At 63.0% G+C, this 57,671-nt stretch carries 56 protein-coding genes and 4 tRNA genes (2 of these 60 only partly in view); 11 read left to right on the top strand and 49 right to left on the bottom strand.

What is annotated here, in order from left to right; genetic code table 11:
- The 6 genes in view from ABWI03_RS10395 to ABWI03_RS10370 are tightly spaced (at most 8 nt apart) and all read right to left on the bottom strand, a layout consistent with a single transcriptional unit that may run on beyond the window.
- On the bottom strand, nt 1-3 hold the 5' portion of the coding sequence (locus tag ABWI03_RS10395) for an acyl-CoA dehydrogenase family protein (protein WP_033236424.1). 1,158 nt of this gene lie to the left of the window's left edge; only the first 3 of its 1,161 coding nucleotides appear in the window; the start codon lies at nt 1-3; the stop codon falls past the left edge of the window.
- Nucleotides 3-1,988: an acetyl/propionyl/methylcrotonyl-CoA carboxylase subunit alpha gene (locus ABWI03_RS10390; RefSeq protein WP_298774290.1), complete on the bottom strand. Its 1,986-nt coding sequence runs from the start codon at nt 1,986-1,988 to the stop codon at nt 3-5. The genes ABWI03_RS10395 and ABWI03_RS10390 overlap by 1 nt, the downstream gene beginning before the upstream one ends.
- An 8-nt stretch (nt 1,989-1,996) precedes the next feature.
- Nucleotides 1,997-3,595: an acyl-CoA carboxylase subunit beta gene (locus ABWI03_RS10385; RefSeq protein ID WP_124568243.1), complete on the bottom strand. Its 1,599-nt coding sequence runs from the start codon at nt 3,593-3,595 to the stop codon at nt 1,997-1,999.
- Nucleotides 3,592-4,740: an acyl-CoA dehydrogenase family protein gene (locus ABWI03_RS10380; RefSeq protein WP_298774288.1), complete on the bottom strand. Its 1,149-nt coding sequence runs from the start codon at nt 4,738-4,740 to the stop codon at nt 3,592-3,594. The genes ABWI03_RS10385 and ABWI03_RS10380 overlap by 4 nt, the downstream gene beginning before the upstream one ends.
- Nucleotides 4,737-6,458 (bottom strand): acyclic terpene utilization AtuA family protein, encoded by a 1,722-nt coding sequence (locus ABWI03_RS10375; RefSeq protein WP_298774286.1) that lies wholly within the window; start codon nt 6,456-6,458, stop codon nt 4,737-4,739. Before ABWI03_RS10375 ends, ABWI03_RS10380 begins: the two co-directional genes overlap by 4 nt.
- Nucleotides 6,455-7,276 carry a TIGR03084 family metal-binding protein gene (locus ABWI03_RS10370; RefSeq protein WP_298774284.1) on the bottom strand — a complete coding sequence of 274 codons (822 nt, stop codon included), beginning with the start codon at nt 7,274-7,276 and terminating at the stop codon, nt 6,455-6,457. The genes ABWI03_RS10375 and ABWI03_RS10370 overlap by 4 nt, the downstream gene beginning before the upstream one ends.
- 110 nt (nt 7,277-7,386) lie before the next feature.
- Here ABWI03_RS10370 and ABWI03_RS10365 point away from each other — a divergent pair, with 110 nt between their 5' ends.
- Genes ABWI03_RS10365 through ABWI03_RS10355 form a run of 3 tightly spaced genes read left to right on the top strand, consistent with a single transcriptional unit; the run spans nt 7,387 to nt 9,616 of the window.
- Complete coding sequence (locus ABWI03_RS10365) at nt 7,387-8,187, top strand: crotonase/enoyl-CoA hydratase family protein (protein ID WP_298774281.1); 801 nt, start codon at nt 7,387-7,389, stop codon at nt 8,185-8,187.
- Complete coding sequence (locus ABWI03_RS10360) at nt 8,184-9,044, top strand: EamA family transporter (protein WP_298774279.1); 861 nt, start codon at nt 8,184-8,186, stop codon at nt 9,042-9,044. The genes ABWI03_RS10365 and ABWI03_RS10360 overlap by 4 nt, the downstream gene beginning before the upstream one ends.
- A gap of 44 nt (nt 9,045-9,088) precedes the next feature.
- Nucleotides 9,089-9,616, top strand: a complete 528-nt coding sequence (locus ABWI03_RS10355; protein ID WP_095970321.1) for a gamma carbonic anhydrase family protein — start codon at nt 9,089-9,091, stop codon at nt 9,614-9,616.
- 40 nt (nt 9,617-9,656) lie between these two features.
- Here the strand turns inward: ABWI03_RS10355 and ABWI03_RS10350 are convergent, their stop codons facing one another.
- The 7 genes from ABWI03_RS10350 to ABWI03_RS10320 form a co-directional block, all read right to left on the bottom strand.
- Nucleotides 9,657-10,643, bottom strand: a complete 987-nt coding sequence (locus tag ABWI03_RS10350) for a pirin family protein (protein WP_298774275.1) — start codon at nt 10,641-10,643, stop codon at nt 9,657-9,659.
- A 19-nt stretch (nt 10,644-10,662) separates the two neighbouring features.
- Nucleotides 10,663-11,136: a MarR family winged helix-turn-helix transcriptional regulator gene (locus ABWI03_RS10345; RefSeq protein WP_124568269.1), complete on the bottom strand. Its 474-nt coding sequence runs from the start codon at nt 11,134-11,136 to the stop codon at nt 10,663-10,665.
- Entirely contained in the window at nt 11,123-12,217 is a 1,095-nt protein-coding gene (locus tag ABWI03_RS10340) for an LLM class flavin-dependent oxidoreductase (RefSeq protein ID WP_298774270.1), read from the bottom strand. The genes ABWI03_RS10345 and ABWI03_RS10340 overlap by 14 nt, the downstream gene beginning before the upstream one ends.
- Nucleotides 12,218-12,362: 145 nt before the next feature.
- The gene (locus tag ABWI03_RS10335; protein WP_050656395.1) at nt 12,363-13,895 is read right to left on the bottom strand and encodes a DHA2 family efflux MFS transporter permease subunit; all 1,533 of its coding nucleotides are present in this window, start codon (nt 13,893-13,895) and stop codon (nt 12,363-12,365) included.
- Nucleotides 13,892-14,362, bottom strand: coding sequence for a MarR family winged helix-turn-helix transcriptional regulator (locus ABWI03_RS10330; protein WP_003941890.1), 471 nt, complete (start codon nt 14,360-14,362; stop codon nt 13,892-13,894). The genes ABWI03_RS10335 and ABWI03_RS10330 overlap by 4 nt, the downstream gene beginning before the upstream one ends.
- Nucleotides 14,363-14,451: 89 nt before the next feature.
- Nucleotides 14,452-15,417 carry an NADPH:quinone oxidoreductase family protein gene (locus ABWI03_RS10325; RefSeq protein ID WP_200315905.1) on the bottom strand — a complete coding sequence of 322 codons (966 nt, stop codon included), beginning with the start codon at nt 15,415-15,417 and terminating at the stop codon, nt 14,452-14,454.
- 79 nt (nt 15,418-15,496) lie between these two features.
- The gene (locus tag ABWI03_RS10320; protein ID WP_298774264.1) at nt 15,497-16,153 is read right to left on the bottom strand and encodes a TetR/AcrR family transcriptional regulator C-terminal domain-containing protein; all 657 of its coding nucleotides are present in this window, start codon (nt 16,151-16,153) and stop codon (nt 15,497-15,499) included.
- Nucleotides 16,154-16,218: 65 nt separating this feature from the next.
- Between ABWI03_RS10320 and ABWI03_RS10315 the strand changes: the two genes are divergently transcribed.
- Complete coding sequence (locus ABWI03_RS10315) at nt 16,219-17,208, top strand: NAD(P)-dependent alcohol dehydrogenase (protein ID WP_298774262.1); 990 nt, start codon at nt 16,219-16,221, stop codon at nt 17,206-17,208.
- A gap of 44 nt (nt 17,209-17,252) precedes the next feature.
- Nucleotides 17,253-18,011, top strand: coding sequence for an acyl-[acyl-carrier-protein] thioesterase (locus tag ABWI03_RS10310; protein WP_007728423.1), 759 nt, complete (start codon nt 17,253-17,255; stop codon nt 18,009-18,011).
- On the opposite strand, the gene ABWI03_RS10305 is transcribed toward ABWI03_RS10310, so the two are convergent.
- A complete protein-coding gene (locus ABWI03_RS10305; RefSeq protein WP_298774260.1) occupies nt 18,008-18,208 on the bottom strand; it encodes a hypothetical protein in 201 nt (66 codons plus the stop codon). The two genes, ABWI03_RS10310 and ABWI03_RS10305, sit on opposite strands and share 4 nt — an antisense overlap.
- 73 nt (nt 18,209-18,281) lie before the next feature.
- Between ABWI03_RS10305 and ABWI03_RS10300 the strand changes: the two genes are divergently transcribed.
- Entirely contained in the window at nt 18,282-18,779 is a 498-nt protein-coding gene (locus ABWI03_RS10300; RefSeq protein WP_124568231.1) for a SixA phosphatase family protein, read from the top strand.
- A gap of 13 nt (nt 18,780-18,792) precedes the next feature.
- On the opposite strand, the gene ABWI03_RS10295 is transcribed toward ABWI03_RS10300, so the two are convergent.
- A complete protein-coding gene (locus ABWI03_RS10295) occupies nt 18,793-19,800 on the bottom strand; it encodes an LLM class flavin-dependent oxidoreductase (protein ID WP_298774256.1) in 1,008 nt (335 codons plus the stop codon).
- 88 nt (nt 19,801-19,888) lie between these two features.
- On the opposite strand from ABWI03_RS10295, the gene ABWI03_RS10290 reads away from it, so the two are divergent.
- Nucleotides 19,889-20,275, top strand: coding sequence for a glyoxalase superfamily protein (locus tag ABWI03_RS10290; RefSeq protein WP_200315913.1), 387 nt, complete (start codon nt 19,889-19,891; stop codon nt 20,273-20,275).
- 72 nt (nt 20,276-20,347) lie between these two features.
- Here the strand turns inward: ABWI03_RS10290 and ABWI03_RS10285 are convergent, their stop codons facing one another.
- The 27 genes from ABWI03_RS10285 to ABWI03_RS10155 all read right to left on the bottom strand — a co-directional run bounded on the left by ABWI03_RS10285 (nt 20,348) and on the right by ABWI03_RS10155 (nt 47,514).
- The gene (locus tag ABWI03_RS10285; protein ID WP_003941914.1) at nt 20,348-24,304 is read right to left on the bottom strand and encodes a DNA-directed RNA polymerase subunit beta'; all 3,957 of its coding nucleotides are present in this window, start codon (nt 24,302-24,304) and stop codon (nt 20,348-20,350) included.
- Between the two features lie 117 nt (nt 24,305-24,421).
- The gene (rpoB, locus tag ABWI03_RS10280) at nt 24,422-27,928 is read right to left on the bottom strand and encodes a DNA-directed RNA polymerase subunit beta (protein WP_003942068.1); all 3,507 of its coding nucleotides are present in this window, start codon (nt 27,926-27,928) and stop codon (nt 24,422-24,424) included.
- Between the two features lie 439 nt (nt 27,929-28,367).
- Nucleotides 28,368-29,243, bottom strand: a complete 876-nt coding sequence (locus ABWI03_RS10275; RefSeq protein WP_200315915.1) for a hypothetical protein — start codon at nt 29,241-29,243, stop codon at nt 28,368-28,370.
- 45 nt (nt 29,244-29,288) lie between these two features.
- Nucleotides 29,289-30,017: a hypothetical protein gene (locus ABWI03_RS10270; RefSeq protein ID WP_124568226.1), complete on the bottom strand. Its 729-nt coding sequence runs from the start codon at nt 30,015-30,017 to the stop codon at nt 29,289-29,291.
- Between the two features lie 99 nt (nt 30,018-30,116).
- Nucleotides 30,117-31,364, bottom strand: a complete 1,248-nt coding sequence (locus ABWI03_RS10265; RefSeq protein WP_353798860.1) for an MCE family protein — start codon at nt 31,362-31,364, stop codon at nt 30,117-30,119.
- Entirely contained in the window at nt 31,361-32,638 is a 1,278-nt protein-coding gene (locus ABWI03_RS10260; protein WP_003941859.1) for an MCE family protein, read from the bottom strand. The genes ABWI03_RS10265 and ABWI03_RS10260 overlap by 4 nt, the downstream gene beginning before the upstream one ends.
- Nucleotides 32,635-33,888, bottom strand: coding sequence for an MCE family protein (locus ABWI03_RS10255; protein WP_298774248.1), 1,254 nt, complete (start codon nt 33,886-33,888; stop codon nt 32,635-32,637). The genes ABWI03_RS10260 and ABWI03_RS10255 overlap by 4 nt, the downstream gene beginning before the upstream one ends.
- Nucleotides 33,888-34,883 (bottom strand): MCE family protein, encoded by a 996-nt coding sequence (locus ABWI03_RS10250; protein ID WP_003942053.1) that lies wholly within the window; start codon nt 34,881-34,883, stop codon nt 33,888-33,890. Before ABWI03_RS10250 ends, ABWI03_RS10255 begins: the two co-directional genes overlap by 1 nt.
- Entirely contained in the window at nt 34,880-35,959 is a 1,080-nt protein-coding gene (locus ABWI03_RS10245) for an MCE family protein (protein WP_003941932.1), read from the bottom strand. The genes ABWI03_RS10250 and ABWI03_RS10245 overlap by 4 nt, the downstream gene beginning before the upstream one ends.
- Nucleotides 35,956-37,317 (bottom strand): MCE family protein, encoded by a 1,362-nt coding sequence (locus ABWI03_RS10240; RefSeq protein WP_003942007.1) that lies wholly within the window; start codon nt 37,315-37,317, stop codon nt 35,956-35,958. The genes ABWI03_RS10245 and ABWI03_RS10240 overlap by 4 nt, the downstream gene beginning before the upstream one ends.
- Nucleotides 37,314-38,174: an MlaE family ABC transporter permease gene (locus ABWI03_RS10235; RefSeq protein ID WP_003941894.1), complete on the bottom strand. Its 861-nt coding sequence runs from the start codon at nt 38,172-38,174 to the stop codon at nt 37,314-37,316. The genes ABWI03_RS10240 and ABWI03_RS10235 overlap by 4 nt, the downstream gene beginning before the upstream one ends.
- A gap of 5 nt (nt 38,175-38,179) precedes the next feature.
- Nucleotides 38,180-38,974 (bottom strand): MlaE family ABC transporter permease, encoded by a 795-nt coding sequence (locus ABWI03_RS10230; protein WP_003942038.1) that lies wholly within the window; start codon nt 38,972-38,974, stop codon nt 38,180-38,182.
- 9 nt (nt 38,975-38,983) lie between these two features.
- Nucleotides 38,984-40,105: an ABC transporter ATP-binding protein gene (locus tag ABWI03_RS10225; RefSeq protein ID WP_007728450.1), complete on the bottom strand. Its 1,122-nt coding sequence runs from the start codon at nt 40,103-40,105 to the stop codon at nt 38,984-38,986.
- A gap of 259 nt (nt 40,106-40,364) precedes the next feature.
- Entirely contained in the window at nt 40,365-40,751 is a 387-nt protein-coding gene (gene rplL / locus ABWI03_RS10220) for a 50S ribosomal protein L7/L12 (protein ID WP_003941857.1), read from the bottom strand.
- Between the two features lie 78 nt (nt 40,752-40,829).
- Nucleotides 40,830-41,414 (bottom strand): 50S ribosomal protein L10, encoded by a 585-nt coding sequence (gene rplJ / locus ABWI03_RS10215; protein WP_003942074.1) that lies wholly within the window; start codon nt 41,412-41,414, stop codon nt 40,830-40,832.
- Between the two features lie 402 nt (nt 41,415-41,816).
- Complete coding sequence (locus ABWI03_RS10210) at nt 41,817-42,509, bottom strand: hypothetical protein (protein ID WP_124568222.1); 693 nt, start codon at nt 42,507-42,509, stop codon at nt 41,817-41,819.
- Between the two features lie 119 nt (nt 42,510-42,628).
- The gene (rplA, locus tag ABWI03_RS10205; protein WP_003941982.1) at nt 42,629-43,348 is read right to left on the bottom strand and encodes a 50S ribosomal protein L1; all 720 of its coding nucleotides are present in this window, start codon (nt 43,346-43,348) and stop codon (nt 42,629-42,631) included.
- A gap of 109 nt (nt 43,349-43,457) precedes the next feature.
- Nucleotides 43,458-43,892: a 50S ribosomal protein L11 gene (gene rplK, locus ABWI03_RS10200; RefSeq protein ID WP_003941896.1), complete on the bottom strand. Its 435-nt coding sequence runs from the start codon at nt 43,890-43,892 to the stop codon at nt 43,458-43,460.
- Between the two features lie 66 nt (nt 43,893-43,958).
- A complete protein-coding gene (gene nusG, locus ABWI03_RS10195) occupies nt 43,959-44,795 on the bottom strand; it encodes a transcription termination/antitermination protein NusG (RefSeq protein WP_095970336.1) in 837 nt (278 codons plus the stop codon).
- An 84-nt stretch (nt 44,796-44,879) separates the two neighbouring features.
- A complete protein-coding gene (secE, locus tag ABWI03_RS10190; protein ID WP_172436548.1) occupies nt 44,880-45,383 on the bottom strand; it encodes a preprotein translocase subunit SecE in 504 nt (167 codons plus the stop codon).
- Between the two features lie 31 nt (nt 45,384-45,414).
- A tRNA-Trp gene (locus ABWI03_RS10185) sits at nt 45,415-45,487 on the bottom strand.
- Nucleotides 45,488-45,660: 173 nt separating this feature from the next.
- Nucleotides 45,661-46,086, bottom strand: a complete 426-nt coding sequence (gene hadB, locus ABWI03_RS10180) for a (3R)-hydroxyacyl-ACP dehydratase subunit HadB (protein WP_047268906.1) — start codon at nt 46,084-46,086, stop codon at nt 45,661-45,663.
- Nucleotides 46,073-46,627: a (3R)-hydroxyacyl-ACP dehydratase subunit HadA gene (hadA, locus tag ABWI03_RS10175; protein ID WP_019744315.1), complete on the bottom strand. Its 555-nt coding sequence runs from the start codon at nt 46,625-46,627 to the stop codon at nt 46,073-46,075. Before hadA ends, hadB begins: the two co-directional genes overlap by 14 nt.
- An 86-nt stretch (nt 46,628-46,713) precedes the next feature.
- Entirely contained in the window at nt 46,714-46,881 is a 168-nt protein-coding gene (gene rpmG, locus ABWI03_RS10170; protein WP_003941903.1) for a 50S ribosomal protein L33, read from the bottom strand.
- Nucleotides 46,882-46,942: 61 nt separating this feature from the next.
- A tRNA-Met gene (locus ABWI03_RS10165) sits at nt 46,943-47,015 on the bottom strand.
- Nucleotides 47,016-47,060: 45 nt separating this feature from the next.
- A tRNA-Thr gene (locus ABWI03_RS10160) sits at nt 47,061-47,133 on the bottom strand.
- Between the two features lie 298 nt (nt 47,134-47,431).
- Nucleotides 47,432-47,514, bottom strand: a tRNA-Tyr gene (locus ABWI03_RS10155).
- 224 nt (nt 47,515-47,738) lie between these two features.
- Between ABWI03_RS10155 and ABWI03_RS10150 the strand changes: the two genes are divergently transcribed.
- The gene (locus ABWI03_RS10150) at nt 47,739-48,230 is read left to right on the top strand and encodes a YajQ family cyclic di-GMP-binding protein (RefSeq protein WP_003941854.1); all 492 of its coding nucleotides are present in this window, start codon (nt 47,739-47,741) and stop codon (nt 48,228-48,230) included.
- Between the two features lie 70 nt (nt 48,231-48,300).
- On the opposite strand, the gene htpX is transcribed toward ABWI03_RS10150, so the two are convergent.
- Both htpX and ABWI03_RS10140 read right to left on the bottom strand, forming a co-directional pair.
- Nucleotides 48,301-49,164 carry a zinc metalloprotease HtpX gene (htpX, locus tag ABWI03_RS10145; protein WP_029254860.1) on the bottom strand — a complete coding sequence of 288 codons (864 nt, stop codon included), beginning with the start codon at nt 49,162-49,164 and terminating at the stop codon, nt 48,301-48,303.
- A gap of 174 nt (nt 49,165-49,338) precedes the next feature.
- Nucleotides 49,339-50,388 (bottom strand): polyprenyl synthetase family protein, encoded by a 1,050-nt coding sequence (locus ABWI03_RS10140; protein ID WP_166811198.1) that lies wholly within the window; start codon nt 50,386-50,388, stop codon nt 49,339-49,341.
- Nucleotides 50,389-50,492: 104 nt separating this feature from the next.
- Between ABWI03_RS10140 and ABWI03_RS10135 the strand changes: the two genes are divergently transcribed.
- Nucleotides 50,493-51,755 carry a geranylgeranyl reductase family protein gene (locus ABWI03_RS10135; RefSeq protein WP_435054142.1) on the top strand — a complete coding sequence of 421 codons (1,263 nt, stop codon included), beginning with the start codon at nt 50,493-50,495 and terminating at the stop codon, nt 51,753-51,755.
- Between the two features lie 56 nt (nt 51,756-51,811).
- Here the strand turns inward: ABWI03_RS10135 and ABWI03_RS10130 are convergent, their stop codons facing one another.
- The 4 genes from ABWI03_RS10130 to menD all read right to left on the bottom strand — a co-directional run bounded on the left by ABWI03_RS10130 (nt 51,812) and on the right by menD (nt 55,815).
- Nucleotides 51,812-52,510 carry a demethylmenaquinone methyltransferase gene (locus ABWI03_RS10130; protein WP_042925614.1) on the bottom strand — a complete coding sequence of 233 codons (699 nt, stop codon included), beginning with the start codon at nt 52,508-52,510 and terminating at the stop codon, nt 51,812-51,814.
- Between the two features lie 37 nt (nt 52,511-52,547).
- A complete protein-coding gene (locus ABWI03_RS10125; RefSeq protein WP_298774233.1) occupies nt 52,548-53,693 on the bottom strand; it encodes a glycosyltransferase family 4 protein in 1,146 nt (381 codons plus the stop codon).
- A gap of 68 nt (nt 53,694-53,761) precedes the next feature.
- The gene (locus tag ABWI03_RS10120; protein ID WP_124568219.1) at nt 53,762-54,205 is read right to left on the bottom strand and encodes a DUF3592 domain-containing protein; all 444 of its coding nucleotides are present in this window, start codon (nt 54,203-54,205) and stop codon (nt 53,762-53,764) included.
- Nucleotides 54,202-55,815, bottom strand: coding sequence for a 2-succinyl-5-enolpyruvyl-6-hydroxy-3-cyclohexene-1-carboxylic-acid synthase (menD, locus tag ABWI03_RS10115; RefSeq protein ID WP_060939060.1), 1,614 nt, complete (start codon nt 55,813-55,815; stop codon nt 54,202-54,204). Before menD ends, ABWI03_RS10120 begins: the two co-directional genes overlap by 4 nt.
- Before the next feature lie 69 nt (nt 55,816-55,884).
- Between menD and ABWI03_RS10110 the strand changes: the two genes are divergently transcribed.
- Nucleotides 55,885-56,487, top strand: coding sequence for a flavin reductase family protein (locus tag ABWI03_RS10110; RefSeq protein ID WP_235171663.1), 603 nt, complete (start codon nt 55,885-55,887; stop codon nt 56,485-56,487).
- A 58-nt stretch (nt 56,488-56,545) separates the two neighbouring features.
- On the top strand, nt 56,546-57,373 hold the full coding sequence (locus ABWI03_RS10105) for a siderophore-interacting protein (RefSeq protein ID WP_050655828.1): 828 nt from the start codon (nt 56,546-56,548) through the stop codon (nt 57,371-57,373).
- Nucleotides 57,374-57,439: 66 nt separating this feature from the next.
- On the opposite strand, the gene ABWI03_RS10100 is transcribed toward ABWI03_RS10105, so the two are convergent.
- A protein-coding gene (locus tag ABWI03_RS10100) for a DUF6918 family protein (RefSeq protein WP_003941973.1) crosses the window boundary here: on the bottom strand, nt 57,440-57,671 show its 3' portion. The gene runs 215 nt beyond the window's last position; 232 of the gene's 447 nt are visible here — the last part of the coding sequence; the start codon falls outside the window, past its right edge; the stop codon is at nt 57,440-57,442.

Raw genomic sequence — 57,671 nt, 5'->3', positions numbered from 1 at the left:
CATCATGCTTCCTCTTCTGTAGCGGGTTCTTCCACACGTGCGAGTACCGATCCGACCTCGACCTGCTGGCCGACGGCAACCGGAAGTTCCACCAGGACACCGGCAGTCGGCGCGGTGACGGTGTGTTCCATCTTCATGGCCTCGAGCCACAGAATCGGCTGGCCGGCAGTGACGGTGTCACCGAGGGCGGCGCCGAGGCGGATGACCGAGCCCGGCATCGGAGCGAGCAACGAACCGGCGGCGACCTCCGCCGACGGATCCACGAAGCGCGGTGCTGCCGACAACGCGACGGGCCCGAGCGAGGAGTCGACGAAAATCTCACTCCCGTAGACCGCCACGTCGAACGAACGCCGTACTCCGCTTTCCTCGAGCACTACCCGGGACGCAGTAGCCGACACCAGACTCACGTCGTCGAAGCCTTCTGCACTCAGCACGCCGCTTCGGCTCAGGAAGTAGCGGACGTCGTAGTCGCCCGACGCAGTGGAATAACTCTTGCTCTGCGGCTGCGACGGCAGGTTGCGCCACCCGCTGGGCAAGCGGCCGATGACGCGGGCCGACGCCCGGTTGTGCGCGGCATCGGCAAGTGCGGCCGCCAGCGCCGAAAGTCTTTCGGCGTCAGTGTCGGCCAGAGGCGTTGACAGTTTCTCGAGGTCGTGGGTCTCGAAGAACGCCGTGTCGGTGTCTCCCGCAATGAAGGCCGGGTGGCTCAGGACGTTGACGAGCAGGTTCCGGTTGGTGCGCAGGCCGTGAATCCTGGTGCGCGCCAGCGTCGATCCGAGCAGCCGCGCAGCTGCCGTTCTGGTCGGCGCGTACGAGATGACTTTGGCCAACATCGGGTCGTAGTGGACGCCGACAACACTGCCGTCGACGACGCCGGAATCGAGGCGAACACCCTGCTCGCGCAGAACACTGAATTCTGCCACGTTACCGGGCAACTCGATGTGGTGAACGGTTCCGCTCTGCGGCTGCCAGTTCTTGGCGGGATCCTCGGCGTACAGACGCACCTCGATGGAATGCCCGCGGATCTCCGGCTGCTCGTCCGGCAGCGTGTCACCCGAAGCCACCTGCAATTGCAGCTCCACCAGGTCGAGCCCCGTGGTGCACTCGGTGACCGGGTGCTCCACCTGCAAACGAGTGTTCATCTCGAGGAAGAAGAAGTCGCCCTTTTCGTCGGCGAGGAACTCGACGGTTCCCGCCCCTTCGTAGCCGATGGCATTGGCGGCGAGCCGCGAGGCGTCGAAAAGCTTGTCGCGCATGGCTGGGATGCGCTGTACGAGCGGAGACGGCGCCTCTTCGACGACCTTCTGGTGTCGACGCTGGATCGAGCACTCGCGCTCTCCCACCGCCCACACGCCGCCGTGGCGGTCGGCCATGACCTGAACCTCGATGTGCCGACCGGTTTCGAGGTAGCGCTCGCAGAAGACCGTCGGGTCACCGAAAGCGGACTGCGCCTCACGCCGCGCCGCTTCCAGTTCGCCGTCCAGCGCCGACAATTCACGAACGACACGCATCCCGCGTCCGCCTCCGCCCGCCGACGCCTTGATGAGCACCGGCAGATGCGCTTCGGTCACCGCAGCGGGATCCAGTTCGGACAGCACCGGCACTCCGGCGGCATCCATGATCTTCTTGGACTCGACCTTCGACCCCATGAGCTCGATGGATTCGACGGGTGGGCCGATCCACGTCAGCCCCGCGTCGATGACGCTGCGCGCGAACTCCGCGTTCTCGGACAGGAACCCGTAGCCGGGGTGAATGGCGTCGGCGCCCGAAGCCTTTGCAGCGGCGATGATCAGCTCACCCCGTAGGTAGGTCTCGGCGGGCGTGTTACCCGGCAGCCGAACGGATGCGTCGGCTTCGGCGACGTGCGGGCTGTCGGCATCTGCGTCGGAAAATACCGCGACCGTGCCGATTCCGTTCTTGCGGCAGGTTGCAAAGACACGGCGGGCGATTTCGCCACGATTGGCGACCAGTACAGAAGTGATTGTCACGGCGTGCCTCACATACGGAAGACGCCGAAGTTCTCGGTGCCTTCGATCGGGGCGGTGGCAATGGCCGACAGGCACATTCCCACCACGGTGCGGGTGTCTCGGGGATCGATGACGCCGTCGTCGTACAGACGTCCGGACAGGAACATCGGAAGTGACTCGGCCTCGATCTGGTTCTCGATCATCGCGCGCATACCGGCATCAGCCTGCTCGTCGAACACCTGGCCGCGGGCCTCGGCAGCAGCGCGTCCCACGATGGAGATGACGCCGGCGAGCTGCGCACCGCCCATGACGGCGGACTTGGAACTGGGCCAGGCAAAGAGGAATCGCGGATCGAACGCCCGTCCGCACATACCGTAGTGACCGGCGCCGTACGACGCTCCGAGCAGGATCGAGATGTGCGGAACCTTGGAGTTGGCAACCGCATTGATCATCATCGATCCGTGCTTGATCATGCCGCCCTCCTCGTATTCCTTGCCCACCATGTAGCCGGTGGTGTTGTGCAGGAACAGCAACGGCGTGTTGGAACGGTTGGCGAGCTGGATGAACTGCGTGGCCTTCTGGGATTCCTCGCTGAAGAGCACTCCACGGGCGTTGGCCAGGATTCCGATCGGGTAGCCGTTCAGCTCCGCCCAGCCGGTCACGAGAGAGGAACCGTAGAGCGGCTTGAACTCGTCGAAGTCGGAACCGTCGACGATGCGGGCGATGACCTCACGCGGATCGAACGGGATCTTCAGATCGGCGGGAACGATGCCGAGCAACTCTTCCGGATCCTCGAGCGGTTCGATGATCTCGGTGCGAGGCGCCGGCCCCTTCTTGGTCCAGTTGAGCCGCTTGACGATCGAGCGCCCGATGCGGATCGCGTCCTGCTCGTCGGCGGCGAAGTAGTCGGCCAGACCGGACTTACGAGCGTGCATTTCGGCGCCGCCGAGTGCCTCGTCGTCGGATTCCTCACCGGTGGCCATCTTGACCAGCGGCGGGCCTGCGAGGAACACCTTGGAGCGTTCCTTGATCATCACGACGTGGTCGGACATGCCCGGGATGTACGCGCCGCCGGCCGTCGAGTTACCGAAGACCAGTGCAATGGTGGGGATTCCGGCTGCGGACAGCTGAGTGAGGTCACGGAACATCCGGCCACCGGGAATGAACACCTCTTTCTGCGTCGGCAAGTCTGCGCCACCGGACTCGACGAGCGAGATCACCGGAAGGCGATTCTGCATCGCGATGTCGTTCGCGCGAAATCCCTTACGCAGCGTCCAGGGATTGCTGGTGCCGCCGCGCACGGTGGGATCGTTGGCGACGATCAGGCATTCGACGCCTTCGACGACGCCGATACCGACCACGGTGCTGGCGCCGACCGGAAAGTCACTCCCCCACGCAGCGAGGGGGCACAGTTCGAGAAACGGTGAATCCTGATCGAGCAGAAGCTCGATCCGCTCGCGTGCCAGGAGCTTTCCCCGCTTGTGGTGACGCTCGGTGTACTTCTCGCCACCGCCCGCCAACGCCTTGGCGTGCTCGACCTCGATCTCGGCGAGCTTGGTGTTCATGGTCGATGTTGCGGTCTGGTACACCTCGGAGTTGGTGTCCAGTGTTGACCGAATGACACTCATGACTGATACCCCAATCGCTTGGCCGCGAGGCCGGTGAGGATTTCGGTGGTTCCGCCACCGATTCCCAGAATTCGCATGTCGCGGTACTGCCTCTCCACTTCACTTTCCTGCATGTATCCGAGGCCGCCGAACAGCTGAACGGCTTGGTTGGCAACCCATTCACCCGTTTCGACCGCCGTGTTCTTGGCGAAGCACACCTCGGCGATCAGATCGCCGTCACCGGCCATGTACCGCTCGATCACCGAGTGCGTGTACACCTTGGCGACGTCGATCTTGCGGGCCATCTCGGTGACGGTGTTCTGCACTGCCTGCCGACTGATCAGTGGGCGTCCGAAAGTCTCGCGGGCGCGGCACCATTCGAGGGTCAACTCGAGGCATCGCTCGGCGCTGGCATACGCCTGCGCAGCGAGGGCGACGCGCTCGGAAACGAAGGCCTGCGCGATCTGCGCGAAGCCGCTGTTCTCTGCCCCGACCAGATTCTCCACCGGAACACGGGCGTCGACGAAGGACAGCTCCGCGGTATCCGATGCGCGCCAGCCCATCTTGTCGAGTTTGCGCGAGACCGTGAATCCCGGTGTGCCCTTCTCGATCACGAGCAGAGAGACGCCACCCGCGCCGGGGCCACCGGTACGCACGGCAGTGACGACGAAGTCTGCGCGAACACCGGAGGTGATGAACGTCTTGGCGCCGTTGACTACGTAATGGTCGCCGTCGCGCTTGGCTGTGGTTGTCAGGTGCCCGACGTCGCTGCCTCCGCCGGGTTCCGTGATGGCGAGCGAGCCGATCTTGTCGCCGCGCAGGGTCGGCTTGACCCACTTCTCGATCTGCGCCTCGTCGCCGGCCGCAATCAGGTGCGGCACTGCGATGCCGCAGGTGAACAGCGAGGCGAACAGCCCGCCCGACGCACCTGCCTGGTGCATCTCCTCACAGATCACGATGGAGTCGACGGCGTCGCCGCCCTCACCGCCCGCCGATTCGGGTGCACTGGCCCCGAGGAGGCCGAGAGCGCCTGCCTTGTGGTGCAATTCGCGCGGAATCTCGCCGTCGCGCTCCCACTGCGTCAGATGCGGCAGAATCTCCTGGTTCACGAATCCGCGTACGGTCTCGCGAAGCGCAAGCCTTTCCGGTGTGGTCCACACGGTCACCGTGAATCCTCTTTCTCGTCAGTTGCGGGGAGTAGCGAAATCGGGATGTCGATGTGGCGCGAGCGCAGCCATTCACCAATTCCCTTGGCCTGCGGATCGAACCGCGCCTGCGAGGCCACACCCTGACCGAGGATTCCCTCGATCACGAAGTTGACGGCACGAAGGTGCGGAAGCTGGTAGCGAGTGACGTTCAGGTCTGCTGCTTCCGGTAGCAGTTCCTTGAGCATTTCGACGGTCAGAGTGTGCGCCAACCACTTCCACTGCTCGTCGGTGCGAACCCAGACTCCGACGTTGGCGTTTCCACCCTTGTCTCCACTGCGCGCACCGGCGATAGTGCCGAGCGGCACCGAGATCGAGGACTGTGGCGGCAAGGGCTGCGGACGCTCGGGTTCGTCGACCGGTTCGAGGTCCAGCGTCAGCGTCGACGGAGCGATGTCCACGCGCGTGCCGTCGGGAAGTACGGCGACGTGAGGCACCGATCCCGCGTCGACGTAGCCGGGGGTGAACACTCCGTACGGCTGGCCGTTGCTCGGCGGCGCGGTCAGCGAGAAGCCGGGGTAACTGGCGAGTGCCATTTCCACCGCAACCGCGGAGAAGGGACGACCGATCACCTTGGGGTCGGCGTCACGAACCACGCAGCGCAGCAACGCACTCGCTGTTTCCTCGGTGTCGGAATCCGGATGATCCGTGCGGGCGAGAGTCCAGACCAGTTCGGCCGGCTTCTTCGTCAGCCAGGATTCGAGTTGAGTCTTCGCCAGATCGGCCTTGGCCTCGATGTCGAGACCGGTCAGGATGAAGGTGGCCTCGTTGCGGAACCCGGCCAGCGTGTTCAGCGAGACCTTGTACTGCGGCGGCGGGGCCTCTCCCGTGACGCCGCTGATCAGCACCCGATCCGGGCCTTCCTGGGTGAGCACCGCATTGTCGATGCGGGTGGTCACGTCCGGTCCCGCGTAGCGTCCACCCGTGATCTCGTACAGCAGCTGCGCCGTCACGGTGCCGACGCTCACCTCGCCGTCCGTTCCGGCATGTTTGGTGATGACCGAAGATCCGTCCGCGTTGATCTCGGCGATCGGGAATCCCGGCCTACCCAAGTTGGGAATCTCTGTGAAGAACGCGTAGTTGCCGCCGGTGGCCTGAGTTCCGCACTCGATGACGTGGCCCGCCGCAACAGCACCGGCCAGCTGATCGAAATCATCTCGCTTCCAACCGAAATGGTGAGCGGCCGGACCGACGATCACCGAGGCATCGGTGACACGTCCGGTGACCACGACATCGGCGTCGGCCGACAATGCTTCGACGATGCCCCAGGCACCGAGGTACGCATTGGCCGTCAGCGGGGAGCCGAGTCCGAGTTCGTCTGCACGAGAGATCAAATCGTCGCCCTCGACGTGGGCGATCTTCGCGTTCAACCCCAGCTTGGTGTTGACCTCGCGCAGCGCATCGGCCAGGCCGGCGGGATTGAGACCGCCTGCATTCGCGACGATCTTCACCCCCTTGTCGAGCGCGAGGCCGAGAGTGTCCTCCACCTGCCGCAGGAACGTCTTCGCGTAGCCGAGCGACGGGTCCTTCATCCGATCCCGGCCGAGGATCAACATCGTCAATTCGGCCAGGTAGTCGCCGGTCAGGTAGTCGAGTTCGCCACCCTCGAGCATCTCGCGCATCGCCGAGACGCGGTCGCCGTAGAAACCCGAACAGTTACCGATCCGTACCGAACTCATTTGCCCACCTCCGCTTCTCGTCCCTCGCCGCTGGATCCGATGGCAGCTCGTCCCTCGCCGCTGGGACCCGCGAACGCCTGCGCGAACCCGAGCCACTCGTCTGCGTCGGCACCGACGGCGACCAGGTCGAGATCAGCACGATTGGCCCGCTGAGTGACCAGCAAGCAGAAGTCCAACGCCGGCCCGGTCACCTTCTGCGGCGCATCTTCCGGCCCCCAGGTCCAGAGCGAGCCGTCGGGCGCGGTCAACTCAACCCGGAAATCGTCGGCGGGCGGCGTCTTCTCGTTGACCGAGTACGCGAAGTTCCGCGTCCGCACACCCAGGTGAGCGATGTTCTTGATGCGCGCCGTCGGGGCGCGTTCGACGCCAAGGGCATCAGCGACGTCCTGTCCGTGTGCCCACGTCTCCATCAACCGAGCGGTTGCCATGGAGACTCCGCCCATGGGCGGGCCGTACCAGGGAAACTTGGTGCCGGCCGGCGCTGCGGTCAGCGCCTCGACGAGAGCGGTGCGCCCCGCTCGCCAATCGGCGAGCAACTCCGCAGGCGGGCGGGCAGCCTGCTCGGCGGCACCGTCGTCGACGAACCCCGCCGGATTCACGAACGCCGCCTTCAACTGCTCCGCGAACCCGTCCGGGTCGGTGATCGCCAGGATCGCGGCACTGTCCGTCCAGTGCAGGTGTCCGATCTGATGCGCGATGGTCCACCCTTCCGCAGGTGTCAGTGTCGCCCACTTCTCCTCGGGCAGATCTGCAACCAGGGCGTCGAGGCTCTCGCCTTCGGCCCGCAAGTCATCGATGAACGTCTGAAGTTCGGCCATGCGACCAGCATCACACTCACTCCCATAAAAATCAAGCACGAATGATTGTTATTGCGAAATCTTGTGGTGAGAGACTGAGCTCAACTGCCATCGACTACCAGGAGCAACCCATGAGCGACGCCGTACTGATCTCGCGAACCGTCGATGTGGTCACGTGGACCCTCAATCGCCCGGACACCCGCAACGCGATCTCCGAGGTCGACATGATCGAAGCTCTCGAAGACGCGGTCACCGCGGTGAACCGAGATCAGAGTGTGCGCGCGGTCATCCTCACGGGAGCCGGGTCAGCCTTCTCCTCCGGTGGCAACGTCAAACACATGCGAGACAAGGAAGGCATGTTCGGTGGCGCGCCCGGCGAGATCCGCCAGGGCTACCGGCACGGCATCCAGCGCATTCCACTCGCGCTGTATACGTGTGAGGTGCCGACCATCGCAGCCGTCAACGGCCCGGCCATCGGAGCGGGCTGCGATCTCTCGCTCATGTGTGACCTCCGCATCGCCTCGACGGCGGCGGTCTTCGCCGAGAGCTTCGTCAAGGTGGGACTCATCCCCGGCGACGGCGGAGCGTGGCTGCTCCCCCGCGCGATCGGTAACGCCCGCGCCGCCGAGATGGCGTTCACCGGCGAACCGATCGATGCTGCGAAGGCACTCGACTGGGGGCTGGTCTCGCAGCTCACCGAGCCCGAGGAATTGCTCTCCGCAGCGCATGCCCTGGCAGCGCGGGTAGCGGCCAATCCCCCGCAGGTACTCCGGATGACCAAGAAACTGCTTCGCGAGGGCCAGCACCAAAGCCTCGAGAGCCTGCTCGAACTCTCGGCCGCCATGCAGTCGATCGCCCATCACACCCGCGATCACCACGAAGCCGTCGCTGCCATGCTCGAACGTCGTAGTCCTGAGTTCACCGGAGAATGAAGACCGGCAGTCAGCTACTGCCGGTCGGCGCGGTCCTCACCTCGATACTGTCGCTCCAGTTCGGAGCGGCATTCGCGACGACACTGTTCTCGCAGATCGGACCTGCCGGTGCCACGACGCTGAGACTGACGATCGCCGCGATCATCCTCGGCGTCATCGTCCGCCCGCGTTGGAGCCGGTGGTCGAACCGACAGCGCAAGGGCATCTTCGCGCTGGGCATCGCCCTGGCCGTGATGAACGGTGCCTTCTACCTCGCTCTCGAGACCGTGCCCATCGGCACCGCCGTCACCATCGAGTTCCTCGGACCGCTCACCCTGGCCGCAGTTCTGTCTCGTCGGTGGGCCGACGGGGCATGGGTGCTGCTCGCCTTCGGCGGAGTGTTGCTGCTGGGGTTGGGCGATCACGGCGAATCCGGTTTGGACCCGATCGGGGTGATGTTCGCGTTGATCGCCGCTGCCGCGTGGGCCGGCTACATCGTGGCCGGTTCCCACCTGGCCGCGACGCTCCCGAGCGCCGACGGGTTGGCGGGCGCAAGCATCGTCGCGGCAGTTTTGACGCTTCCCTTCGGCGCCGTCTCCGGCGGGAGTGAACTGCTGGATCCGAAGATGCTCGCCGCCGGCGCGGCCGTCGCCATCCTCTCGTCCGTCATCCCGTACAGCTTGGAAATGTGGGCGTTGCGATCATTGGCCAAGAAGGTCTTTGCCGTCCTCATCGCCCTCGAACCCGCTGCGGCCGCACTGGCCGGAGTCCTCGTGATCGGGCAGACGCTCGACGCGTTCACACTCGTGGCCATCGGGCTGGTGGTGACCGCGGGCGTCGGCACAGTCGTCATGAATCGAAAGCCCACACCGAAATAGTCCAGGTACCGTCAGAGCACGTCATTCCAACGCACAGGAGAACCATGACCAACCCGATCATCGCCACCGTACTCGGACGCACCCCGCAGATCGACGAAAGTGCGTTCATCGCACCCAACGCCACCGTTGTCGGCGCGGTGACCATCGCTGCGGGCGCCAGTATCTGGTACGGCGCAGTCCTGCGCGGCGACGCCGAATCGATCTCCATCGGCGCGGACACCAACATTCAGGACAACTGCACGGTGCACGCCGACCCCACGTTCCCCGCGGTACTGGGCGAACGAATCTCGGTCGGCCACAACGCGGTGCTACACGGGTGCACCGTCGAAGACGACGTGCTCGTCGGCATGGGCGCCGTGGTGCTCAACGGCGCGCACATCGGTTCGGGATCGCTGATCGCCGCCGGTGCGGTCGTGTCCCAGGGGATGCAGATCCCGCCTGGATCACTGGTCGCCGGCGTGCCCGCCAAGGTCAAACGTGAACTCTCCGAAGGTGAAAAGGCCGGTATCACCGCCAACGGCGCCGGCTACATCATGCTCGCGAAGGCTCACCAGGACATCGAGCACGCTTGATCGAGACGACGCTCGCGGCCGGTAGCAGCAAGGCCGGCGACTAGCCCCGGGGCCGCAACGTACTGTTCGGCAACTCGGGCGCCGGGAGCGCCGGACCGTCGTATCCCGGCACGACGCCGAAACGCTGGTCCGGGACGCTGCCGTCGAATCCGGAGGCAAGCTCAGCCTGCCACTTGCGTCGATACTCGACGACCTCTTCATGTGTACGGCCCATGAAGTTCCACCACATGACGACCTGCTCGCCCAACGGTTTTCCGCCGAGAAGTAGCAGTCGAGCCGGTTCGGATCCCGGATTACGCAAAGTCAGTTTTCCGAAACCCGGTGCTTGGTAACCCAACTCGGCCCAGCCGACGGTGGTACCACGCAGAACAACCGATCCTCGATCGACGATCACGCCGTGCTCATGTGAACGATCGACATCGAGGGCGATCTCGGCCCCAGGATCGAGAATCACCTCGGCACCGAGTAATTCGGTGAAGGTAGACACCGGAGACGTGTCACCGGCGAGCGAACCGAGGAACACACTGAGCGTGGCACCATCGGTGGTCACCGGCTCCGGTCGATAGTGAACGAACGCGGGTGCGGTATCGCGCGCCGCATCCGGCAGCGCCACCCACAACTGCATCCCGTGCAGAACCTTGGTGTTCGGCGTCGACACCTCGGAGTGCGCGATCCCACTCCCGGCCGTCATCAAATTCAGTTCACCCGGCCGCACCATCGCATGGGAACCGATGCTGTCACGGTGCTCGATCTCTCCGGTGAACAGCCAACTCACCGTTTGCAATCCGGTATGCGGATGCGGCGGCACATGCATGCCCGGTCCTGAGCCGACGTCATCCGGACCGTAATGATCGGCAAAACACCATGCCCCGATCAACGAACGCTCGCGTTGCGGAAGGGTGCGACGCACTCGCATCGCCCGCGGGCCACCGAGCGGAACGTCGCGCGGGGTGAGAATCTGAATCTCGCTCTCGGCCGGATGGCCTTCGCATTCCTGCTCGACGGGTTGCGCTTCGAGGTTGCTCATACTTCCATCCTGCCTCTAGTCATGACTGCGCGAGACGCAGACGCGTGCACAATTCCGCTAGTTGCCGGAGTTCATCGGCGTCCAACGCTGGTCCGACGTGGCGCCGAATGCTCGCTGCATGGCGGCGGCCCACTGATTTCTGCAGCGCTGCACCCGCTTCGGTGAGTTGCACGACCGTGCCGCGGCGATCGCGCGGATCAACACTCCTCGATACCAGACCTTCGCCCTCCAGCCGCTCCACCAAGCGACTGAGCGACGGTTGGCTCAACAGAATCTCCCGATTCAGGTCATGCAGGCGCAGGCAGTTCCGCGGCGCGAGACTGAGAGTGAACAGCACGTCGTACTCGCGCATCGTCACCTGATCCCAGACGTCATCGGCGGCCAGCCGCCGCAGCACCGACACCTGGGCGCGAAACAGTGCTTCCCAGGCGTCGGTGGCGAGTTCGGTGGTACTGACCGGAACGTCAAGCGGTTGCTCGTCAGGCAGTGACACTGCTTGCCTCACGAGCTGCCTTCATCGACGCGTGAGTGGGCGGGTTGTCCGGCACATGTGCGGGCCGCCTGGCCGCGAACTCACGGCGCAGAACCGGAACAACTTCCTCACCGAGCAGATCGAGCTGCTCGAGCACGGTCTTCAGCGGCAGCCCGGCGTGATCCATCAGGAACAGCTGGCGCTGATAGTCACCGAAGAAATCGGCGAACGCCAACGTCTTCTCGATGACCTGCTTAGGGGAACCGACGGTCAGCGGCGTCTGCTCGGTGAACTCTTCGAGTGAGGGGCCGTGTCCGTACACCGGAGCATTGTCGAAATACGGACGGAATTCCTTGACCGCGTCCTGACTGTTCTTGCGCATGAAGACCTGACCACCGAGTCCGACGATCGCCTGATCCGCCGACCCATGGCCGTAATGCTCGTAACGCCGGCGGTAGAGATTGATCAGCTCGATGTAGTGCTCTTTCGGCCAGAAGATGTTGTTGGCGAAGAATCCGTCGCCGTGATAAGCCGCGATCTCGGCGATCTCGGGGCTACGGATCGAACCGTGCCACACGAACGGCGCGATGCCGTCCAGCGGGCGCGGCGTCGACGTGAATCCCTGGAGCGGAGTGCGGTACTCCCCCTGCCAGTTCACGACCTCCTCGTCCCACAGCCGGCGCAGAAGTTGATAGTTCTCGAGCGCCAACGGGATGCCGGCGCGAATGTCCTTGCCGAACCACGGGTAGACCGGCGCGGTGTTCCCGCGTCCCATCATCAGATCGACGCGCCCCTCGGCGAGGTGTTGAAGCATCGCGTAGTCCTCGGCGATCTTCACCGGGTCGTTGGTGGTGATCAGCGTCGTGGACGTGGAAAGGGTGATCTTCTCGGTCTGGGCCGCGATGTATCCGAGCATCGTGGTCGGCGATGACGGCACGAACGGCTTGTTGTGATGCTCGCCGGTCGCGAAGACGTCGAGGCCGACTTCCTCGGCGTGCTTGGCGATGGTCGTCATGGCCTTGATGCGCTCGTGCTCTGTCGGGGTCGTCCCCGTCGTGGGATCAGTGGTGACGTCACCGACCGTGAAGATTCCGAACTGCATGGTTGCTCCTCCGCGAACTAGATCCATGCGTTTGCATGTAACTGATCAAACATTCAACCATCAAGCTCTATTCCACGGCAAAAGGTGAGGGCGGCACACAAGATGTGTGCCGCCCTCACCGGACGAACGATCTATCGAAAAGCGGTCAGTGCATGACGATCGGCGTTGCCGTCTCGCCCTCGGCCACCGGCCTGGTGGTCTTGCTCCGCGGCAGGAAGAACGCCGGGATGAGGGTCAGGACGATCAGCACAGTGGCAACGAGGAAGGTGTTACCGAAGGCATCCGACGCCGCGCTGAGAATCGAATCTGCAGCGGACTCCTGCGGACTTCCCGGTTCGGTCGGAATGTGCGACGCCGCTCCGACCATCGTCGTATCGAGTCCACGATCGAGAAGCTGGTTGGTCAAGACCACCGACATCACGGCGGTACCGATCGAACCTGCGGTCTGCTGAACGATGTTCATCAGGGTGGAGCCGCGAGCGATCTGCTCGTTGGAAAGCGTCACGATAGCTGCGGTCATCAGCGGCATCATGGTGCAACCCATACCGAGGCCCATGACGAACAGTGCGCCCATCAACAGCCACGTCGGCGAGTCGGAAGCGACCTGCGTGAACACACCCAAACCGATGAGAATCAACGGCAAACCGGTCAGGACGATCTTGCCCGGGCCGATCTTGTCGACCAGTCGACCGGCGATGGGCATGGTCACCATGGCGCCCAGACCCTGCGGAGCCATGAGCAACCCGGCAGCGAGCGTGGTGTGACCGCCGACCTGAATGAAGTAGCTCGGGAACAGCAACCCGGCTCCCATGAACGCGACGATGAACAGCGACGTCGTGATGACGGCGGTGGTCAGCTGACGGTTCTTGAACAGGTGCAGGTCGATCAGCGGGTGATCCTTGTTGAGCGCGTGGAACACGAAGGCGATGATCAGCGCCAGACCGATACCGGCCGACACCAGAACCCGAGCCGACGCAACGGTTCCCACCTCGGGAATGGACGACACACCGAACAAGAACAGCGCGAGGCCGGGCGAAAGCAGGATCATGCCGAGGAAGTCGAAGGACTCCGAAGGCTTCGCCTTGTCCGACGGCAAGATGATGAATGCCGCTGCCAACGCGATGATGCCGATCGGCAGGTTGATGAGGAAGATCCAGTGCCAGCTCGCGGCCTCGATCAGCCAACCACCGAGGATCGGGCCACCGATGGGGCCGAGCAGCATCGGGATACCGAGAACTGCCATGACGCGACCGACGCGGTCCGGACCGGCAGCCCGGGTCATGATCGTCATACCGAGCGGCATCAACATGCCGCCGCCGAGGCCCTGAAGCACGCGGAAGCCGATGAGCGAGGTGATGTCCCACGCCATCGCACAGGCGACCGAACCGAGCACGAACAGCACCAGGGCCGTCATGTACAGGCGCTTGGTACCGAAACGGTCGGCAGCCCAGCCGGTAACCGGAATGACCGTCGCCAAAGCGAGGGTGTACGCCGTCATCGTCCACGCGACGGTGGCGTACGAAGTTTCGAAGTCCTCGGCAAAAGTGGTGAGCGCGACGCTCACCACGGTTACGTCGAGAATCGACATGATGGCGCCGAGCACCACCACGGAAGCGATCTTGAGGACCGCCCCGTCAAGTTTGTCGGACGCCGGTGCCGGCGCGTTCGGCGATGTCATCGCGAAGTCTCCTGGTTAAGTGCTCGCAGATAGTCACCCGCGAGAATGGGCTTGAGAGCCTCGAACAGACGAATCCGCTCTGGCTCAGGAACACGCGACGCGAATTCACGAAGCTGGCCGCGCTTGCACTCGATGTGGTTGGTCGTCACCTTACGACCGGCCTCCGACAAGGAAACCCGCTTGACGCGTCGGTCCCGCTCGTCTTCACGGCGATCGACCAGACCCATGTTCACGAGCTGATCGATGTTCCGCCCCGTCGCTGCCACCGAGAGCCGAAGCTCGTCGGCAACCTCGTTGATCGGGATCGCCGCATCACGTTGCGCAAGCACGAACAGCACACGCACCTGAGAGAACGAGAGATCCAGCTCGATCAACGCATCGATCGACTCCGAATCACCGGCGCTCATCAGGCGAGTGAACAACTCGTCGAGTGCTCCATACAGGTCATCAGAATCGGAAGCGATCACCTGGCAAATGGTAGTGCGGTTGCAACTATTGCCCAAATGAAAACATGTTGCAACTTATTATTTGGTGACCACCATCACGTTGCGAAGAATCATTCCTGCAGCAAGATGGCCTTTCCGAGAACTTTGCCGCTTTCGAGATCAGCCAGGGCAACTGCTGCATCAGCAAGGGGATACCGTGCCTTGACCAGGGGTCGCAAGCCGTTTCGGACGTGTTCTACCAGCGATGCGTGCACCTCGGCTACCGCTTCGGGATTGGTGCGTGTGAACTCGCCCCACGCGGCTCCGACAATGCTGATGTTGCGGAACAGCACCCGGTTCACCTTGACCTCGGGGATGCCGCCACCGGCAAATCCGATCACCACAAGACGGCCCTCCGGCGCCAGAACACGCACCGCGTCGTCGAACGCGTCGCCGCCCACCGGATCCACGACGATCTGCGCGCCGACGCCGTCGGTCAGTTCCCGAATACGCTCGCCCCATCCCTGGGCAAGCGGGACCACCTCGTCGGCGCCGAGCTCACGAAGGAAGTCCTCGACGCCCTCGCGTCGTACCACCGCGATCACCCGGGCACCGTGTGCCTTGGCCAGCTGGATGGTTGCCGTTCCGACACCGCCCGCAGCGCCGAGTACAACGACCGTCTCCCCCGCGACGATCTTCGCGCGACGAGCGAGCGCAAACTCCATCGTCTGATAATTGATGATCAGCGACGCCGCCTCGTCGAAAGCGAGTCCGTCCGGAATTCGAAGCACCTGCGCCGGGTTGACGGCAATCCGCTCTGCATACCCACCCAGATACGCGGCCGCGAGAACACGATCACCCGGAGCGAAACCCGATCCCTCCGGCGCGGAGACCACGACGCCCGAGATCTCCGCTCCGGGAATGAACGGCGGTTCCGGGCGGATCTGGTACTTGCCGTAGGTGATCAGCAGATCCGGAAAGCAGACACCGCTGGCCTTCACATCGATGAGGACGAGACCTTCGGCGGCGGGCTCGGGAACCTCCTGCGCGACAATTCCTTCGGGACCGGACAGTTCCGTAACCACCATGGCGCGCACAGAAAGCTCCTCTTCGGGACATCTGAAGTCTGGACCGGTAACCCGGTTTTCTCGACTTTAACCCGGTACACACGTCAGATCATCGTTCACTCCCGATGTGCAGACGGTCGAGACCGTCGAGAATCAGATCCAGACCGAAAGCGAATTCGGCGGCATAGCTGTATCCGGGCGCCAGGACATGCTCGGTGGTCAACTCGGCCAGGTGCGGATACTGACCGCTCTCGAACGACCCCATGATCGCGTTCGCCAGTTCCGTCGTTTCCTGCGCGGTTTCGAACGGCAGACTCACCTCTTGGAGCACAAAGCCGTAGATGTACGCATCCATGATCGAAAAGGCGTGCGCAGCAAGGGCAACCGGAAATTCTGCGGCGCGTAGTGTTCCGATGACGGCGTCGTGGTGGCGCAGGGTCGCGGGACCAGGCGTCGTTCGGGACTCCATCAACGGAGTTGCCCACGGGTGCCTCCCCAACACTTCCCGCGTCGATACCGCTCGCGCGTGGAGTTCCGTGCGCCACGGGTGTCCCGGCGTCGGCAGATCGATCTCCGCGAAGACCGCATCGACCATTCTGTCGAGCAGATCCCCCTTGTCGGAAACATGGTTGTACAGAGACATCGCCTCGACGCCCAGTTCGGTCCCCAGCTTGCGCATGGTCATCGAATCGATTCCGACGGAATCGGCAAGCGCGACAGCAGCGCGTACAACGTCGTCTCGGGTCAATCTTGCGCGCTTTTCCACGTTGACAGAACTTACACCGTAAGTGCAATACTTACGACGTAAGTATTCGACGAACGGAGACTCGCATGGCGAAGGAACTGATGACGGCCGTCGTACAGGATCGCTACGGCGAGGCCGACGTTCTCTACGTCGACCGCATTCCGCGGCCCGCTGTCGCCGACAACGAAGTGCTGATACGCGTCGAGGCCGCGTCCGTCGACCGCGGGGCATGGCATCTCATGGCCGGACTGCCATATCCGTTGCGCCTAGCCGGTTTCGGACTGCGCGCACCCAAAAATCGGGTCCGCGGGCTGGACGTGTCCGGCCGCGTCGAGGCCGTCGGCAGCTCGGTTACCCGCGTGGCAGTCGGCCAGGAGGTGTACGGGATCGCGGTCGGTTCGTTTGCGGAATACGCACGCGCACTCGAAACCAAGATTGCCGCAAAACCTGCCCGGTTGTCGTTCGCACAAGCAGCAGCGGTGCCGGTCTCCGCCCTTACAGCGCTGCAAGCCGTACGCGACCACGGCCGCGTGCAGGCGGGGCAATCCGTCCTCGTACTCGGCGCATCCGGTGGCGTCGGGATCTACGCGGTGCAGGTGGCACAAGCCATGGGCGCTCACGTCACCGGCGTATGCAGCACCTCGAAAACCGACACCGTCCGCTCCCTCGGAGTCGACGAGGTTCTCGACTACCGCGTCGACGACGCCACCGACGGATCACATCGATACGACGTCATCATCGACACCGGCGGCAACCGCCGACTGCGAGACCTACGACGAGCGCTCACACGCACTGGAACGCTGGTAATCGTCGGCGGCGAGAACGGCGGACGGTGGCTCGGCGGAATCGATCGCCAGATCCGCGCACACTGCTTGTCTCCGTTCATATCTCAGAAAATGGGCACCCTCATCGCTTCGGAGAACGCCGAAGATCTGGAGGTCCTGACGCAGATGATCGACGCCGGAGACATCACCCCGGTGATCGACTCCGTTCATCCCCTTGCCGACACCGCCGTCGCCGTGGCACGAATGGTCGACGGTTCCGGCTGCGGAAAGCAGATAATCGCCACTCGCTGAAAAGCCTGACAGAATCGGCTCACTCCAGCGAACAGGAATCTCACGTGAACCCAGATCTCACGCTCGCGCAGCAGCCCGACAGAGGACCGATCTTCGTCAAGTCCCGCCCGGTCCGCACCGGCGACATCGACGTCGCCAAGCAGGTCAGGCTCGACGCCGTCGCCCGCTACCTGCAGGACATCGGCAACGACAACATCGAAGCCGCGGGCGCCATCGACACCCATCCGCTCTGGATCGTGCGTCGTACGGTCGTCGATGTCGTACGCCCGGCGATCTGGCCGGAAGAGTTGACGATGACTCGCTGGTGCTCCGGCTTCTCCACGAGATGGGCGAACATGCGCGTGCGCTTCGACGGCAGCAACGGCGCCCTGATGGAGACCGAAGGTTTCTGGATCAACATCAGCGCCGAGTCAGGCATGCCCACCCGGATGAGCGACGACTTCATGCGGCCGTTGGAAGAATCCACCGACGAGCATCGTCTGAAGTGGAAGCGTGTCCTTGCCGAGAACGCACCGGAGGCGGACGACGCTGGTGTTCTCGACACGCCGTTCGCTCTGCGCGCCACCGACATCGACCCGTTCGACCACGTCAACAACGCCGTCTACTGGCAGGCGGTCGAAGAGGTCCTCAGCGCTCGCACCGAACTGCGTACGGTTCCGCATCGAGCACTGATCGAGTACCTCTCCCCCATCGTCTCCAGCGACGACGTCGTCCTGCGCAGCCGCGTCGACGACAAGACCGTCACGGTCTGGTTCCTGGTCGGCGAAGCGCTCCGCGCAGTTGCGCAGGTGAGCGCCCTCTAACGCAGTTTCTGGGTCGCGACAGCCGCGACACCGAACACCAACGCGAGAAGAATCGCGGCCCAGAAACCGAAGAGCCACCACACCACGCCGAACACGACCACTGCCGGGGCAACGGTGATGAAAGCGATGGTGGGGCTTTCGCGTACAAACTCGAGTGCAGTTCGGGCATTAGTTCGATCGAGCTTCTTACCGGCCATCGAAAACCTCCTTCAAGGTCCTGACCATCCAGAGTAACCGGACTGGCGGGCATAAAGCGGATACCGTGAACGCATGGCCGACCACCGCACCCTCGTCCTCATGCGACACGGCAAGTCCAGCTACCCCGAGGGCATCCGTGATCACGAGCGTCCGCTCGCCGAACGGGGCCTGCGCGAGGCCCGCATCGGCGGCGAATGGATCCGCGAAAACGTCCCGCCCGTCGACGCCGTCCTGTGCTCCACCTCCCGGCGGACCGTCGAAACTCTTGCCTCGACGGGAATCGAAGCTCCCGCCGGATTCGAGAAGTCCATCTACGGCGGCTCACCCGCAGACGTCATTGCAGCTGCGCGAACCACGTCCGACCACGTCAAGACGCTCCTGATCGTCGGACACGAACCCGGAATTCCCTGGACTGCACTCGATCTCGCATCGAACGAAAACTCCGAAGCGGCCCAACGTATCCGCGACAAGTTCCCGACTTCGGCGATCGCCGTCCTCTCCGTACCGGTGCCGTGGACCGACCTCGACGACTCCGTCGCGACGCTGCTCGAGTTTCACGTGCCTCGTTAGATCAACCACACCGCTAGAGCACCTCACGTAGCATGCGGTCCGAAAGTGCAAGCGCGTCACGGTCGTACGTCGACGTCGACGCCAACACTTCGTCGGCACCGGTCCGCTCGGCCAGATCGTGAAGTTGCTGCTTCACCTCGACGGGCGTCCCGTGGAGCGCCGACGCCATGAACGACTCGATCCGCCTGGCGTTTCGGTCACTGCGCGGGGCGTGCCTGATCTCGTCCGGTGACACCAGCGGCGGAAACTCCCCTGTCCGTGACGATTCTGCGAGTGCGTATGCCTCCGGGATCAGCAACTCACGCGCCGCGTCGGTGGTATCGGCAACCGCCACCTCGAGAGAGACCACCACATAGGGTTCGGGATGAGCGTCGGTGGCCCGGAAAGCCCGGCGGTACTCGTCCAGTGCATCCACCCGGCCGGTACCCCCGATTCCGAGTATCGGCCCACCCACGACCACCGGAAGCCCCAGTTGCGCTGCCACTTCCAGGCCCGTGCGCGTCGCGAGCACGAAGATCGGCACCCCGGTCTCCGACGCCGGCCGTGCCGTCACAGGCGCGGATCCGTCAAGGTAGCGCCGCACCTCTTCCAGATCCGACGCAAACGTGTCCGGAGCATCCTTGCTGCGTCGTAATGCCTGACGAACAGGCTCCGTGAATCCCAGCGATCGACCGAGGCCGAGATCGATTCGTCCCGGGTACAGAGCCTCCAGCATCAAGAACTGCTCGGCGACGATCAGTGGTTGGTGATTCGGCAGCATGACCCCACCGCTCCCGAGTCTGATCTCGCGCGTCTGCGCGCCGATCGCGGCGAGCAGTACTGCCGGCGACCCGCTCCCGATCCCGGGCACTGCGTGATGCTCGGCCACCCAGAACCGGTGGTAGCCGAGCGCGTCGGCGTGCGCGGCGCGTTCGACGGAATGCGTCAGAGCTGCGGAGTCGGGGTATCCGCTCCTGGTTCGGGATCGGTCGAGCAGTGAGAGAAGCACTCTCGGAGCAACAAGGAATTCGGAAACTTTCATCCGGGCGCCGAACGAGGACCGTTTCTGACCGCAATACCCGCAACACTGGACCTGTCGCCGGAATTCACCATCACATGAAGGGCACGTCATGGACATCAAGCTCGAACTGGTCGCCATTCCCGTCACCGACATCGACCGCGCCAAGGACTTCTACGTCCGCCTCGGCTTCAATGCCGACCACGATCACACGGTCAGCGAGGACCTGCGATTCGTCCAGCTGACACCACCCGGCTCCGCCTGCTCGATCTGCATCGGCAAGGGAATCACCGACGCCGAGCCCGGTTCCGTCGTCGGCATGCAGGTAGTGGTCAAAGACATCGAAGAGGCCGAGCGCGAGTTCAAGAGCCGCGGCATCGACATCAGCCCGATCGACGACCAGGCCTGGGGACGGTTCATCTACTTCGCCGACCCCGACGGCAACAAGTGGGCTGTCCAGGAGATCGTCATCCCGGACCTCAGCGGCAATAACTCCTGAACACGAACGACTCCTGCCATGAAAAATCCCCCCGCCTCTTTCGAGGTGGGGGGATTTTCTACGAACTAACCGCTAGCGGTAGTCGTTGCTGAAGCCGTAGTCGTCCAGCGGAACTGCAGCACCGGTGTTCTGGCCGAAGCCGTCCGGGCTGTAGTACTGGTCGTCGTACGACGGCACTGCGTAAGCAGCGGCGCGTGCCTCTTCGGTGGGCTGAACCTGGATGTTGCGGTAACGGTTGATACCGGTACCGGCAGGGATCAGCTTGCCGATGATGACATTTTCCTTCAGACCGATCAGCTTGTCCGAACGGCAGTTGATAGCCGCGTCGGTCAAGACACGAGTGGTCTCCTGGAACGATGCCGCGGACAGCCACGAATCCGTCGCGAGCGACGCCTTCGTGATACCCATGAGCACCGGACGGCCGGCTGCGGGCTCGCCACCCTCGGCGACAACGCGGCGGTTTGCCGACTCGAACTCGGCGCGCTCGGTGAGCGAACCGGGCAGGAACTCGGTGGCACCGGAATCGATGATCGTCACGCGACGAAGCATCTGGCGCACGATGACCTCGATGTGCTTGTCGTGGATCGACACACCCTGGCTCCGGTACACCTCCTGGACCTCGTTGACCAAGTGGATCTGAACCTGACGCGGACCCATGACTCGCAGGACCTCGTGGGGATCGGCAGCACCTTCCATGAGCTGCTGTCCGACCTCGACGTGGTCACCGTCAGCCAAGAGGCTTTCGCGACCGTCGGCGTGCTTGAAGACGCGCAGACGCTGACGCTTGCTGAGCTTGTCGTAGACAACCTCTTCGCCGCCGTCGTCCGGAACGATGGTGATCTTGTAGAAACGATCGCCGTCTTCGAGCTGTACCCGACCGGTGACGTCCGCGATAGGAGCCTTGCCCTTGGGCACACGTGCCTCGAACAGCTCCTGGACACGCGGCAGACCGCCGGTGATGTCATCTCCTGCGACACCACCCTGGTGGAAGGTACGCATGGTCAGCTGGGTACCGGGCTCACCGATCGACTGAGCGGCGACGATACCGACAGCCTCACCGATGTCGACCAGCTTGCCGGTGGCCATCGAGCGGCCGTAGCAAGTGGCGCAAACGCCGGTGCCGGTGGTGCAGGTCAGGACCGAGCGGACCTTGACCGTCGTGATGCCGGCTTCGAGCAGAGCATCGATCGCGGGGTCACCGAGATCGTGGCCACGCTCGACGATGACGGTGCCGTTCGCGTCGACTGCATCGGCCGCCAAGGTACGGGCGTACGTGCTGGTCTCCACGTGAGCATCGCGGATCATCGTGCCGTCGGCCTGCTTCTCGGCGATCGTGGTGACGATGCCGCGCTCTGTTCCACAGTCGACCTCGCGGACGATGACGTCCTGCGAAACGTCCACCAGACGACGGGTCAGGTAACCCGAGTCGGCGGTGCGGAGTGCGGTATCGGCCAGACCCTTGCGAGCACCGTGCGTGTTGATGAAGTACTCGAGAACGGTCAGGCCTTCCTTGAAGGAAGACTTGATCGGACGCGGGATGAACTCACCCTTCGGGTTTGTCACCAGACCCTTCATACCGGCGAGCGAGCGAACCTGAGTCATGTTGCCGGCTGCGCCGGACTTCACGATCATCGGGATCGGGTTGCTGTCGGGGAAATGAGCCTCCATGGCCTTGCCGACCTTGTCGGTCGCTTCCTGCCAAATGGTGACCAGAGCGCTGTTGCGCTCCTTCTTGTCCAGAGCACCACGCTGGTACTGCTTCTCGATCTTGTCGGCCTGAGCCTCGAAGTCCTCGATGATGGCAGGCTTCTCCGGCGGCACGAGCACGTCGGAAATCGAGACCGTGACACCCGAACGGGTGGCCCAGTAGAACCCGACGTCCTTGAGCTTGTCGACGGTCTGAGCAACCACGATCATCGGGTACCGCTCGGCGAGATCGTTGATGATCGTCGCCTGGCGCTTCTTCGGCATCTGCTCGTTGACGAACGGGTAGTCCGCCGGAAGCAGCTCGTTGAAGAGCACACGGCCGAGTGTCGTGGTGGCGGTCCAGCCGTCACCGTAGTTCCAGCCCTCGGGGAACAGTTCGTTCTCGAGGTCGCGCGGCGGACGCTGCTGCGTCAGACGCACCTTGATCTGAGCCTGAACCGAGAGCGCGCCGCGGTCGACTGCCATCTGAGCCTCGGCGGGCGAGGAGTACACGCCCTGCTCTGCCTCGTCGTTGGTCGGAGCAACGAGCTCACCGGTGACACCCTCGTCGAGACGGGTCAGGTGGAACAGACCCGTGACCATGTCCAGACGCGGCATGGCGAGCGGGCGACCCGAAGCAGGCGAGAGGATGTTGTTCGAGGACAGCATCAAGATGCGTGCCTCGGCCTGAGCCTCTGCCGACAGCGGGAGGTGAACAGCCATCTGGTCACCGTCGAAGTCGGCGTTGAAGGCCTCACACACCAGCGGGTGGAGCTGAATGGCCTTGCCCTCGACGAGCTGCGGCTCGAATGCCTGGATACCCAGACGGTGCAGCGTAGGTGCACGGTTGAGCAGCACGGGGTGCTCGGCGATGACCTCTTCGAGGACGTCCCACACCTGGACGCGCTTGCGCTCGACCATGCGCTTTGCAGACTTGATGTTCTGCGCGTGGTTGAGATCGACCAGACGCTTCATCACGAACGGCTTGAACAGCTCGAGAGCCATCAGCTTGGGCAGGCCACACTGGTGCAGCTTGAGCTGAGGACCGACGACGATCACGGAACGACCCGAGTAGTCGACGCGCTTACCGAGCAGGTTCTGACGGAAACGACCCTGCTTGCCCTTGAGCAGATCGCTCAGGGACTTCAGCGGGCGGTTACCCGGTCCGGTGACCGGACGTCCACGACGGCCGTTGTCGAACAGGGCGTCGACGGACTCCTGCAGCATCCGCTTCTCGTTGTTGACGATGATCTCGGGAGCACCGAGGTCGATCAGTCGCTTGAGGCGGTTGTTGCGGTTGATGACGCGGCGGTACAGGTCGTTGAGGTCGGACGTCGCGAAACGTCCACCGTCGAGCTGAACCATCGGGCGAAGCTCCGGCGGGATCACCGGAACAGCGTTGAGGACCATGCCCATCGGCGAGTTGCCGTTGGTCTGGAAAGCCGCAACCACCTTGAGGCGCTTGAGTGCACGCAGCTTCTTCTGGCCCTTGCCGCTGCGGATGGTCTCGCGGAGAGACTCTGCCTCGGCGTCGAGGTCGAAGTTCTGCATCAGGATCTGGATGGACTCTGCGCCCATCGCACCCGTGAAGTACTCGCCGTAACGGTCGACCAGCTCGCGGTACAGGAGCTCGTCGATGATGAGCTGCTTGACGCTCAGCTTGGTGAAGGTGGTCCAGATCTCGTCGAGACGATCCAGCTCACGCTGCGCGCGGTCACGGAGCTGACGCATTTCGCGCTCGCCGCCGTCCTTGACCTTGCGGCGGACATCGGACTTCGCGCCCTCTGCCTCCAGCTCGGCAATGTCGGCTTCGAGCTTCTGCGCACGTGCCTCGAGATCGGCGTCACGCTGATCTGCGACGGTCTTCTTCTCGACCTGCATCTCGGCTTCGAGGGTGGACAGCTCGTTGTGACGGAGCTCCTCGTCGACGCCGACGATGACGTAGGCAGCGAAGTAGATGATCTTTTCGAGATCCTTCGGAGCCAGGTCGAGCAGGTAACCGAGACGGCTCGGAACACCCTTGAAGTACCAGATGTGCGTGACCGGTGCGGCCAGTTCGATGTGACCCATGCGCTCACGACGAACCTTGGCGCGAGTGACCTCGACGCCACAGCGCTCACAGATGATGCCCTTGAAGCGGACACGCTTGTACTTACCGCAGTAGCACTCCCAGTCCCGGGTGGGGCCGAAGATCTTCTCGCAGAAGAGGCCGTCCTTCTCGGGCTTGAGCGTGCGGTAGTTGATGGTCTCCGGCTTCTTGACCTCGCCGTAGGACCAATTGCGGATGTCCTCTGCACTGGCCAAGCCAATGCGGAGTTCATCGAAGAAGTTGACGTCGAGCACGTAACTTCCTTTCCCCGTTGGGGTTACGGTTGCCGGTCACCCGGCAACCTGACTGCCAATTCAAATGTGAACTACGCCCCCGGGCCGCTCTTTCAAGAGCAACCCGGGGACCGAAACCTAGTTCGCGAGGTCGTCGACCGTCGCAGCTTCGTTCCTGGACAGGTTGATGCCCAGGTTCGCTGCGGCCCGCTCCAAGTCCTCGTCGTCGCCGTCCGCCATCGTGATGGCCGCGCCGTCCGAGGACAGCACCTCCACGTTGAGACAGAGCGACTGGAGCTCCTTGAGGAGCACCTTGAACGACTCGGGGATGCCGGGTTCGGGGATGTTCTCGCCCTTGACGATGGCTTCGTACACCTTGACTCGACCGACCACGTCGTCAGACTTGATGGTCAGCAGTTCCTGCAGCGTGTAAGCCGCGCCGTAGGCCTGCATCGCCCAGCACTCCATCTCACCGAAGCGCTGGCCACCGAACTGGGCCTTACCACCGAGAGGCTGCTGCGTGATCATCGAGTACGGACCGGTCGAACGAGCGTGGATCTTGTCGTCGACCAAGTGGTGCAGCTTGATGATGTACATGTAACCGACCGAGACCGGGTACGGGAACGGCTCGCCGGAGCGGCCGTCGAACAAGGTGGCCTTTCCGTCGGGTCCGACCATCTGCTCGCCGTCACGGTTAGGCAGCGTCGCGCCGAGGAGACCGGTGAGCTCGTCTTCCTTCGCACCGTCGAACACCGGGGTGGCGATGTTCGAGTCGGCCGGAGCGGACAGCATCTCTTCCGGCAGGGTCGCAGCCCAGTCGGGACGAGAGCCGTCGGACGCGATCTGAACGTTCCAGCCGGTCTTGCCGATCCACCCGAGGTGGGTCTCCAAGACCTGGCCGATGTTCATACGACGCGGGACGCCGTGCGTGTTCAAGATGATGTCGACAGGCGTGCCGTCCGAGAGGAACGGCATGTCTTCCTGCGGCAGGATCTTGCCGATGACGCCCTTGTTGCCGTGGCGGCCGGCGAGCTTGTCGCCGTCCTGGATCTTGCGCTTCTGTGCCACGTAGACGCGGACCAACTCGTTGACACCGGGAGGCAGATCGTCGTCTTCGTCACGCGAGAACACGCGGATTCCGATGACCTTGCCGGTCTCACCGTGAGGAACCTTGAGGGACGTGTCACGAACCTCGCGAGCCTTCTCACCGAAGATGGCGCGAAGGAGGCGCTCTTCGGGGGTCAGCTCGGTCTCGCCCTTCGGCGTGACCTTTCCGACCAGCACGTCGCCGTCACGAACCTCGGCACCGATACGGATGATGCCGCGCTCGTCGAGGTCAGCGAGGACCTCGTCGGAGACGTTCGGGATGTCGCGAGTGATTTCCTCGGCACCGAGCTTGGTGTCGCGGGCATCGATCTCGTGCTCCTCGATGTGAATCGAGGTCAGGACGTCCTCTTCCACGAGACGCTGCGACAGAATGATCGCGTCCTCGTAGTTGTGGCCTTCCCACGGCATGATCGCGACGAGCAAGTTCTTGCCCAGCGCCATCTCACCGTTCTCGGTGCAAGGGCCGTCGGCCAGAACCTGGCCGGCCTCGACACGCTGTCCCTCGTCCACGATCGGACGCTGGTTGGCGCAGGTGCCCTGGTTGGAACGCGCGAACTTGCGCATCCGGTACGTCTTGCGGCTTCCGTCGTCAGCCATCACCGTGACGTAGTCCGCGGAGATCTCCTCCACGACACCGGTCTTCTCGGTGATGATGACGTCGCCGGCATCCACAGCTGCACGCAGCTCCATGCCGGTTCCGACGAGAGGTGCCTCGCTGCGAACCAGCGGGACAGCCTGACGCTGCATGTTCGCGCCCATCAGGGCACGGTTTGCATCGTCGTGCTCGAGGAACGGAATCATCGCGGTTGCGACCGACACCATCTGACGCGGCGAAACGTCCATGTAGTCGATGTCGGAGGACGCGACGAACTCGACCTCGCCACCCTTACGGCGGACGAGAATCTTCGAGTCGGTGAAGCGACCCTCGCGGTCGATGGCCGAGTTGGCCTGCGCGACCACGTGGCGGTCTTCTTCGTCAGCGGTCAGGTAGTCGACCTCGTCGGTCACCTGTCCGTCGACGACGCGACGGTACGGGGTCTCGATGAAACCGAACGGGTTGACGCGTGCGTAGACCGACAGCGAACCGATCAGGCCGATGTTCGGGCCTTCCGGGGTCTCGATCGGGCACATGCGGCCGTAGTGCGACGGGTGAACGTCGCGAACCTCGAGGCCGGCGCGCTCACGGGACAGACCACCCGGGCCGAGGGCGGACAGACGACGCTTGTGCGTCAGCCCCGACAGCGGGTTGTTCTGGTCCATGAACTGCGACAGCTGGGAGGTTCCGAAGAACTCCCTGATCGCAGCGACGACGGGACGGATGTTGATCAGCGTCTGAGGCGTGATTGCCTCGACGTCCTGCGTGGTCATGCGCTCACGAACCACACGCTCCATGCGGGACAAGCCCACGCGGATCTGGTTCTGGATGAGCTCGCCGACCGTACGCAGACGACGGTTGCCGAAGTGGTCGATGTCGTCGACCTCGACGGGAACCTCGACGCCGCCCGGAGCCGTCATCGAGGTGTCACCTGCGTGCAGACGCACGAGGTACTCGACGGTGGCGACGATGTCTTCTTCGGTGAGAGTGGATGCAACGATCGGCTGACCCGCGTTCAGGCCGAGCTTCTTGTTGATCTTGTAACGACCCACGCGAGCGAGGTCGTAGCGCTTGTCCTTGAAGAACAGGTTCTCCAGCAGGGTCTGCGCGCTCTCCTTGGTGGGGGGCTCGCCCGGACGCAGCTTGCGGTAGATGTCGAGCAACGCCTCATCGGTGCCGGCGGTGTTGTCCTTCTCCAGCGTGGCCATGAGGATCTCGGAGAAGCCGAAGCGCTCCGTGATCTGCTCGGTGGTCCAGCCGAGTGCCTTGAGCAGGACGGTGACAGGCTGACGACGCTTGCGGTCGATACGGACACCAACGGTGTCGCGCTTGTCGACGTCGAACTCGAGCCATGCGCCGCGACCCGGGATCACCTTGACGCTGTGCAGATCCTTCTCGGTGCTCTTGTCGACGCTCATGTCGAAGTACACACCGGGGGAACGCACGAGCTGCGAGACGACCACGCGCTCGGTGCCGTTGATGATGAAGGTGCCCTTGTCGGTCATCATCGGGAAATCTCCCATGAAGACCGTCTGGCTCTTGATCTCACCAGTGTTGTTGTTGATGAACTCCGCGGTGACGAACAAAGGCGCCGCGTAGGTCATGTCCTTGTCTTTGCACTCGTCCGTCGAGGCCTTGACCTCGTCGAATCGAGGGTCGGAGAAGGACAGCGACATAGTGCCGTTGAAATCCTCGATCGGAGAAAGCTCCGCGAGGATGTCCTCGAGACCACCGGACACTGCATTGTCGCCGAGTGCCGCTGCTCGTTCGCGCCAACTCTGCGCGCCGATCAGCCACTCGAACGAATCTGTCTGTACGTCAAGAAGCCCGGGAACTTCGAGGGGTTCGCGAACTTTCGCGAACGAAACCCTCTTCGGGGCTCCGGGGATTCCGGAAACTGCCTTGGTCTGGCTAGAGACTGCCAAGATGCGTCCTTCCAGCACCTCACGCGGGCCGCTCCGTGCTGTTGCGACCGCCGCTGTATCTGCTTCGAATTTCGCTGGTTACAACCCGAACGAAACCCGTCGCAGAAAGCAAGAAGTACTTGACTTCGCAGCGGTTGAGACGAGGGGTGGACAGGAGGCAGCCAGCGCAACGTCCAAAAGTACACCCTTACTCTGGAAATGTCGAGTCGGGTGTAACTGAGGGTCGAATTCAGAAACTGACGTGAGACTGCCGATCACTCGTCCGTGCATGTTCACCGATCAGAGTGGACCTTGCGGACCGCTCCGTCAAGGGCGAGAGCGCGTGTCGCAGCATTCGAACATTCGTGACGCGCATTCGAACACTGCCACCGGAAGTGTAGCCAGCAACGGCGTCACATACGAAAAATCTGGACCGAGATCGTGCGTCGGTCCAGATCCTCGTCGTGGTACGCAGGTGCTACTGGTCGCGAATCTCCGAGATCAGCCAGTTTCCGTCTTGTTTCTCCAGGCTCACGATGACCATTCCGGAGCGAGAGTCTGCCGCCACGCCGTTCTGCGTCGAACTGACGTTCAGTTGGGCGAGCAACTGTGCCCGGTCCTTCTCGAGTCGTGTGATCCCGATCAGCGGGACATCAGCGGTCGTTGCCGTCTGAGTTTGTTCGACACCGGCCTTCTGCGTGTCCTTGTACTGCGTCAGCTGGTCACGCATCGACTGATTCAGTCCCTGGACACCCTTGTCGAAATCGGCGTCGAACGTGTCGGGAGAAAACGTGAAGACTGCCGCCAACGCCGACGGCGTCACGCGAAGAACCTCGGCCGTGGCGCCTTCGTCCACCCAGGCGATGTCGTCCGTCTTCGCGCCGACTTTGAAGAAGGCGATGCCGGCGACGATCGCGACGATCACCGCCGCGGCCCCCAGGATCGCAACCAGGCGCCAGCTGCCCTTCGGCTGTGTGGATGTTGCCGGCGACTCCCCCGCGTCGGCCTGCGGGGCAGTGGGGGCGGCGCCCTCCGCTTCTCCCGCGGCTACCTTCGGTTCGTCTGCGGCTGTCTTCACCGGCTTGGTGAGATCGGGGACCGGGGTGGATTCCGGAGCGTCGGTTTCCGGCTTCGGCGGCTCGGCGTCTCCGGATTCTGCCTTCGCGAGCGTCGGCTTCGCAGCCTCCGATGTCACAGCCTCCTGTGTTTCTTCTTCCGGCTTTTCGATCGTGGGCTCGACCGAATCCGAATCGGACGTCCCCGCGGGGACGTTGAGTGAACGAGCGCTTCCGGCGATCTTCGGCCGACGGTTCTGCGGGGAGGACGGTCCGCCGGTACGACGTTTGGGTGGCATTACGCGCTTCTCCTTCGAGGGATGTCGGTGTGCAGATTCGACGAACTACTGGCCACCGGAATCACCACCCTCGGTTGTCGGTGCAGGAGCACCGGACGCAGGTGCCTCGGTCCCCGAACCAGGGGCAGGCGTTGCATCAGGTGCAGGCGTGGAGCCGTCGGCCGCCGGCAGAGTGCCGGAGCCGAGATCGAGTCGCGATCCGATCGGATCAGCTGACTGCGCCTTCCAGACCCCGTCGACCTCGACCATGCCCAGCCGCATGCCGAGCTGATTCTTGACGAACTGATTGCCCTGCGTCGTGGTCACTCGAACGACGACCAGAGCCGTGGCGGTCCGGTCATCGGTGTTGAGTTCGGTGAGCGCGGACTGAACGACTTCGGTGTCAGCCTTCGAGCCCGAGTTACGCAACTCGTCGGTGATGGAATCCTGAACGGTCTGCAGGTACGTCGTCATCTCGTCACCGGTCACCGAAGAACGCATGTTCTCGATCGACTGGTCGAGATTCGCCGAATCCGCGTTGTTGAGGTTGATCGCGACTTGCTGCGCACCGACCAGCGCGTCGTCACGCATCTCGGCGGTAGTGCGGTCGGTGGTGAGCGCCCGGACGTACGGGACGCCGAACACACCGAGCGCAACCACTGCCGCCAGAAGCAAGACACCGACCGCAATCAGAGACGCTGTCAGCCCCTTCGGTCTACCGGTTGTCGGCGCTCCCGATTCGACTTGCTCGGGCCCGCTGGACTGCGGGGAACTGTTTCTCTGAATCACACTCACTACCCTACTTACCTGTTTTGCCCAGCCTCTGGCCGCGAATCGTCAACTGCCACAACTCAGTAGCCTGAACTGCACAAACTCGATCACATTCGGATCGGTCTACTTCGGTGTCACTCCGAGCAACGGCGCCAACTGCGTCGCGATCGGGTTGAGGTTCAACTTGTCCGGATCGACCTTCGGCTTGAAGTCCCAAGGCTGGATCGTGTCGGGATCGGCGTACACCACGCGGTTGGCACTGCGGACGCCCGTCTCGCTGCCCAGCGGCGTCTCACACGACGCCGCGGTGTTGAGTGGGAAATCCTGCTGCGTGTCGTCGAAATTGGGGTTCTGACGCTTCATCTCGTCCAGGATTGCCATGGTGCCTTCGTGACCAACCGTGCACGAGAGCGGATTGTTGGTCTCCAGCACCAAGCCCTGATGGACCGTTCCGTCGCCGGGAGCAACCGTCGGTGCGGCAGCGGCGAGGCCGGGAAGGAAGATCAGGAACGGCTGCAACGCGATCGTTCGCGGTGCAAGCGTTTTGGTGGTGGCCGCCAGGTTTGTCAGGTCGGTCGTCAGGCTCGGACCACCCTCGTTGATCAGGGCGCCGATCTGATCGCTCGCCGGGATGCCGTTGTCGATCAAGCGTCGGATATCCGGATCACTGGTCCGCAACTGCGCCGTCACGGCATCGAGATCGGTGCTGAACTGCTTGATCGCGGAGGACTGATCCGACTGTGTCGTCAGTACCGTCTCACTGTTCCGAATCAGCGCGAGCGTCTGAGGCAGAGTGTCGAGCCCGGACTGCGAAAGACCGGACAGTGAATCGGCCAGGACCTGAATGTCCTCGCCCTTGCCGTTGAACGCTGCACCGAGTTCGACGGCGACGGTGTGGAGTGCGTCGACCGGCACGGACTTGACCAAGCCGTTGGCACTGGTCAGCACATCCTCGATCGGGATCGGAGTTGTGGTGTCCCCCACCGCGATCACCGAGCCGTCCTCGAGGAACGGTCCCTGATCGGTATCGGGCTGGAGGTCGACATACTGCTCACCGATGGCGGAGCGGTTAGCCACGACGGCACGGGCCGATGCAGGAATCTCCGGAGCACTGTTGTCGATTTTCAGGTCGACCTGAATTCCGTCCTCGGTCAACGACATGTCGCCCACTCGCCCGACCGGCACGCCGCGATACGTCACTTCGGCGTTGGTGAAAATTCCACCGGACGTGGCCAATTCGGTCTTGACCGTGTACTGCCCGAACCCCATGAGGTTGTCCAGGCGCACGTACTTGGCGCCGACGTAGATGAGACCCAGGAGCGCTACCACGACAAAGCCGACGAGCTGCCATCTGACCAGAGCTGATCTCACTGTCCATCACCGCCGATTCCGAACTGTTCCAGCATTCCCTGGATGGGGTTGAGTGGGTTCGCCGCAGGCGCCGGCGTTGCCGGATCACCCGCTGTTGTGGCGGGAAGACCGGCGACAACGGGAACCTGCGGCAGAATCGGAGCGATCGGCAGCAGTGACACCGTCGGCCAACCCGGACGCGGGCCGTTTCCGTTGTAGTACGGGTTCGACGGATCGACTACCGGCTTGGGATTGCCGAACTTCGGCTGACGGTATTCCGGTTCGCCTTGTCCGACACCGAGACCCGAGAGAGTATTGCCGATCTGCAGGTCGACACTCAGGAAGAGATTCACGGAACCACCCTGTGCAATTTTCTCGACACCGTCCGGGAACGGGAACGTCGGCAGGAACGGAAGTGCCCCGACGAAGTCGTCACCGGAGTCTGCGAGCGCCTGCAGCGTCGGACGCAGAGCCTGAAGATCGGCGATCAGGTCGTCCTTGGACTGTGTGAGGACGTCGGTTCCCACTGTTCCGAGTCGATCCACCTGAGCGAGCATCTGAGTCAACTGCGGACGCTGCTCGTTGAGAACCTGTGTCGCAACGGGGAGTTCCTCGAGAATCTTCCCGATCTTCTCGTTCTGATCGTTGACGCGGGTCGAGAGCACATCCAGGCCGTCGAGCGCTCGTGTGATGTCGTCACGCTGCTCGTTGAGTCCGCCGATGAGTGTGTTCGCCTGCTCCAGAAGGCTTCTCGTCTTGCCTTCGCGACCGTCGAACGCGGCACCGAGTTCTTCGACGATGGGTTGCAACTGGCCCACACCGCCGCCGTTGAGCAGCAGCGACAATGCGCCGAGAACCTGCTCGATCTCGGTGGCGTGGCGAGTGCGATCCAACGGAATCAGGTCTCCGTCGGCCAGCTTCGCAGAGTCCGGTCCGGACGGCGGGGCCGACAACTGGATGAACTTCTCGCCGAGCAGGTTGGTCTGCTCGACCGCGGCAATTGCGTTGGCGGGTAGATCAACCGACGAGTCGAGGATGATACCGACGTCCGCGGTCCATCCGTCCGGTCCGACGGACACGTCGTCGACGCGCCCGACGGGAACTCCGTCGACCTTCACAGCGGACTGCGGAACCAAGTCGAGCACGTCGTCGAACTGAATGGTCAAGTGCATCGGATCGGAACCCACATCGGGACCGCCGGGAAGCGGGACCGCGTAGATGCCCTCGGACGAGCAGGCGGTTGCCGAGATCAGGACGGCGCACAGTCCGGCGCCGACAATCAATGAACGCTTCACTCGCCCTCCCCGTTTCCACTGTTGAGTCGCGGTGACACGACGCCAGGCACAGTGCCCGGAACTACCTGCATCTGACGTTCGGATCCGGCGAGGATGCCGAAGGGAAGATTCAGTCCTGCGGCCTGATTCGCTGCATCGGTCATCGCGGCGACATTTGCACACTGGTCGATGGCCGGTTGCATCTGCCGTCCCAGCGCCTCGAATCGCGGATCACCGGGCAACAGCTTGCCGAGGTCCATCAACTTGCAGAGCACCCCGGCCGGGTTCTGCAGATCGGGGAACGCCAGACGTGAAGCCAGCACACCTGATTCGGCGTCGTAGGAGTTGACGAGGTTGGAGATCGCCAGCGGAAGCATGGTGAGCGTGTTGGCCAGCGCTTCCTTGTTGTTCGCCAGTGTCTGTGTCGGTTCGACGAGTCCCTCGGTTGTCTGGACCAATTGATCACGGTTGTCGGCCACGAACTTCGCGACGTCGCCGAGAGCAATCGACAGCTGATTCAGGGCGGCGCCGAGGTCGTCGCGTTCACCCGCCAAGAACCCGGTCAGATCCGACAGCTGAGTGTTGAACTGACGCACCTGCTGATCGTTGGCCGCGAGTGCGCCCACGAAAGTATCCAGGTTCTTGATGGTCAGCGAGATGTTGTCACGCGAATCGTTCAGCGTCCGAGCAGCATCCGAGAGGTTGGTGATGCTGTCCCCCAACGCTTCGCCGTTGCCCTCGAGGTTGGCCGCACCGGTCTCGACGAAATCGGACAGCGCGCCGTTCTTGTTGGCGCCCTCGGGACCGAGCGCCGACGCGAGTTCGTCGATGCTGGAGTACAACTGGTCGACCTCGACGGGCGTCGCCGTCTTCTCGATCGGAATTACTGCACCGCTGGCCATCTTGTCGCCACCGGTGAAGACCGGGGTCAGCTGGATGTAGCGGTCGGCAACCACCGACGGCGTGATCTGAGCGGCGCTGGCACCGGCGGGGATGTCGATCCCACGATCGACACGCAACTCGACCTTGACCTGGTCTCCCTGAGGTTCGACCGATTCGACGGTGCCGACCTTCACTCCGAGAACACGAACGTCGGACCCGTCGTAGATACCCACCGACTTGTCGAAGTAGGCGGTGATCTTGGTGGTACCGGCGCGAGTGAACGCCCACCACAGCGCACCACCGATCACGAGTAATCCGATCAGAACAGCAGCGATGATCGCGATCGAGCGCTTCTTGGAGCCGCTTCCGGCTTCGGCGGTATCAGCCATCAGTTGCCTCCCAACGTACGAACGGGGTCACGGTAGCCCGGAATATCCGGCAGACCCGGCGGAAGGAGGTTCACGACGACCTGGTCGAACCAACGGCCGTTGCCGACCACGTTGGCGTACAAGCGAATGAAGGGTTCGTAGAGCTTCAGTGCCTTGTCCAAGTTCTCGTTGTTGGCCTTCAGGATGTCGATGACGCCGTTGAGCTGCGTCAGCGCCGGCCCGATTGCCGCCTCGTTGTCACGAACGAGACCGGTGAGCTGCTGAGAGACGCGCTGAGTTCCGGTGAGCAGCTGCGAAATCGCCTGCTGGCGATTGTTGAGCTCCTGCACCAGCAGTCCGCCGTCCCGGATCAGCTGGGTGAATTCCTTGTTGCGGTCAGCAAGAATCTGCGACGTCTTCCCGGTGGCGGCGAAGAGCTTCTGCAGGTCCTGATCACGGCTCGCGATCGTCTGCGACAGCCGACTGACACCGTCGAGCGACGCGCGGACATCGCCAGGTGTCTCGGAGAATGCCTGGGACAACGTCTCCATGCTCTTCGCCAACTGGTCGGTGTCGATGTCGCCGACCGTGTCCGCTGCGGCCGAGAAGGCCTGAACGACGTCGTACGGAGACGTGGTGCGCTCGAGCGGAATCCGGTCCTTGGGATCGAGGTTGTCGGTTCCACGCGGATCGAGTGCGAGGTACTTCTGTCCCAGAATCGTCTTGATCTGAATGGACGCAGAGGTTTGATCTCCCACCCACGCGTCGCTGACCTTGAAGTCGACCAGAACACGGTCACCGTCGAGATCGACGGAAGTGACCTTGCCGACCTTCACGCCGGCGATACGAACCTCGTTACCAGGCTTGAGTCCCGCAGCTTCGGAGAACTCGGCCGAATAGGACGAGCCTGCTCCCACGAACGGAAGCGAATCGAGGAAGAACGCGGACAAAGTGGCCAACAGCACCACGAAGATACCGATGGCTCCGGCCATTGCCGGACTGCGACGTTTGCTCATCGACCTTGCAACTCCCTCATACCGTCTTGAGTGCATCGCGTGGCCGCGTTGGTGTAAATCGGCTGATTGACCGTCGGCAGGCCGGTGGGCAGATTCAGCGACGCAGACTGTCCTGGACCGGCAACGATGTCGATTCCGCACAGGTAGAACTGGAACCAGGAACCGTAACTCGCTACGCGAGCAAGCTTCTCGAGCTTGACCGGCAAGGTTTCGAGCACCGCGTTCACGTCGTCACTCCGACGGTTGAGTGTGGTCGCCAACGTGTTGAGAGCCGTGATCGAACCCTGAATGGACGGCCTTGTCGGCTCGAGCAGGTCGGCCGTCGCGTCGGTCAGGCCCGCAAGTGAGGTGACGGCCGAACCGACCACGCCACGCTCGTTGGCCAACCCGGTGACGAGTTGCTGGGTGTTGACGATCAGTGAATCGAGGTTCTTGTCGTTCGCGTTGACGGTGTCGAGAACGTCGTTGAGGTTCTTGATCACCGCCCCGATGACGGCGTCCTTGTCCGCGACGGTGTTGGTCAGGCTCGCGGTGTTGCGCACGAGCTCGCTGATGGTGCCCGATTCGCCTTGGAAGACCTGGATGATCTGGTACGACAGCTTGTTGACGTCGTCCGCGCTCAGGGTGGTGAACAGCGGCTTGAAGCCGTTGAAGAGCGTCGTGAGATTGACTGCCGGGCGCGTCTGGGACAGCGGCAGGGTATCGCCGCCGGTGATCTTCTTGCCCTGGCTGCCTTCACCTTGCGAGAGCGAGATGTATCGCTGCCCCACCAGGTTGCGGAACCGGATGGTGGCAATGGAACTGGCCGGCAACCAATCACGGTCGGATACCGAGAACTGAACCTCGGCCTGGTTGTCGTTGACGATGGCGATCTTCTCGACCTGGCCGACACGAACACCGGCAATGCGGACCTCGTCGCCCTCGTTCAACGACGTGACGTCGGAGAAGACGGCGTTGAACTTGGTACCGCCACCACCGCCGAGGTTGGCGATGCTGGCTGCCAGCAGTCCTGTCGCCAGGACCGTCACCACCACGAAGATGATGAGCTTTGTCAGCGGAGCTGCGAGTCCTCTCATTGGACGCTCACCTCCGCACCTGCGAATGCCGGAGCGCTGACCATCGTGGTCCACGCCGGAACATCGTCCGGCGCAACACCGTTGGCCTGTCCGTAGATCACCTTCAACGTATCCTCTTCGAGTTTCGAGCCCGCGTAGCCGGCCTGCTGAGCAGGACCGCTGTTGTTGGTCGAGAACAACTGAGGTCCGGAGCCCTCGGGTGCAGGCAGGAATTCCATGGTGGCGGGACCTGGATTGCGGGAAGGAACCTGGTAGGAACCGTCACCGTACGAACCGCCGGGGTACTGCGGGAACGGACGACCGGGCTCGGTGACGTTGTCGTAGCAAACCGGGCCGCGGTTGTCGACGAGTCGTGGCTCGTCCTGGTTGGGCAGGTAGCGACCCTTGGGGTTCACGATCTGAATACTCGCACGCACACCAGGATTGGGCGCGTCGGTGGACAGGATCTTGGCAGCTTCCGGAGCGGTGTCCGAGAAGCCCTTGAACGTGCACCCGAAGGTCGGTGAGTACTGAGCCAGAAGCTGGAGAGCTTCCTTCGAATCCGCAGCGAGCGTGATGATCGAGGACGAGTTCGCTTCGAGGAAGGCTGCGGTGTCCGACGATGTCACGGTGAGCGACGCCAGCAGTGTCCGCAACTGGTCCTGCTTCTGCACCACCGTGTTACCCGTGGTCCGCAGATTGTCGAGAGCGTTGATCAGATCGGGCGCTGCGTCCGAGTACGTCTGGGAGAAGTCCGCGAACTTGCGCAGATCCTCTTGCACCGCGGGCAGCTCGGTGTTGACGCCGCGGAAGATCTCCTCGAGACGATCGACCGTCAGACCGAGCTCGGCGCCGCGCCCCGTCAGACCCTGCGCGAGAGAACCGAGAGTGTTCGCCAGATCCTGCGGCGGAATGGCCTGCAGAAGTGGGAGCAGCCCGTCCAGAACGTCGCCGACCTCGACAGCATTGCCGCTCTTGTCCTGGTGGATCACCGTTCCCGCGGAAATCGGGGTCGCGGTGGTTCCCTCCGGAATGATCAAGGAGACGTATCGCTCACCGAATAGCGTCTTCGGAAGCAGACGCGCCGTGACATTGGACGGAATCAGATCGGCCTTGTCCGGCTCGATCGCGAGGACCGACGTGACCTGGCCGTCTTTCGTCGACGCGGACCGCACCTCGCCCACAAGCAGCCCACGAACCTTGACGTCAGCGTTGGGTGGCAAGGCATTTCCGACGGTATCGGTCACGAGGTCGATCTTCACGACGTCCTTGAACGTCTTGTTGAAGGTCCCGATGGTGAAGGCCAGGAACAAGGCCAACACCACGAAGAACACGAGTCCGAGCACACGGCGGCGCAGGACTGACGGAGCCTCGATCATCCGGCCACCCTCACAGTCGTCGTGGTTCCCCAGATAGCAAGGCTGAGGAAGAAGTCGAGAACGGCGATCGTCACGATTGCGGCGCGAACAGCGCGGCCGACGGCCACACCCACGCCTGCGGGACCACCCGAGGCGTGGAAACCGTAGTAGCAGTGGATCAGGATCAGCACGAAGGCGAAGACCAGGACTTTCGCGAACGAATACAGCACGTCCTGCGGTGGCAGGAACAGATTGAAGTAGTGGTCGTACGAGCCAGTCGACTGCCCGTTGAACACCGTACTGATCACTCTCGAGGCGAGGTACGCCGCGAGCAGACCCACGATGTACAGCGGGATGACGGCGACGAAGCCGGCGATCATGCGCGTCGTGACCAGGAACGGCACCGACGGAACTGCCATGACCTCCAGTGCGTCGATCTCTTCGGAGATTCGCATGGCACCGAGTTGCGCGGTGAAACCACAACCCACCGTGGCCGAGAGCGCAAGAGCCGCAACGATCGGAGCGATCTCACGGGTGTTGACGTAGGCGGAGAGGAAGCCCGTCAGAACCGAGCTTCCCAACTGCTCGAGAGCTGCGAAGCCCTGCAGACCGACGACGACACCGGTGAATCCCGACATCATCGCGATGACGCCGATCGTTCCGCCGATGACTGCGAGCGCACCGCTACCGAACGTCACCTCGGCGAGTAGCCGAAGCGTCTCCTTCCGATACCGGTGCAGGGTGCGCGGAGTCCACGCGATGGCGCGCGCGTAGAACGACATCTGCTCGCCTGCGCGGTCCAACGCGTTCACTGGAATTCTGGCAACTTTGCGGCTCTTCAGCAGGAACTGATCGCCGCGGCCTCGTGCGATGGTCATTTAGGTCAAGATCCCTTCGCCGGCACGATCTGGAGGTACACCATCGTCAGAATCAGATTGGCGAAGAACAACAGCAGGAACGTGATGACGACGGCCTGGTTCACCGCCTCACCGACGCCCTTCGGGCCACCGGACGGGTGGAGTCCCTTGTACGCGGAGATCACACCAGCGATGACACCGAACACCGCGGCTTTGATCTCACCGCTCCAAATGTCCGGTAGCTGGGCAAAAGCTGAGAACGACGAGATGTAAGCACCGGGGTTACCGCCCTGCAGGATGACGTTGAAGAAGTAACCACCCGCGATACCGACCACGGACACCAGTCCGTTGAGCAGCACAGCGATCAGCACCATCGCGAGTACACGCGGAACCACCAGGCGCTGAATCGGATTGATTCCGAGGACTTCCATCGCGTCGATCTCTTCGCGAATGGTTCGCGAACCGAGGTCGGCCGTCACGGCCGATCCGGCCGCACCGGCGACCAGCAACGCTGTCACCAGAGGGCTACCCTGCTGGATCACCGCCAGGACGCTGGCAGCGCCGGTGAACGATTCTGCACCCAACTGCTTGATCAGCGAACCGGTCTGCAGTGAGACGACGGCGCCGAAAGGGATGGCTACCAATGCCGTCGGCAAAATTGTCACGCTGGCGATGAACCAGGCCTGCTCGATGAACTCACGGAACTGAAACGGACGCCGGAACGTATTCCTGACGACGTCGACGAACAGTTCGACGATGTTTCCGGCCTGAGTTAATGCTCCGTTGACCGGACTCAGAACCGAGTTGCGGGTAACCCCCATCCGATATGCCTACCCTTGCCCGTGTGTCGTGTTTCCGTAGGGATCGCCCTCGTATGCAGGAATGACCTGCGTGTCTTGCGAGTTGTCGTTCCACTCCCCCTGATAGCCGCTCGCTTCGGCGTACTGGGGATCGTACTGCCCAGTTCCGTCAACCTCGTCCAGGCTGTCCTGAATTGCCGCCTGAGCGTTAGCTGGGAGGGTGTGCATGATCTGGCGGACGCGCTCCTGGCGACGACGAACAGCCTGACGCTCGGGGTTTCCGGGGGTGGCCTTCATCTGCGGCACGATGCCCTCGACGTCGTCGACACCACCAGCGTGGTGACCGGCGTCGACGAGCGCCTGCTCGTGCGCCATCTGAGCCTCGTCCTTCTCCTCCGACATACCGATCGGACCGATCATCGTTCCGTTCAGGAACTGCTTGACGACGGGCTCGTCCGAGGTGAGCAGCACCTCGCGAGGACCGAACATCACCAACTGACGACGGAAGAGCATGCCGATGTTGTCCGGCACCGTACGTGCGAGGTTGATGTTGTGCGAGACGATCAGAATCGTGGCGTCGGACTGGGCGTTGATGTCGATCAGCGTCTGGCTGATGTACGTCGTACGCACCGGGTCCAGACCGGAGTCAGGCTCGTCGACGAGGATGATTTCGGGATCGAGCACGAGTGCACGCGCCAGACCGGCACGCTTGCGCATACCGCCGGAGATCTCACCGGGAAGCTTGTCCTCGGCGCCGACCAGACCCGTGAGGTCCAACTTCTCCATCACGATCTTGCGGATATCGGATTCCGACTTCTTGGTGTGCTCACGAAGGGGAAAGGCGATGTTGTCGTACAAGTTCATCGAGCCGAACAGCGCGCCGTCCTGGAAGAGAACGCCGAACAGCTTACGGATCTCGTAGAGCTCCTTGGAGGAGCACTGCAGGATGTCCGTGCCGTCGATGACGATGGAGCCTTGTTCAGGGCGGAGCAGTCCGATCAGGGACTTCAGGAACACCGACTTACCGGTACCCGAAGGCCCGAGCAGTGCGCTGACCTCACCCGCGGGAAGTGTCAACGACACGTCCTGCCAAATCCTCTGCGACCCGAAAGACTTTGTCAGTCCTTGTACCGCTACCTCGACTCCCACCATTACCTCCGCGACGTCCGTTGCATGCATGCACCCGTGTGGGTTGGGTCACTCTATCGCATGGGAGTGGTACCCGTGACTGCGAATACTACTAACGAGTAGGGAAGAAGCATAATTCAGGTCACAGCCTAGTTCGGACACCCCTCCCACCTGCATGGATTCCGACATATCACCCGCGAAAAAAGTTCAAAAAAAGAGGGCCACTCCCCGTGGGGAGTGGCCCTCTTCGTTACTACTCGCGAGGAGCAGCGGAAAAACCGTCTTACTTGATGACGATCTTTGCGCCGGCAGCTTCGAGCTTTTCCTTGGCAGCCTCTGCGGCGTCCTTGGCAACCTTCTCGAGGATGGCCTTCGGAGCGCTCTCGACGAGGTCCTTGGCTTCCTTCAGGCCGAGGCCGGAAACGACCTCACGGACGACCTTGATGACCTGGATCTTCTTGTCGCCAGCCGACTCGAGGACGACGTCGAACTCGTCCTGCTCTTCAGCAGCTTCTGCGCCGGCAGCCGGTGCGCCTGCAGCGGCGACGGCGACGGGAGCAGCAGCGGTGACCTCGAAGGTCTCCTCGAATGCCTTAACGAACTCCGAGAGCTCGAGGAGGGTGAGCTCCTTGAACTGGTCCAACAACTCTTCGGTGCTGAGCTTCGCCATTGTGGCGGTCCTTCCTGTAAGTCCCATGTCGCTGATCCGCGACCGGGCGGGGTTATAGCAGTGATGCGCGGGTGCGGATCAGCTTTCGGCTTCGGCCTCGGCCGGAGCCTCGGTGGCAGCCTCTGCGGGGGCCTCTGCGGCTCCGCCTTCTGCAGCCTTCTTCTCCTGCAGGGCAGCGGCCAAACGGGCCATCTGCGAAGCGGGAGCATTGAACAGGCCTGCGGCCTTTGCCAAGTTGCCCTTCATCGCGCCGGCAAGCTTTGCCAACAGGATTTCGCGGGATTCGAGATCCGCGATCTTGTTGACCTCTTCCACGGACAGCGCAGCGCCGTCCATGTAGCCGCCCTTGATGATGAGCGCCTTGTTGTCCTTAGCGAAGTTCTTCAGAGCCTTCGCAGCGTCGACCGGTTCGCCCTTGATGAATGCAATGGCGGTCGGACCAACGAACAGGTCATCAAGGCCCTCGATGCCAGCCTCTGCGGCGGCACGCTTGACCAGGGTGTTCTTGGCGACGGAGTAGGTGGCACCTTCTCCGAGAGCGCGTCGCAGTGTCGTGATGTTGCCAACCGAAAGGCCACGGTATTCCGTGACCACAGCGGCGGTCGAACCCTTGAACTGCTCGGTGATTTCCGCAACTGCGGAAACCTTCTCAGGCTTTGCCATACTTCGCCTCCTCTCGTGACAGTCGTTGTCCCACTCAGGAACCGCTGCACCTCATCGGGGTGAACCCGAGAAGACACAGTCCGCGACATGCAAAACGCCCCGGCGCAAGCGCACGGGGCGTACAGAGGAAACATGAAGAAGAGGCTTACGAATCAGCGTAACGATGCAACGCAAAGCAGTGCATAACCAGGCAAACTGTAGAACCACTACATCAAGCTATCCCCCTACCTCGTTCACCTACGTGGGCCGCCGGGCACTCCCGGACTTTCAACCACACTCATCACTGAGTGCAATCACCAACGGTCTTGGGTAGAACATGATTTTGGGGTGAAGTTCATATCCAGCACTGAACTCCGCCTCGAAGACTACCTGACTGCTCGCTGCAGAACCAAATCGGGTCCGTCACGCGCCTATAGCCCTGGCGATCTTGTGTTCGATCTCTGCCCGAGCTCGGTCCGGCAACACCAGCAGCCCATCGAGTTCCTTGTGGGCCTTCCGATACGCACTCTGACGTTCCTGTGGCGTCGCGCCCTCGTCCATGGCCAGTCGCAGCAGACGCTGCGCCCGTACCAGGCGCTCTTGTTCGTCGAGGGTGAATCCGCTCCGTCGGCGACGCTTCGCCTCCGCTTCCGCGATCTCGAAGGCGATCGAGTACGCGTGCACCGCCTCGCGATACTCGGTTTGTGCCTGCTGGTTGCCGATCATCGTCTCCGGATTGCCTGGACGGAGCAGATCGGCACGATATTTGGCTCGATGAAAATCGGCCGTCAAAGGCTCACGCATGTCCGTCATCATCGGGGTGTCGAGCAGTGTGACCGGATCGAGCTCGTATGAGAACCATCGGTCGTCGACCGCATCGTGCTGCTCGATTACCTTGGCCAGCTCTCGGCGCTGTGTTTCTTCGTCGGCGTGATGTTGTGCGTTGGCCTGCGCGATGGCGACCTTGGTCTGCTGCTTGAGCCGGAAGCGCTCTTGCCGGCGCTCGATCCGCCTTTCGTTGGCAACCGCGACACCTTTCAGCGCCCCACCGATGGTGCCGCCGAAAACGAAGATCAGCCACCAAAAGTTTCCGAGGAACTGGAACGCTTCGTGCATACCCCGATGATGCCACCGTTGGACCGATACCACCGGCAGGGATCACTCCCTCCCGAAACAGACAAGAAGGCCGGCAGGGAGTTGATCCCTGCCGGCCTTCTTGTTCGTATGCGGACTGCTTACGCGTCTGCAGCATCCTCGAGGAGGTTGCGAGTACGGTTCGGATCCACCGGGATGCCCGGACCGGTGGTGGTCGAGACCGTGATCTTCTTCACGTAGCGTCCCTTGGCCGACGAGGGCTTCGCACGCAGGATCTCGTCCAGGGCTGCGCCGTAGTTCTCCACCAGCTTCTCATCGTCGAACGATGCCTTGCCGATGACGAAGTGCAGGTTGGCCTGCTTGTCGACGCGGAAGTTGATCTTTCCGCCCTTGATGTCGTTGACAGCCTTGGTGACATCCGCCGTGACGGTGCCCGTCTTCGGGTTCGGCATCAGGCCACGCGGTCCGAGGACACGGGCGATGCGGCCGACCTTGGCCATCTGATCAGGAGTCGCGATTGCGGCGTCGAAATCGACCCATCCACCCTGGATGCGCTCGATCAGGTCTTCTGCACCGACTACGTCAGCGCCTGCAGCCTCGGCTTCTGCTGCCTTCTCGCCAACAGCGAACACGATGACGCGAGCGGTCTTACCGGTGCCGTGGGGCAGGTTGACCGTTCCGCGGACCATCTGGTCAGCCTTACGGGGGTCGACGCCCAGACGAACTGCAACCTCAACGGTTGCATCCATCTTGGTGGACGACGTCTCCTTGGCGAGCTTTGCAGCCTGAAGCGGGCTGTAGAGCTTGTCTGCGTCGATCTTCTCAGCGGCGGCGAGGTACGCCTTGCTGCGCTTTGCCATTTGTTCTGTCCTTACTTATCACTGCAGCGAATTACCTGTGCAGTGGTGAATGGTTCAGTTGTGGTCGGGGCCTGGCCGGCCCTCCCACGTAATGCTGTGGAGCGGACTACTAGCCCTGGACCGTGATGCCCATGGAACGAGCGGTGCCGGCGATGATCTTCGCGGCCTGCTCGATGTCATTGGCATTGAGGTCTTCAGCCTTGGTCTTCGCGATTTCGCGCACCTGATCCATGGTCACCGAGGCGACCTTGGTCTTGTGCGGTTCGCCGGAGCCCTTGGCGACGCCGGCTGCCTTGAGGAGCAGCTTGGCGGCGGGAGGGGTCTTCAGCTTGAAATCGAAGGTCCGGTCTTCGTAGACCGAGATCTCGACCGGCACAACGTTGCCGCGCTGGGACTCAGTCGCCGCGTTGTAGGCCTTGCAGAACTCCATGATGTTCACGCCGTGCTGACCGAGCGCGGGACCCACGGGAGGTGCAGGGTTAGCCTGACCTGCCTGGATCTGCAGCTTGATGAGCCCGGCGAGCTTCTTCTTCTTTGGGGGCATCTCTAGTTCCTAGTTTCTAGCTTGGGTGTGTGTCTTGCGTCGAACAATTTGCAAGTTTTGGGGTGGTCAGATCTTCGCGACCTGGTTGAAGTTGAGCTCAACCGGGGTTTCACGACCGAAGATCGACACGAGAACCTTGAGCTTCTGCTGCTCGCCGTTGACCTCGCTGATGCTGGCCGGAAGGGTTGCGAACGGGCCGTCCATGACGGTGACCGACTCGCCGACCTCGAAGTCGACCTCGATGAGGGGCTTGCCGAAGGACTCGGACGGTGCCTCGCCTGCTGCGACGGCGGCCGCTGCAGCCTGCTGCTTCTTCTGCTCCTGCTGCGGGAGCAGGAACTTGACGACCTCGTTGAGGGTCAGCGGCGAGGGACGCGACGTGGCACCGACAAAACCGGTGACGCCAGGCGTGTTGCGCACGGCGCCCCACGACTCGTCGTTGAGCTCCATGCGAACGAGGATGTATCCGGGCAGAACCTTGCGGTTGACCTGCTTGCGCTGGCCGTTCTTGATCTCGGTGACCTCTTCGGTGGGAACTTCCACCTGGAAGATGTAGTCACCGACGTCGAGGTTCTGAACGCGAGTCTCGAGGTTGGTCTTGACCTTGTTCTCGTAACCGGCGTACGAGTGGATGACGTACCAGTCGCCCGGGGCGCGACGAAGCGCAGCCTTGAGTTCGGCAACGGGATCCTCGACCTCGAGCTCGGCGGCGGGAGCGGCCTCGTCGGAGTTCTCGGCATCGTCGGAGATGACGTCCTCGGTCGCTGCAGCGTCTGCGTCGGTGCCTTCAGCAACGTCCACATCGGTGCCTTCGGCAACCACGACGTCTACTTCGGCTGCCGCCTCGGCAGAAACACGCTCTTCGGCCAAAGCCTCATTCGTGTCGTTCTCGGGGGTGCTCACTGGGGCACTCGCTTCCTCTCGTTACTCGGACCCGGGTCGGGTCTTGTCGCGCTCGCAGGCAAAGACGCCCGGCTGCTACGGCGATCAGCCGAACAGCCAGGTGACACCCTTGATCACAGCGATATCGACGCCGCTGATGAAAGCGACCATGAAGACCACGAACGTCAGCACGACGCTGGTGTAGGTGATCATCTGCTTGCGGTTCGGCCAGATGACCTTACGGAGTTCTGCGATGACCTCGCGGAAGAACTTGCGCAGGCGCTTGAAGATGTTGTCTTTCTTCGCCTTGGGCTTCTTGCCGGGGTTCGTTGCAGTCGGCTTGGCCGAAGATGTCCGGGATGCCGTCCGGGCCGGAGTCTTCACGGTGGACGCGCTGACCGAGGCGCCGCGTGCAGCGCGCTTGCCGGTCGGCTTGTTGGAAACCCCACTAGGTGCGGAGGGTGCCTTCTCGGCGCCGTCCTTGTCCAGCGACAGATCGGAACGCGTAGTCGCGTCAGCTGCAGTGTCGTCGACACCGGTCGAATCGGCAGACGTTGAAGTCTCCGCATCCGAAGTGTCGGCGTCGCGCTTGGCGCGCTCCTCGCTCACGTCGTTCCTCTCAGTCGCTGGCATCCGGGGGCAGGGGCGACAGGACTTGAACCTGCAACCTGCGGTTTTGGAGACCGCTGCTCTGCCAGTTGAGCTACGCCCCTTTGGTTGACCTCGACAGGTAGACCCTGCCTGAATCAACCGTTCTGCGATCACACAACATACGCGCTACCCGAGGTGAATGCCTTGCAACATTCAGGGCAGCGCGCAGCGCTGAGGAATCCCAGAAATCTCAGTGTACTTCAAAGCCCCGGAACAAACACAATCCGCCCTGCGATCAGGCTAGACGGACCGTGGCGGTGGCCCGACCGAAGATTTTCTTACCTTCGGACTTGGCCACGATTGCCAGTACTGCGGTCTTGCTTTCTTCGTCGACCGACTTCACCTTGGCGGTGAACTCGATCTCGGCCGCCTTGTCGGCTGCCACGATCACCGGGCTCGTGAACCGTACGTTGTACTCGGTCACTGCGCCCGGATCTCCCAGCCATTCGGTGACGTAGCCGGCACCGATGCCCATGGAGAGCATGCCGTGCGCGACGACGTCCGGCAAGCCGGCAAGTCGAGCGACCTCGTCACTGAAGTGAATCGGATTGGGATCTCCCGAAACACCCGCGTAGTTGGCGAGGTTTCCACGCGTCAGGGTGACGGACTTCTCGGGGAGAAGTTCGCCGACACTGACGTCGGAAAATTTACGAAGCGACATGCATCATCACGTCCTTGACTGCGTGGGCGATGTTCTCGTCCACTTCCCCACCCGTACGAGCAACGAGCGTCGTCCACGTGGTGACAACTGCTTCGTCGTTCTGATCGGTGATGATGTTCTTGGTCACGATGATGTCGCTACCTGCGGCCTGCCTGAACGAATCCAGGAAAACGTCGCAGAAGAGTCGGTCACCGACCTGCATGGGCTTGTGCAGCACCAGTCGCTGATCGGTCTGAAGAATCTGACTCAGGTCGTAGCCTGTGACGATCTCTTCGAACAGACGTCGCTGAGCAATGGCACCCACGATGGCGACGAACGTGATGGGAGCGATCAGGCCGTCGTATCCGAGGCCTTTGGCTGCCGACTCGTCGTAGTGCGCGGGATGAGCGTCCTGGACGGCGCGAGCGAACTCGCGCACCTTCTCGCGTCCGACCTCGTAGAAGTCTTCGACACGATAGTGGTGACCGACCATCTGGACGGCATGAGCGGCCGGGTCCGTAGGGACCTCGGCCGCTGCCTGGTTCTCTTGCAAATCTGTCACGCGGTGAGACTCTCTTCTAGCTAGGACCCGAAGACGCAGGCCCAGAGAGGGTCTTCCGCGAAAATCGTCGTCCTGTTAAGGACTTACTACTTCGACTCGCGATGCGACTGGTGGGTTCCGCAGTTGGGGCAGAACTTCTTGAGCTCCAGGCGATCGGGGTCGTTGCGCCGATTCTTCTTGGTGATGTAGTTGCGGTGCTTGCATACCTCGCAGGCCAAGGTGATCTTGGGCCGAACGTCGGTCGAGGAGGCCACGGGATGCCTTCTTTCGGGTGTATCTGATTACGAGCAATCAGGGTGGATCATGCATATTGTGTAGCGGTGACCGGACTTGAACCGGCGACGCAACGATTATGAGTCGTTTGCTCTACCAACTGAGCTACACCGCCTCGGTGTCGAGTGTCGCGCGGAAAGCACGGCACCACAATCCAGCGAGCCCCCTAACGGAATCGAACCGTTGACCTTTTCCTTACCATGGAAACGCTCTACCGACTGAGCTAAGGGGGCGTGGCTCAGGAGTGCGTTGCCGCTCTCTTGAAGCCTCCGAAAGATTACACACGAACGAGCGCCAGCACCAAATCCGCTGGTCATCGGGGCAAAAATGGTGCCGGAGCCCATTGTTGCACCGATCGGGGCCGCTGGCGAGGGCTTTGCGGGAACCCGCTTGACCCTGCACTCCCCCGAAACCCTCCCCCGGCGCCCCTGAGCCGCGGCCGGCGTCGGCGTCACCAGCGCGCCCGACCTCTGAACACGCACAAAAAAGTCAGCCCCGACTCTCGTGAAGAGAATCGGGGCTGACTTGGTGTGGCAGATGTAGGATTCGAACCTACGTAGGCATAAGCCGACGGATTTACAGTCCGCTCCCATTGGCCGCTCGGGCAATCTGCCGTGCTTGCACCAGGCTTCGATCCGGCGCACTCGCAAGTATATCGCGACGTGCGGCGGCCGAAAACGGCTTCCTCGGTGCGGTGAGAAGAATACAACGAACACACCCCCATTTTGCAAACCGGGTGGTAACGGGCGGTGCCGACCCGATAACGTCGAGGTGTCCACCGGTATGGAAGGTGGGCGGAACTCGATGTTCGTGAACTACCGGAAAGCGGGAGTGTGAAGTGGCTGATTCGTCCTTCGACGTGGTGAGCAAGGTTGACCGTCAAGAGGTGGACAACGCCCTACATCAGGCTGCCAAGGAGTTGACCACGCGTTTCGACTTCCGAAACACGGGAGCGTCGATCGAGTGGTCTGGTGAAGAGACGATCACGTTGAACGCCGACACCGAGGAGCGACTGCTGGCCGCCCTCGACGTGTTCAAGGAGAAGTTGATCCGTCGTGACATCTCGCTGAAGGCATTCGATGCCGGCGAGCCGGCGCAGTCCGGAAAGATCTACAAGCTGTCCGGAACCTTGGTCCAGGGCATCAGCAGCGAGAACGCGAAGAAGATCACCAAGAAGATCCGCGACGAGGGCCCCAAGGGCGTCAAGGCGCAGATCCAGGGTGAGGAACTTCGAGTGAGCAGCAAGAAGCGCGACGACCTCCAGGGCGTCATCTCCCTGCTCAAGGGTGAGGACTTCGGGATCGCCCTGCAGTTCGTGAACTACCGGTAGTAGGGGCTACGCCCCTGTGCGCGGTTAAGGAGTCCTGGGACTGCCTAACCGCGCACAGGGGCCGAAGGCCCTACATCCCGGCCATCTTCTCCAAACGCTCGATCCGGTCCGCCATGGGCGGATGCGTGGAGAACAGCTTGCTCACCTTGTCCCCCGCTCTGAAGGGGTTGGCAATCATCAGGTGAGACTGCGCGGCGAGCTTCGGTTCGGGCGGCAACGGCGCGGCCGCGACGCCCGACTCGAGCTTCCGTAGCGCCGACGCCAACGCCAACGGGTCACCGGTGAGCTCGGCTCCCGATTGATCGGCCTGATACTCGCGAGAGCGCGAGACGGCCAGCTTGACCACGGTTGCCGCGATCGGTCCCAATAGGGAGACGAGCAGCAGCGCGATCGGATTACTTCCCTGCCCGTTCCCTCGGCCACCGAAGATGCTCGCGTACATAGCGAAGTTGGCCAGACCCGAGATGACGCTGGCCATCGCGCCGGCAACGGACGAAATCAGTATGTCCCGGTTGTAGACGTGGGAGAGTTCGTGCCCGAGCACGGCCCGCAATTCGCGTTCGTTCAGAATCTGCATAATGCCGCTGGTCACGCATACCGCGGCGTGGCGAGGGCTACGACCGGTGGCAAACGCGTTCGGGGCGTTCGTGGGACTGATGTACAGCCGAGGCATCGGTTGGTGCGCTGTCGTGGCGAGTTCGCGCACGATCCGGTAGATCGCCGGTGCCTCGACCTCGGTGATGGGCTGCGCGCGCATCGATCGGAGCGCCAGTTTGTCGCTGTTGAAGTAGACGTAGGCATTCATGCCGACGGCAAACAGAACGGATCCCCACAGAAGGAACGGGCTGTTGAACAGCGAGCCGATGAAGACGATCAGCGCCGACATCCCCACCAACAACCCGAATGTCTTCGCACCGTTCGCGTAGCCGTGCAAACTGCTCACCTCTTGCCTCGCCGGAGCCGAAGGCTCACCCGAACTGCCCGGCGTGTGCACCGGGTCTGTTCAGTCAACGAAGGACAGGGTCATCAGGGTTCCCACCCAGGGTCGTCAGGGATTCACCCCAGGGACTATCGGGGTTTCCACCCGGGAACCCCGATTCGTCGAGTGTCAGCCGACTCGTTCGATCGTGTAGTCCACGAGACGCACCAGTGCTTCGTTCGCCGGCCCCTGGGGCAGTTCGGCCAACTGAGCCTTTGCCGCGACGGCGTACTCGCCGAGCTTTGCCTTTGCCTTGACCATGCCCGGCGAACGCTCGAGCAGTTCGAGTGCCTCGTCTACCAGTGCATCTTCGGTGACCGGGCCCGCGAGCAGCTCCCGCAGGCGATCTGCGTCGGCTCCTTCTTCGCGGAACGCGTACAGAACAGGCAGGGTGTGCACGCCCTCGCGCAGGTCGGTGCCCGGCGTCTTGCCGGACTGCGCCGACACGGACGAGATGTCGATGATGTCGTCGGAGATCTGGAACGCGGTGCCGACGGCGTCACCCAGGCGCTCGAGGCGCTCGATGTGGGCTGCGTCGGCGCCGGAGAAGGTACCGCCGAATCGTCCCGAGGCAGCGATCAGCGAACCGGTCTTCTCCCACACGACCTTCAGGTAATGCTCGACCGGATCCTGCTCCTTCTTGACGCCGATCGTCTCGCGCATCTGGCCGGTGACCAGTTCGGCGAAGGTTTCGGCGATGATCCGAACGGCTTCGGGTCCGAGCGTCGAGACCAGGCGTGATGCGTGTGCGAACAGGTAGTCGCCGGCCAGGATCGCCACGCTGTTGCCCCAGCGAGCGTTTGCGCTGGGTGCCCCGCGCCGCATGGACGCCTCGTCCATGACGTCGTCGTGATAGAGCGTTGCAAGGTGAACGAGTTCGGTGACGGTCGCTGCGGTGATGATCGACGGATCGTTCGGCACCGGTCCGAGCTGCGCGGTCAGGATCGTGAACAACGGACGGAAGCGCTTTCCCCCGGCGCGCGCGAGGTGCAGCGCTGCCTCGGTGAGGAAGTCTTCTCCGTCGGACAGCTCGCTGACCAACAACTCCTCGACATCGGAGAGTCCACCACGCACTACTGCGGCGAGCTGTTCGTCGCCGAGGTCGATGCCTGCAACGACGGTGCTCGATGCGGTTGCGTCGGCAGCAGTCTTTTCGGTGCTCACGATGTCAGTACCCATTCCTGTCGTCAGTGACGGCTCGGTTCCCACGGTAGTGAACCTAGCGGTTCGCACTCGGGACGGCCTCGCCACGGTGGCGATCGCGGGCCTGGGAAGATGTGAGTGTGTCCGTAGAAGAGCAGTCCCCCGTCGTCGATTCGCTTCCGACCGAAACCGACATTGTGGTCATCGGCGCAGGTCCCGCGGGTTCTTCGGCCGCTGCATGGGCCGCCCGCAGCGGCCGAGACGTCGTGCTCGTAGACGCCGCCGTGTTCCCGCGAGACAAGACTTGTGGTGATGGACTCACTCCGCGCGCCGTAGCCGAACTGGATCTCCTCGGCCTCGGCGAGTGGGTTCGGTCACATACGACAAACAAGGGCCTGCGGTTGTCCGGTTTCGGACAAGAACTCGAACTCGAGTGGCCGGGGACGTCGTTCCCGCCGATCGGCAGTGCCATCCCCCGCACCGAACTCGACGACGCCATTCGCCGGTGCGCAGTCGAATCCGGCGCGGTCATGGTCGAGGGCACCAAAGCAGTGGACGTCGAACTCGACGGTGATCGAGTAGCCGCCGTCGTACTCGCCGGCCCCTCGGGACGCAGCACCCTTCGTTGTCGGACGCTGATCATCGCCGACGGCGTTCGCTCGACGTTCGGCAAGAAGCTGGGACGGCAGTGGCACCGGGACACCGCGTACGGCGTCGCGGCACGCGCGTATGTCGCGACGCCGCGCAGCGCCGATCCGTGGATCACCTCGCATCTGGAACTGCGGGACGGCGAGGGCACGTTGCAGGCGGGGTACGGCTGGATCTTCCCGCTCGGCACCGGCGAGGTGAACATCGGAGTCGGGACACTGGCGACGTCCAAGCGTCCGGCACCAGGTGCCCTGCGACCCTTGCTCGACCTCTACACCGATCAGCGCCGAGGCGAGTGGCAGTGGAGCAGCGAAATACATTCCGTCGCTTCGGCTTTGCTACCCATGGGTGGAGCAGTTTCGAACATCGCCGGACGCAACTGGGCCGTGATCGGTGACGCCGCGGCGTGCGTGAACCCGCTCAACGGTGAGGGTATCGACTACGGCCTCGAAGGCGGACGTTTGGTGGTCGAACAGCTCGGCGCCGACGATCTGACGCAACTGTGGCCGAGCGTGCTTCGGGAGCATTACGGGCAGGCGTTCTCGGTCGCGCGCCGGCTCGCAGGCCTGCTGACGGTTCCGCAGTTCCTGCCGGCATCGGGTCCGATCGCGATGCGCTCACGTGCGCTGATGACGGTCGCCGTGCGGGTCATGGGGAACCTCGTCACCGATGCCGACGCCGATCTGACGGCGAAGGCCTGGCGCGCGTCGGGGGCCGCGTCGAGAAAGATCGACTCCCGACCGCTGTTCGGTTGAGCAAGTGCTGTGCGCCTTTATTAACCGCCGGGGGTTAATAAAGGCGCACAGCAGGTTCAGGCAGTGGCGTAATGCAGCGCCACGATTCCGCCGGTGAGGTTGCGCCACTTGACGTTCTTCCACCCGGCCGCCTCGATCTTGCGGGCCAACTCTTCCTGGGTCGGCCAGGCACGGATCGATTCGGCGAGGTAGACGTAGGCGTCGGGGTTACTGCTGACAGTGCGTGCGACCCGCGGGAGCGCCTTCATGAGGTATTCCATGTAGACCGTGCGGAAGGGTCCGAAGACGGGCGTCGAGAACTCGCTGACGACGAGACGACCGCCCGGCTTGGTGACGCGGGCGATCTCGCGCAGTCCGGCCTCGAAGTCGGAGACGTTGCGCAGGCCGAAGGAGATCGTCGCGGCATCGAAGACGTTGTCGGCATAGGGCAGGTACATCGCGTCACCTGCGACCATCGGGACCTTGCGCGAGATTCCGGCCTTCAGCATTCCCTTGGAGAAGTCGGTGGCGACGCACCACGCACCGGAGCGTCCCAGTTCGACGGTCGAGACACCGGTTCCGGCGGCGAGGTCGAGTACCTTCTCGCCCGGCTTGAGGTCGAGGGCTTCGCGGGTGGCCTTGCGCCAACCCTTGTCCTGGCCGAAGGACAGCACGGTGTTGGTGAGGTCGTATCGCTCCGCGACGTCGTCGAACATCGACGCGACTTCGTGCGGTTGCTTCTCGAGAGTTGCTCGGGTTCCGTGTGTAGTGGCCACACCCGAAACGCTACCAACCCTCGAGCAGCGAGGGCGTTCAGGCTGCTCTGACACCTGTTCGCCGCCCGAGGCCCTGCACGTCCTCGTAGTGGCGGAGCAACTCTTCGCAGATTGCCGGCCAGGTCCGGTGCAGCACCGAGCGCCTTGCCGCGGAGCCGAACTGCACCCGCAGATCCCGCTGACGAAGTGCGTCGACGGCGCTTGGCAGGAGTTCGGTGAACCTGTCGGTCGGCAGGAGGTAGCCGTTGCGGCAATGCGAGATCAGGTCACGCGGGCCGCCGGCGTCCGGTCCCACGACGGGGACACCGCTGGCGAGAGCTTCCTGGACCGCCTGGCAGAAGGTCTCGTGCTCGCCGGGGTGAACGAATACGTCCAGGCTCGCGTACGCATCGGCCAGGTCGGTACCGCCGAGTTGTCCGGTGAAGATCGCGTCCGGCATCAGTCGCTGCAGATTCTGCCGGTCCGGGCCGTCGCCGACGACGACGATCTGCACACTGGGATCGGCGGCCAGCACGGCCAGTCGCTCGACGTGCTTTTCGGGCGCGAGGCGACCGACGAAACCGACCACCAACCGGTCGCTGTCACCGATCCAGGACTGCCGCAACACCGAACTACGACGCGAAGGCGCGAATCGTTGTGCGTCGACGCCCCGGGCCCATCGGTGCACACGCGGAATGCCGTGCTCTTCGAGCGCGTCGACTGCCGACGTGGAGGGCGCGAGGGTCCTGTTGCAGCTCTTGTGGATTCGACGGGTCCACGCCCACGCGGCGCGGCTCGTGACGCCGAGCCCGTAGCTTTCGGCAAATCCGGCGACATCGGTTTGGTACACCGCGACGGTGGGGATCCCGAGCCTCTTGGCGACGGCCACTCCCCCGGCGCCGAGCAGGAACGGCGATGCCAGATGGACGACGTCGGGCGCGAAGGTCCGCACGGCTGTGGTCAGGCGTGGTTGCGGCAGACCGACGGGAAGTGAACTGACTTTGGGAACCATGACGGCCGGCACCCGAACTACCTGCACGCCGTCGTGTTCGGTGGCGGCAGAGGTGTCGGATCCGACGGTGTCTGGCGCAATGACCATGGCGTCGTGGCCAGTGCGATCGAGGTGTTCGAGCACGCGTAGTACCGAGTTGGTGACGCCGTTCATGTTGGGCAGGAATGACTCCGCAACGATGGCTACTCTCACATCGAGAACGGTGACAGGGCCAGGAAAAGTCCACGTCATGTTCGTGTGAAGTTCGGGCGAAGCGCGAACTAACTCGAGGCGACCGGCGCCGAACCTGCCGCCTGCGCTTCCCGCTTGCGCAGGTACCAGATCGACGGTCCTGCCAGGAGCCATGTCACGACGATCACGGATCCGGCCGGGATCAGCGCCACCGTCGCGTTGCGTCCCGCTACCCGGACCAAATCGGGGTCGACCTTGGAGTACTCGACTTCGATACGTTGTCCCACAGTCAGATTGGTGGGATAGAGCACGCCCAGTTCAGGGTTGTGATTCGCGCCGTCCGGAGTCACGAAGCTGATCGCCGACCGTAGCGAGCCCGCCGAGAGCACCTCGGCGGTTGCGGTCCCCATGTTCGATTCGATGGTCCGATCGTTGCGCCAGGCGCCGAGAACCAGGATCACCGCGAGCACCGAAATGCCTACCGCAACCACCAGTACGCCGATGCGGAGGCGACGCAGAACCGTTTGCGTCACAGCTGTGCCCGCACGGAAGCGTGGAGTTCGCGCAGTCCACTGCGATCCGTCGCGACCTCGAGAACCCGAATGCCGTTGGCCGGTTGCGCGAGCGTCGTTGCCAGGGCGTCGACGGTGACCGCTGCGTGCGGCACGCGGTAGGCGGCGCACAGCGCAGCGAGGTCCATGCCGTGGGGTGTTCCGAACACTCGCTCGAAGACGCCGGCGTACTGCGGGTCGCCTTGTTCGAGGAGCTCGAAGATACCGCCGCCGTCGTCGTTGGCTACGACGATGGTGAGGTCGCTCGGCCTCGGCTCACCGGTCCCGATCAGCAGCCCGGACGCGTCGTGCAGGAAGGTCAGGTCGCCCATGAGAGCGACGGTCCGTCCGCCCTCGTACGCCAATGCGGCACCGACCGCCGCCGAGACGGTGCCGTCGATACCTGCGACGCCGCGATTCGACAGCACCCGCACGGCGGGCTTGGGATAGCTCACGAGTGCCGCATCGCGAACAGGGTTGGATGCGCCGAGCAGAAGCTGGTCGCCGTCCGCGAGAGCATCCATCACAGCAGCTGCCACGTGTAGGCCGGTGGCCTTGGGGTGGGCGTCGAGTTGTTTGCGGACGGCAGTTTCGGCGTGTTCGGTCAGCGCGGCGCAGCGAGCAATCCAGGCGGGATCGGGCGTCCCGGTGACCACTGCCCTGGTTCCGGTGGCGAGTACGTTGCCGGACACGTCGGGCCAGCGCGGCCCGGTTGTCAGCGCATAGACGTCGACGCTCGGGTCGGCCAGCACCTTCGAGACCTGACGATGCAACGTCGGGCGGCCGGTGATGATCGCCTGCTTGGGCTTGAGTTGCGAGAGCGCGAGTGGATGCAGTGCGATCCCGTGCATCGGAGCCGTCGGCTCGGCCACCGTCGGCAGGCCGGCCAGCTCGGGTCGAAGTGCGCTGCCGTGTCCGGAAATGACCACCGTATCTGCGGTGAGGTCCAGATCGACCGGAACATCGAGCGTCGCGTTCTGGGTGGTGGTCCAGGCTGCACCGCCGGGACGGCCTTCCGGAACCGGTCCCTGGACGTGCACGTCCGGCACCAGCGGCTCACGGAGTGGGATGTCGAAATGCACCGGACCTGCGTTTCCGGATCGGGTTCCGCGGGCAGCGGCGAGGACCCGGCAAACCGCCGAGCGCCATTGGCTGTTCTGCGTCGAATCGTCCTCGGCCAAGCCCAGGCTGATGGTTGCGCGGACCTGACTGCCGAAGAGCCCGAGTTGCTCGACGGTCTGGTTGGCTCCGGTGCCGAGCATCTCGTACGGCCGGTTAGCGCTCAGGACCACCAACGGCACTCGCGCGTAGTTGGCCTCGAGGACCGCAGGTCCGAGATTCGCGACCGCGGTCCCGGAGGTCATCACGATGGGGACCGGACGTTTACCGGCGATTGCCAGTCCGAGTGCCAGAAAGCCGGCCGTCCGCTCGTCGATCCGCATGTGCAGACGCAACCGGCCGTCGAGATCGGCAGCCTGGAGGGCAAATGCGAGGGGCGCGTTGCGAGAGCCTGGACACAGCACGACTTCACGCACGCCACCACGAACCAGTTCGTCGACGACGGCTGTGGCTTGTGCAGTGGACGGATTCACGCCTTCAAGAGTGTCAGATGTTCAGGTGCAGGCGTGCCGAGGGGCAGCGAGGAGCGGCATTATGTGCGGGTGCGCACACTCTTCGATCCAGCCGAGCTCGAACCCCGCCGGTTCTATCAGTTACTCACCGCTTCGGTGGTTCCCCGGCCGATTGCGTGGGTGTCCACGGTGTCGGCCGACGGCGTCGGCAATCTGGCTCCGTACAGCTTCTTCACCGTGGCCAGTTCGGCGCCGCCGATCGTGCAGTTCACGTCGGTCGGACGCAAGGACAGTCTGCGCAACATCGAAGCGACCGGCGAATTCGTGATCAACCTGGCGACCGCCGCGCTCGCCGACGTGGTGAACGAGAGTTCCGCCTTCTACGACGCCGAGGCTGACGAATTTCTCGAGTTGAACATTCGCAGCGAGCCGAGCGAGCGGGTTCGCCCCGTCCGGGTCGCCGACTCCCCGATCGCCATCGAATGCACGCTCCACCAGGTCATCGAGGTCGGTAATTCCTTTGTCGTGATGGGAAACGTGGTCGCGGTCGCAGTACGTCCCGAGGCCGTCGCCGACGACGGGCTACCGGACTTCGCGGCAATCGCACCGATGAGCCGACTCGGCCGAGCGCAATGGGGTCTTCCGCCCGAAGTCGTCGAAAAGGACAGACCCACCACTCCACAGCGACCCTAAATCAGGTTAGGGTTACCTGATTAGGTACGAGTAACAGATAATCAGGGAGCAACCAGTCATGGCCAAGCGCGCCAAGTTCGTGAAACCGGCCTCACGCAGCATCGTGTCGGCGCAGGTCGTGGCGAACAAACGTATAAGCCCCAGCTTCATCCGAGTGACCATCGCCGGCGAAGAACTGTCCACCATCGCACCGATGGGTGCCGATCAGTGGTTCCGCATGTTCATTCCACAGGTCGGCCAGAGTGAACTCCGATTGCCGAGCGCGGCAAGCAATCTCTGGTACGCGCAGTACCTGTTGATGTCCAAGGACACGCGACCCGTCGTGCGCAACTACACGATTCGCGCCTACCGTGCTGCCGGAGCAGGCCTCTTCGGCGAGACCACGGAGATCGACATCGACTTCGCCTACCACGGCGACATCGGCCCGGCATCCGCGTGGGCGGACACCGCGTCGGCCGGCGACAAGGTCGCGCTGCTGGACGAAGGCTGCATCTACAACCCCACACCCGAGGCCAAGTGGCAACTGCTCGTCGGCGACGAGAGTGCGCTCCCAGCGATCATCGGCATTCTGGAAACCGCGCCCGCAGATCTGCGTGCCGAGGTCTTCGTCGAGATTCCGAACATCGAAGACAAGCAAGACATTCCGGAGCTGGCGAACGTCAACGTTCACTGGCTCGTTCGCGAGGACGAACATGCGACGCCGGGTGTTCTCACGCTCGAAACCGTCCGCGCTGCCGAGCTGCCCGAGGGGCCGTCGTACACGTTTGTCGCCGGCGAACAGGCTCTCACCACAGGGCTGCGTCGACATCTCGTGAACGACCGAAAGTTCGCCAAAACCGACATCACCTTCACCGGTTTCTGGCGTCACGGACATTCGGCTCACTGACAAAAGCACCGACAACGACGAGTGGCCCAGGAGAAACTCCCGGGCCACTCGTTGTTTTACGTTCGCTTATGCAGCGTGCTTCTGGATCACATCGCCCAGACGCGGCAGAGCTGCAGTCACATGCTTCTTGGCCGAACCGCGCAGCTTCGAGTACATCGACTTGACGACAGCCTTGTCGCTACCCTCGATGCGCTCGTCCGTCACCTCGAGGAGGGAATCGGCGACCGCGTCGCCGCGGGCACTGATGAAATCGGCGAAGCTGCCTTCACCGGAAGCCGAGAATTCCTGCCAGTACGGC

It is taken from the genome of Rhodococcus baikonurensis, assembly GCF_040489275.1.
GTDB classification, from domain to species: domain Bacteria; phylum Actinomycetota; class Actinomycetes; order Mycobacteriales; family Mycobacteriaceae; genus Rhodococcus_F; species Rhodococcus_F baikonurensis.
The sequence above is the reverse complement of the archived record's forward strand: the minus strand, read 5'-3'. Positions and strand labels throughout refer to the sequence as shown.

Coding starts and splice junctions, on each gene's coding strand:
- ABWI03_RS10315 (WP_298774262.1), top strand. CDS start 16,219: ATGGCGAAGGAACTGATGACGGCCGTCGTACAGGATCGCTACGGCGAG.
- rplL (WP_003941857.1), bottom strand. CDS start 40,751: ATGGCGAAGCTCAGCACCGAAGAGTTGTTGGACCAGTTCAAGGAGCTC.
- ABWI03_RS10365 (WP_298774281.1), top strand. CDS start 7,387: ATGAGCGACGCCGTACTGATCTCGCGAACCGTCGATGTGGTCACGTGG.
- ABWI03_RS10240 (WP_003942007.1), bottom strand. CDS start 37,317: ATGATCGAGGCTCCGTCAGTCCTGCGCCGCCGTGTGCTCGGACTCGTG.
- ABWI03_RS10105 (WP_050655828.1), top strand. CDS start 56,546: ATGGCCAAGCGCGCCAAGTTCGTGAAACCGGCCTCACGCAGCATCGTG.
- ABWI03_RS10250 (WP_003942053.1), bottom strand. CDS start 34,883: ATGAGCAAACGTCGCAGTCCGGCAATGGCCGGAGCCATCGGTATCTTC.
- ABWI03_RS10360 (WP_298774279.1), top strand. CDS start 8,184: ATGAAGACCGGCAGTCAGCTACTGCCGGTCGGCGCGGTCCTCACCTCG.
- ABWI03_RS10375 (WP_298774286.1), bottom strand. CDS start 6,458: ATGAGTTCGGTACGGATCGGTAACTGTTCGGGTTTCTACGGCGACCGC.
- ABWI03_RS10335 (WP_050656395.1), bottom strand. CDS start 13,895: ATGACATCGCCGAACGCGCCGGCACCGGCGTCCGACAAACTTGACGGG.
- ABWI03_RS10275 (WP_200315915.1), bottom strand. CDS start 29,243: ATGCCACCCAAACGTCGTACCGGCGGACCGTCCTCCCCGCAGAACCGT.
- rplA (WP_003941982.1), bottom strand. CDS start 43,348: ATGGCAAAGCGCAGCAAGGCGTACCTCGCCGCCGCTGAGAAGATCGAC.
- ABWI03_RS10350 (WP_298774275.1), bottom strand. CDS start 10,643: ATGAGCAACCTCGAAGCGCAACCCGTCGAGCAGGAATGCGAAGGCCAT.
- ABWI03_RS10370 (WP_298774284.1), bottom strand. CDS start 7,276: ATGGCCGAACTTCAGACGTTCATCGATGACTTGCGGGCCGAAGGCGAG.
- rplJ (WP_003942074.1), bottom strand. CDS start 41,414: ATGGCAAAGCCTGAGAAGGTTTCCGCAGTTGCGGAAATCACCGAGCAG.
- ABWI03_RS10255 (WP_298774248.1), bottom strand. CDS start 33,888: ATGGCTGATACCGCCGAAGCCGGAAGCGGCTCCAAGAAGCGCTCGATC.
- ABWI03_RS10230 (WP_003942038.1), bottom strand. CDS start 38,974: ATGGGGGTTACCCGCAACTCGGTTCTGAGTCCGGTCAACGGAGCATTA.
- ABWI03_RS10290 (WP_200315913.1), top strand. CDS start 19,889: ATGGACATCAAGCTCGAACTGGTCGCCATTCCCGTCACCGACATCGAC.
- ABWI03_RS10355 (WP_095970321.1), top strand. CDS start 9,089: ATGACCAACCCGATCATCGCCACCGTACTCGGACGCACCCCGCAGATC.
- ABWI03_RS10295 (WP_298774256.1), bottom strand. CDS start 19,800: ATGAAAGTTTCCGAATTCCTTGTTGCTCCGAGAGTGCTTCTCTCACTG.
- ABWI03_RS10305 (WP_298774260.1), bottom strand. CDS start 18,208: ATGGCCGGTAAGAAGCTCGATCGAACTAATGCCCGAACTGCACTCGAG.
- ABWI03_RS10140 (WP_166811198.1), bottom strand. CDS start 50,388: ATGGGTACTGACATCGTGAGCACCGAAAAGACTGCTGCCGACGCAACC.
- ABWI03_RS10340 (WP_298774270.1), bottom strand. CDS start 12,217: ATGCAGTTCGGAATCTTCACGGTCGGTGACGTCACCACTGATCCCACG.
- ABWI03_RS10245 (WP_003941932.1), bottom strand. CDS start 35,959: ATGAGAGGACTCGCAGCTCCGCTGACAAAGCTCATCATCTTCGTGGTG.
- rplK (WP_003941896.1), bottom strand. CDS start 43,892: ATGCCCCCAAAGAAGAAGAAGCTCGCCGGGCTCATCAAGCTGCAGATC.
- ABWI03_RS10210 (WP_124568222.1), bottom strand. CDS start 42,509: ATGCACGAAGCGTTCCAGTTCCTCGGAAACTTTTGGTGGCTGATCTTC.
- ABWI03_RS10235 (WP_003941894.1), bottom strand. CDS start 38,174: ATGACCATCGCACGAGGCCGCGGCGATCAGTTCCTGCTGAAGAGCCGC.
- ABWI03_RS10385 (WP_124568243.1), bottom strand. CDS start 3,595: ATGAGTGTCATTCGGTCAACACTGGACACCAACTCCGAGGTGTACCAG.
- ABWI03_RS10225 (WP_007728450.1), bottom strand. CDS start 40,105: ATGGTGGGAGTCGAGGTAGCGGTACAAGGACTGACAAAGTCTTTCGGG.
- ABWI03_RS10300 (WP_124568231.1), top strand. CDS start 18,282: ATGGCCGACCACCGCACCCTCGTCCTCATGCGACACGGCAAGTCCAGC.
- hadB (WP_047268906.1), bottom strand. CDS start 46,086: ATGTCGCTTCGTAAATTTTCCGACGTCAGTGTCGGCGAACTTCTCCCC.